Source organism: Bradyrhizobium sp. GW821-FHT13H05 (assembly GCF_058804065.1).
In genome coordinates, this window is the sequence record NZ_JBXAPO010000024.1 from 1 (window position 1) to 56,799 (window position 56,799).

Annotated in this window: 54 protein-coding genes and 2 tRNA genes (1 of these 56 only partly in view); 18 read left to right on the top strand and 38 right to left on the bottom strand. The window is 63.3% G+C overall.

The window, feature by feature from the left end:
- The coding region (locus AC1RR3_RS37370) for a transposase (protein ID WP_492830152.1) at window positions 1-287 on the top strand (287 nt) is incomplete at its 5' end.
- A gap of 144 nt (window positions 288-431) precedes the next feature.
- Here AC1RR3_RS37370 and AC1RR3_RS37375 read toward each other — a convergent pair.
- Entirely contained in the window at window positions 432-1,136 is a 705-nt protein-coding gene (locus AC1RR3_RS37375) for an L-2-amino-thiazoline-4-carboxylic acid hydrolase (RefSeq protein ID WP_492830154.1), read from the bottom strand.
- Window positions 1,137-1,182: 46 nt separating this feature from the next.
- On the bottom strand, window positions 1,183-1,575 hold the full coding sequence (locus AC1RR3_RS37380; RefSeq protein WP_492830156.1) for a RidA family protein: 393 nt from the start codon (window positions 1,573-1,575) through the stop codon (window positions 1,183-1,185).
- Between the two features lie 128 nt (window positions 1,576-1,703).
- Here AC1RR3_RS37380 and AC1RR3_RS37385 point away from each other — a divergent pair, with 128 nt between their 5' ends.
- The 5 genes from AC1RR3_RS37385 to AC1RR3_RS37405 all read left to right on the top strand — a co-directional run bounded on the left by AC1RR3_RS37385 (window position 1,704) and on the right by AC1RR3_RS37405 (window position 5,655).
- A complete protein-coding gene (locus AC1RR3_RS37385) occupies window positions 1,704-2,330 on the top strand; it encodes a LysR family transcriptional regulator (RefSeq protein WP_492830158.1) in 627 nt (208 codons plus the stop codon).
- A gap of 277 nt (window positions 2,331-2,607) precedes the next feature.
- A complete protein-coding gene (locus AC1RR3_RS37390) occupies window positions 2,608-3,003 on the top strand; it encodes a hypothetical protein (RefSeq protein ID WP_492830160.1) in 396 nt (131 codons plus the stop codon).
- Window positions 3,000-4,337 (top strand): nucleoside 2-deoxyribosyltransferase, encoded by a 1,338-nt coding sequence (locus AC1RR3_RS37395; protein ID WP_492830162.1) that lies wholly within the window; start codon window positions 3,000-3,002, stop codon window positions 4,335-4,337. Before AC1RR3_RS37390 ends, AC1RR3_RS37395 begins: the two co-directional genes overlap by 4 nt.
- Window positions 4,337-4,957 carry a 7-cyano-7-deazaguanine synthase gene (locus AC1RR3_RS37400; RefSeq protein WP_492830164.1) on the top strand — a complete coding sequence of 207 codons (621 nt, stop codon included), beginning with the start codon at window positions 4,337-4,339 and terminating at the stop codon, window positions 4,955-4,957. Before AC1RR3_RS37395 ends, AC1RR3_RS37400 begins: the two co-directional genes overlap by 1 nt.
- Window positions 4,954-5,655, top strand: a complete 702-nt coding sequence (locus AC1RR3_RS37405; RefSeq protein ID WP_492830166.1) for a DUF8548 family protein — start codon at window positions 4,954-4,956, stop codon at window positions 5,653-5,655. Before AC1RR3_RS37400 ends, AC1RR3_RS37405 begins: the two co-directional genes overlap by 4 nt.
- A gap of 83 nt (window positions 5,656-5,738) precedes the next feature.
- On the opposite strand, the gene AC1RR3_RS37410 is transcribed toward AC1RR3_RS37405, so the two are convergent.
- From AC1RR3_RS37410 to AC1RR3_RS37550, 29 genes are all read right to left on the bottom strand, one after another.
- A complete protein-coding gene (locus tag AC1RR3_RS37410) occupies window positions 5,739-6,758 on the bottom strand; it encodes an ABC transporter ATP-binding protein (RefSeq protein WP_492830168.1) in 1,020 nt (339 codons plus the stop codon).
- 269 nt (window positions 6,759-7,027) lie between these two features.
- On the bottom strand, window positions 7,028-8,008 hold the full coding sequence (locus AC1RR3_RS37415) for an ABC transporter ATP-binding protein (protein ID WP_492830170.1): 981 nt from the start codon (window positions 8,006-8,008) through the stop codon (window positions 7,028-7,030).
- Window positions 8,005-8,826 carry an ABC transporter permease gene (locus AC1RR3_RS37420; RefSeq protein WP_492830171.1) on the bottom strand — a complete coding sequence of 274 codons (822 nt, stop codon included), beginning with the start codon at window positions 8,824-8,826 and terminating at the stop codon, window positions 8,005-8,007. Before AC1RR3_RS37420 ends, AC1RR3_RS37415 begins: the two co-directional genes overlap by 4 nt.
- A complete protein-coding gene (locus AC1RR3_RS37425) occupies window positions 8,823-9,746 on the bottom strand; it encodes an ABC transporter permease (RefSeq protein WP_492830173.1) in 924 nt (307 codons plus the stop codon). The genes AC1RR3_RS37420 and AC1RR3_RS37425 overlap by 4 nt, the downstream gene beginning before the upstream one ends.
- A gap of 52 nt (window positions 9,747-9,798) precedes the next feature.
- Window positions 9,799-11,388, bottom strand: a complete 1,590-nt coding sequence (locus tag AC1RR3_RS37430; RefSeq protein WP_492830175.1) for an ABC transporter substrate-binding protein — start codon at window positions 11,386-11,388, stop codon at window positions 9,799-9,801.
- Window positions 11,389-11,617: 229 nt separating this feature from the next.
- Complete coding sequence (mtnK, locus tag AC1RR3_RS37435) at window positions 11,618-12,910, bottom strand: S-methyl-5-thioribose kinase (RefSeq protein ID WP_492830176.1); 1,293 nt, start codon at window positions 12,908-12,910, stop codon at window positions 11,618-11,620.
- 30 nt (window positions 12,911-12,940) lie between these two features.
- Entirely contained in the window at window positions 12,941-13,288 is a 348-nt protein-coding gene (locus tag AC1RR3_RS37440; protein WP_492830178.1) for a hypothetical protein, read from the bottom strand.
- 31 nt (window positions 13,289-13,319) lie between these two features.
- A complete protein-coding gene (locus tag AC1RR3_RS37445; RefSeq protein ID WP_492830180.1) occupies window positions 13,320-13,595 on the bottom strand; it encodes a DUF1467 family protein in 276 nt (91 codons plus the stop codon).
- Between the two features lie 10 nt (window positions 13,596-13,605).
- The gene (mce, locus tag AC1RR3_RS37450) at window positions 13,606-14,010 is read right to left on the bottom strand and encodes a methylmalonyl-CoA epimerase (protein ID WP_492830182.1); all 405 of its coding nucleotides are present in this window, start codon (window positions 14,008-14,010) and stop codon (window positions 13,606-13,608) included.
- A 12-nt stretch (window positions 14,011-14,022) separates the two neighbouring features.
- Window positions 14,023-15,693, bottom strand: a complete 1,671-nt coding sequence (locus tag AC1RR3_RS37455) for a ribonuclease J (protein ID WP_492830184.1) — start codon at window positions 15,691-15,693, stop codon at window positions 14,023-14,025.
- On the bottom strand, window positions 15,693-16,499 hold the full coding sequence (locus tag AC1RR3_RS37460) for a biotin--[acetyl-CoA-carboxylase] ligase (protein ID WP_492830186.1): 807 nt from the start codon (window positions 16,497-16,499) through the stop codon (window positions 15,693-15,695). The genes AC1RR3_RS37455 and AC1RR3_RS37460 overlap by 1 nt, the downstream gene beginning before the upstream one ends.
- A 1-nt stretch (window position 16,500) precedes the next feature.
- A complete protein-coding gene (nuoN, locus tag AC1RR3_RS37465) occupies window positions 16,501-17,937 on the bottom strand; it encodes an NADH-quinone oxidoreductase subunit NuoN (RefSeq protein WP_492830188.1) in 1,437 nt (478 codons plus the stop codon).
- Between the two features lie 22 nt (window positions 17,938-17,959).
- Complete coding sequence (locus tag AC1RR3_RS37470; protein ID WP_492830190.1) at window positions 17,960-19,468, bottom strand: NADH-quinone oxidoreductase subunit M; 1,509 nt, start codon at window positions 19,466-19,468, stop codon at window positions 17,960-17,962.
- A complete protein-coding gene (gene nuoL, locus AC1RR3_RS37475; RefSeq protein ID WP_492830192.1) occupies window positions 19,469-21,541 on the bottom strand; it encodes an NADH-quinone oxidoreductase subunit L in 2,073 nt (690 codons plus the stop codon).
- A gap of 8 nt (window positions 21,542-21,549) precedes the next feature.
- Window positions 21,550-21,858 carry an NADH-quinone oxidoreductase subunit NuoK gene (gene nuoK / locus AC1RR3_RS37480; RefSeq protein ID WP_008547737.1) on the bottom strand — a complete coding sequence of 103 codons (309 nt, stop codon included), beginning with the start codon at window positions 21,856-21,858 and terminating at the stop codon, window positions 21,550-21,552.
- A complete protein-coding gene (locus tag AC1RR3_RS37485) occupies window positions 21,855-22,493 on the bottom strand; it encodes an NADH-quinone oxidoreductase subunit J (protein WP_492830195.1) in 639 nt (212 codons plus the stop codon). The genes nuoK and AC1RR3_RS37485 overlap by 4 nt, the downstream gene beginning before the upstream one ends.
- Window positions 22,494-22,627: 134 nt before the next feature.
- A complete protein-coding gene (gene nuoI, locus AC1RR3_RS37490; protein ID WP_027529879.1) occupies window positions 22,628-23,116 on the bottom strand; it encodes an NADH-quinone oxidoreductase subunit NuoI in 489 nt (162 codons plus the stop codon).
- Between the two features lie 14 nt (window positions 23,117-23,130).
- Window positions 23,131-24,198 (bottom strand): NADH-quinone oxidoreductase subunit NuoH, encoded by a 1,068-nt coding sequence (gene nuoH, locus AC1RR3_RS37495; RefSeq protein WP_492830196.1) that lies wholly within the window; start codon window positions 24,196-24,198, stop codon window positions 23,131-23,133.
- 4 nt (window positions 24,199-24,202) lie between these two features.
- Complete coding sequence (nuoG, locus tag AC1RR3_RS37500) at window positions 24,203-26,278, bottom strand: NADH-quinone oxidoreductase subunit NuoG (RefSeq protein WP_492830198.1); 2,076 nt, start codon at window positions 26,276-26,278, stop codon at window positions 24,203-24,205.
- Window positions 26,279-26,283: 5 nt separating this feature from the next.
- A complete protein-coding gene (gene nuoF / locus AC1RR3_RS37505; RefSeq protein ID WP_492830200.1) occupies window positions 26,284-27,609 on the bottom strand; it encodes an NADH-quinone oxidoreductase subunit NuoF in 1,326 nt (441 codons plus the stop codon).
- A 15-nt stretch (window positions 27,610-27,624) separates the two neighbouring features.
- Window positions 27,625-27,831: a hypothetical protein gene (locus AC1RR3_RS37510; RefSeq protein ID WP_492830201.1), complete on the bottom strand. Its 207-nt coding sequence runs from the start codon at window positions 27,829-27,831 to the stop codon at window positions 27,625-27,627.
- The gene (gene nuoE, locus AC1RR3_RS37515) at window positions 27,831-28,442 is read right to left on the bottom strand and encodes an NADH-quinone oxidoreductase subunit NuoE (protein WP_492830203.1); all 612 of its coding nucleotides are present in this window, start codon (window positions 28,440-28,442) and stop codon (window positions 27,831-27,833) included. Before nuoE ends, AC1RR3_RS37510 begins: the two co-directional genes overlap by 1 nt.
- 11 nt (window positions 28,443-28,453) lie before the next feature.
- Complete coding sequence (locus AC1RR3_RS37520; RefSeq protein WP_492830205.1) at window positions 28,454-29,416, bottom strand: FkbM family methyltransferase; 963 nt, start codon at window positions 29,414-29,416, stop codon at window positions 28,454-28,456.
- Window positions 29,416-30,612, bottom strand: coding sequence for an NADH-quinone oxidoreductase subunit D (locus AC1RR3_RS37525; RefSeq protein ID WP_492830206.1), 1,197 nt, complete (start codon window positions 30,610-30,612; stop codon window positions 29,416-29,418). Before AC1RR3_RS37525 ends, AC1RR3_RS37520 begins: the two co-directional genes overlap by 1 nt.
- A gap of 2 nt (window positions 30,613-30,614) precedes the next feature.
- A complete protein-coding gene (locus tag AC1RR3_RS37530; protein WP_492830207.1) occupies window positions 30,615-31,229 on the bottom strand; it encodes an NADH-quinone oxidoreductase subunit C in 615 nt (204 codons plus the stop codon).
- Between the two features lie 11 nt (window positions 31,230-31,240).
- A complete protein-coding gene (locus tag AC1RR3_RS37535; protein ID WP_492830209.1) occupies window positions 31,241-31,828 on the bottom strand; it encodes a NuoB/complex I 20 kDa subunit family protein in 588 nt (195 codons plus the stop codon).
- On the bottom strand, window positions 31,819-32,184 hold the full coding sequence (locus AC1RR3_RS37540) for an NADH-quinone oxidoreductase subunit A (protein ID WP_008136158.1): 366 nt from the start codon (window positions 32,182-32,184) through the stop codon (window positions 31,819-31,821). The genes AC1RR3_RS37535 and AC1RR3_RS37540 overlap by 10 nt, the downstream gene beginning before the upstream one ends.
- Before the next feature lie 689 nt (window positions 32,185-32,873).
- Window positions 32,874-35,135: a TonB-dependent siderophore receptor gene (locus AC1RR3_RS37545; protein ID WP_492830212.1), complete on the bottom strand. Its 2,262-nt coding sequence runs from the start codon at window positions 35,133-35,135 to the stop codon at window positions 32,874-32,876.
- A gap of 178 nt (window positions 35,136-35,313) precedes the next feature.
- Window positions 35,314-35,826 (bottom strand): MarR family winged helix-turn-helix transcriptional regulator, encoded by a 513-nt coding sequence (locus AC1RR3_RS37550; RefSeq protein ID WP_492830214.1) that lies wholly within the window; start codon window positions 35,824-35,826, stop codon window positions 35,314-35,316.
- Window positions 35,827-36,007: 181 nt separating this feature from the next.
- Between AC1RR3_RS37550 and AC1RR3_RS37555 the strand changes: the two genes are divergently transcribed.
- The 11 genes from AC1RR3_RS37555 to AC1RR3_RS37605 all read left to right on the top strand — a co-directional run bounded on the left by AC1RR3_RS37555 (window position 36,008) and on the right by AC1RR3_RS37605 (window position 48,152).
- A complete protein-coding gene (locus AC1RR3_RS37555) occupies window positions 36,008-37,198 on the top strand; it encodes a Rieske 2Fe-2S domain-containing protein (protein ID WP_492830215.1) in 1,191 nt (396 codons plus the stop codon).
- A gap of 60 nt (window positions 37,199-37,258) precedes the next feature.
- Window positions 37,259-38,554, top strand: a complete 1,296-nt coding sequence (locus AC1RR3_RS37560; RefSeq protein WP_492830217.1) for a spinster family MFS transporter — start codon at window positions 37,259-37,261, stop codon at window positions 38,552-38,554.
- Window positions 38,555-38,695: 141 nt separating this feature from the next.
- Window positions 38,696-38,899 (top strand): hypothetical protein, encoded by a 204-nt coding sequence (locus AC1RR3_RS37565; RefSeq protein WP_492830219.1) that lies wholly within the window; start codon window positions 38,696-38,698, stop codon window positions 38,897-38,899.
- Between the two features lie 160 nt (window positions 38,900-39,059).
- Window positions 39,060-39,136 (top strand) — tRNA-Asp (locus AC1RR3_RS37570).
- Window positions 39,137-39,331: 195 nt separating this feature from the next.
- On the top strand, window positions 39,332-39,676 hold the full coding sequence (locus AC1RR3_RS37575; protein ID WP_492830220.1) for an HU family DNA-binding protein: 345 nt from the start codon (window positions 39,332-39,334) through the stop codon (window positions 39,674-39,676).
- A 103-nt stretch (window positions 39,677-39,779) separates the two neighbouring features.
- Window positions 39,780-41,030 carry a peptidase T gene (gene pepT, locus AC1RR3_RS37580; protein ID WP_492830222.1) on the top strand — a complete coding sequence of 417 codons (1,251 nt, stop codon included), beginning with the start codon at window positions 39,780-39,782 and terminating at the stop codon, window positions 41,028-41,030.
- 326 nt (window positions 41,031-41,356) lie between these two features.
- On the top strand, window positions 41,357-41,644 hold the full coding sequence (locus AC1RR3_RS37585; protein WP_492830257.1) for a hypothetical protein: 288 nt from the start codon (window positions 41,357-41,359) through the stop codon (window positions 41,642-41,644).
- Between the two features lie 56 nt (window positions 41,645-41,700).
- Window positions 41,701-42,975: a divalent metal ion exporter subunit IhpA gene (ihpA, locus tag AC1RR3_RS37590; protein WP_492830224.1), complete on the top strand. Its 1,275-nt coding sequence runs from the start codon at window positions 41,701-41,703 to the stop codon at window positions 42,973-42,975.
- Complete coding sequence (gene ihpB, locus AC1RR3_RS37595; RefSeq protein WP_492830226.1) at window positions 42,972-43,949, top strand: divalent metal ion exporter adaptor subunit IhpB; 978 nt, start codon at window positions 42,972-42,974, stop codon at window positions 43,947-43,949. The genes ihpA and ihpB overlap by 4 nt, the downstream gene beginning before the upstream one ends.
- Entirely contained in the window at window positions 43,942-47,151 is a 3,210-nt protein-coding gene (ihpC, locus tag AC1RR3_RS37600) for a divalent metal ion exporter subunit IhpC (RefSeq protein WP_492830227.1), read from the top strand. Before ihpB ends, ihpC begins: the two co-directional genes overlap by 8 nt.
- Window positions 47,152-47,153: 2 nt before the next feature.
- The gene (locus tag AC1RR3_RS37605) at window positions 47,154-48,152 is read left to right on the top strand and encodes a cation diffusion facilitator family transporter (RefSeq protein WP_492830229.1); all 999 of its coding nucleotides are present in this window, start codon (window positions 47,154-47,156) and stop codon (window positions 48,150-48,152) included.
- Window positions 48,153-48,278: 126 nt separating this feature from the next.
- Here AC1RR3_RS37605 and AC1RR3_RS37610 read toward each other — a convergent pair whose 3' ends face one another.
- Both AC1RR3_RS37610 and AC1RR3_RS37615 read right to left on the bottom strand, forming a co-directional pair.
- On the bottom strand, window positions 48,279-49,139 hold the full coding sequence (locus AC1RR3_RS37610; RefSeq protein WP_492830231.1) for a class I SAM-dependent methyltransferase: 861 nt from the start codon (window positions 49,137-49,139) through the stop codon (window positions 48,279-48,281).
- Complete coding sequence (locus tag AC1RR3_RS37615) at window positions 49,126-50,715, bottom strand: anti-phage dCTP deaminase (RefSeq protein ID WP_492830233.1); 1,590 nt, start codon at window positions 50,713-50,715, stop codon at window positions 49,126-49,128. Before AC1RR3_RS37615 ends, AC1RR3_RS37610 begins: the two co-directional genes overlap by 14 nt.
- Before the next feature lie 80 nt (window positions 50,716-50,795).
- Between AC1RR3_RS37615 and AC1RR3_RS37620 the strand changes: the two genes are divergently transcribed.
- The gene (locus AC1RR3_RS37620; protein WP_492830235.1) at window positions 50,796-50,963 is read left to right on the top strand and encodes a hypothetical protein; all 168 of its coding nucleotides are present in this window, start codon (window positions 50,796-50,798) and stop codon (window positions 50,961-50,963) included.
- 132 nt (window positions 50,964-51,095) lie between these two features.
- Here AC1RR3_RS37620 and AC1RR3_RS37625 read toward each other — a convergent pair.
- The 5 genes from AC1RR3_RS37625 to AC1RR3_RS37645 form a co-directional block, all read right to left on the bottom strand.
- A tRNA-Val gene (locus AC1RR3_RS37625) sits at window positions 51,096-51,172 on the bottom strand.
- A 62-nt stretch (window positions 51,173-51,234) separates the two neighbouring features.
- Window positions 51,235-51,639 (bottom strand): GFA family protein, encoded by a 405-nt coding sequence (locus tag AC1RR3_RS37630; protein WP_492830236.1) that lies wholly within the window; start codon window positions 51,637-51,639, stop codon window positions 51,235-51,237.
- A gap of 87 nt (window positions 51,640-51,726) precedes the next feature.
- The gene (lon, locus tag AC1RR3_RS37635; RefSeq protein ID WP_492830238.1) at window positions 51,727-54,150 is read right to left on the bottom strand and encodes an endopeptidase La; all 2,424 of its coding nucleotides are present in this window, start codon (window positions 54,148-54,150) and stop codon (window positions 51,727-51,729) included.
- 327 nt (window positions 54,151-54,477) lie between these two features.
- The gene (gene clpX, locus AC1RR3_RS37640; protein WP_018642420.1) at window positions 54,478-55,749 is read right to left on the bottom strand and encodes an ATP-dependent Clp protease ATP-binding subunit ClpX; all 1,272 of its coding nucleotides are present in this window, start codon (window positions 55,747-55,749) and stop codon (window positions 54,478-54,480) included.
- A 447-nt stretch (window positions 55,750-56,196) separates the two neighbouring features.
- Window positions 56,197-56,799 carry the 3' portion of an ATP-dependent Clp protease proteolytic subunit gene (locus AC1RR3_RS37645; RefSeq protein WP_426407393.1) on the bottom strand. The gene runs 30 nt beyond the window's last position, so the window shows 603 of its 633 coding nt (coding positions 31-633); the start codon falls outside the window, past its right edge; the stop codon is at window positions 56,197-56,199.

Consider the following 56,799-nt stretch of genomic DNA (forward strand, 5'->3'; position numbering starts at 1 on the left):
TTGAGGTCTTTTGCCCGCCCACGCAGTCCAAGCACGGCACCGATCCCTGCCTGCCGCGGCGCGGCGACGGCCCGGGCGTGTTGACCTGGCGGGCCCGGATGGCAAGCGAGGCGGGCAAGGCCCAGTACAAACCTCGCTCGATCTGCGAATGCATCCATGCCCGCTGGCGCAACTGGAACCTGCGGCTCCTTACAGTGCGCGGTATCCAAAAGGTCCACGCCGTCGTGCTATGGTACGCCCTGACCAACAACATCCTGCAAGGCAACCGACTCCAGCGGGCCGCCTAAACCGGCGCCCAAAGCCGATGCTTGCCTCCAAAAGAAGACGCCCCGCACTCCCATACAGGTCGCACCGTCGAAAGCTTCACAAGCTCTCAGGGTGACGGAAATGGAGCGACACTCGCTGCACCTATCCGGCATTGCGGGCGCCGGTTAGCTCTCGGTCTTCTCATCCAGCGCGAGCCGCGAGAACCTGAAATTGCAGTGGCTGGCGCCGCCCGCCAGCGTTTGCGTCCGCTCCAGGCGAATGCCGCGCGCGGCGTAGGCGACGAAGTCGAGCCCGCAGATGTTCGGCAGGATGTCCTTGTCGCCATCGCGCGCCGCGAGCTTGCAGAAGCCGCAGGCCTTGTAGTTGATGCCGAACTCGAAATTGTCCTCTGGACCCGGTTCGACGAAGTCGTAGATGAAATCTTCCGGAAACTCGATTCGATGGCTTTCAGTAACGCTTCTTGCCGCCTGCTCGCGCAGCAGGGCCTGGTTCTCCGGCGACATGAATTGGCGGCCTGCGGCGAGACGCTCCGCTTCAGGCGCGATCAGCAATTGCGCCTTGTAGGTCTCCCGCTCGATCTCGCCGATCACGGGCACCGGCACGCCATGCCGCCGCAGCACCCGGCTGATGGCCATGAACCCCGTCAGGCGCATGAAGAAATCGCTCATGCGGCTTGCCGCGCCGCCGACATAGGGCATCTGGGTGAGGACGATCTCGAATTCGTCCATCACGTCCTGCTTGATCCGGTCGATATCCGTGAGCTGCGCGCGCCCGCGCAACATCGCCTCGGCAATGTCGAGTCGCTCGCGCATGGCGGCTTCCATTGCGCCTCGATGCGTCTGGTAGAAGGGATGGATCATCTCAGCCATTGGACACCTGATCGAATTGGTCGTTGCAAGGGCGGTGACGCCGGCCTCATTCCGCGGCGATCGCCTCGATCTCCAGCAGCCACTTGCTGTCGACGGTCGCGACGACCACGACCGTCAGCGCGGGCTGGTGCTCCCCGAGCATCGCGCAGCGAACAGCGCGATTGGTCACGAGCTGGTTGCGATCGGTCAGGAACGTGGTGACCTTGACCAGATGCCCGACGCCAAGGCCGGCGGCAGCGAGCACGTTCTTGACGTTGCGCCAGGCCTGCGCGCATTGCGCCTCGAAACCCTCGGGCACCGTGCCGTCGGGATTTTCAGGCACCTGGCCGCTGATGAACAGCAGGCGGCGATGCTCCCTGACTTCAAGTCCCATGCAGTAGCCGCTGGCGGGCGGGTGAACCGTTGCGGGATTGTGGCTGACGATGTGGGCTGGGGGCATGGGGTTTCTCCGGATTGCGGGCCGACCGTATCCGGCGACATCGCCCCGGCGCAAAGCATCTTTCCTGCGGTTCAGCGCAAGAAAATCTATTGCAAGGCCGCGGTCCATCGGTGTCAAACTGCGGTGCGATGACCTACGCCCTTCCCCCGCTCAACGCGCTCCGCGCCTTCGAGGCCGCCGCCCGGCATCTCAGCTTCAAGCTCGCCGCGCACGAGCTGCACGTGACGCCCGCCGCCGTCGGGCAGCAGGTGAAAACACTGGAGGCGCGCCTTGGCGTGCCCCTGTTTGAGCGGTTGCATAAGCAGCTCATCCTGACCGCGGCCGGTCAGGCCTATCTGCCCGGTGTCTCCGAAGGCTTTCGCCACATTGCGCAGGCGACCTCGCAATTGAAACCGGTCGGCGCGGTGCTGCTGCAACTGGGCGCCCATGGCAGCTTCGATTTACGCCGTCTCGATCTGGCGGCGTTTCGCGGCGCGCATGCGGAGATCGGCTTGCGCGTGCTCCAGCCCGCCGGCCTGCATGAATTGGTCGAGGGCAAGGTCGATCTCTTGATCGCCCGCGGTCTCGGCCACCATCCGGGCTATCGCTGCGACCGGATCAATGAGGGATCGGGCCTTGGTGACTGGCTGATTGCGCCTGAAGGCACAGCGGATTGTCCCGAGATCGTCAGTTTTCGCGAATGGCTGCGCGGTCTGCCGGTTGAGAAGGCGCTCGCAAACCGCCGCCCTCGTCTGGTCGGCGCCGTCGGAGGTTGAGGCGTCCCCCGAAGCAGTAAGAAATCGCCGTCTAGAGCCCGCCTCCGACGAGGGCGTTTGCCCCGTCGAGCAGAGCATTCGCACGATATTGTCCAAGCAGCTGTGCCAGAAGCGTGAGCTCGTACTTGAGGCGTCTGTTCCTGCCGAGCGAGCTCCAGATCGGTCGTGAGAGGTGCCCCACTCCCACGAATGGTGCGGTACAACCTCTCAGAACTTGCTTTCCGTGTTGACTCCTACCCTTAGTTGCGTAGCAATTGATGCTTTTAAGGGGTTTGAGATGGGCAGCAGCGGTTCCGGCCGGATCAGTGACTATCCAGGTTCATCCGGTAAAGGCTCGGGCAAGTCGACAGAAGGCGGTGGAGGAAGTGGCGGAGGTCCGGACCGTTGTGCTCAGGCTATCGCTGTAGCGCTTGAAGACATTGAGCACTGCGATTTTTACAAGGCGAACGGAACAGTGCCCTCCCCGGGGCAGCAACTGCGGATAGCGCATAAGAAGCGCATTGTGGCGGAAACAGACGCAGGCATAACGGTCGGCAATCTTCCAACAATATACAATTACCTTGCGGGCTGCCTGAAGGATGGCTGGACGTACACCGGCACGGTCACTGCTTCAAATGGCACAGGCGCCGTCGCCACGATTTCCGCAGATTTTGCTCCCTCTTCGCAGCCATGACTACGACAGGTGGAGTACCGTTACTCATCGGCGAGGTCTTTGTTGACTTCACGATCACGCCGCGCGGTATGGAAAACAAGCTACGTCTTGGTGGCGTCGCTCACGCTGCCCGCGGTTTTTGGGCGTTAGGGCAAACATTCCGCGCAGCAATTATTCTACCAAGCTACTTAGAGCAGTTGACCCGCGACTACTTCGCGACGCTTGGATGTATCGAAGTAGTTCTTTTGGGGATAGTCACTGGCGCTCCCAACCTCACCTTGATCTTCGATGCGACCGAAGTGGCAGACCAAGAGTACGATACGCCGCTACGAGACGAAAAGGGGGTCAAGCTAATCGATATTTCAGCGACGTTGACGCACGCGGAACACGTGCTGATATTCCCGGGCTCGTTTAGTTTAGCCGATGTTTGCGCGATGCTACCCAGCAGCGCTCGCCTACACATTGATGTGGCTTATGACGTCGAGACGCCCAAAACACTCGTCGAAATCAACAGATCAATCGAGACTATTCTCATTTCAACGTCGTCACCATTATTTGCACGAACCCAAGATCAAACCCTTAGTGGTGTTGCAGCAGCTTTTGCGGGCTCCAAGCCGAATTACGTCGTTCTAAAACAGAACCGCGGGGGAGCCGAATTGCTCGACTGCTCAACTGATCCTCCCAATACTGCCGCACTTCCTGCACAACTCGGAACAACAATCAATTCAGTAGGAGTCGGCGATGTCTTCGCGGCCACGTTCCTGACGACCCTCCCTTTGGGCGCCGCTGTCGCAGGTTGGCGGGCTACTTATGCTGCCGCTGCCTATTCACAAACTACCCACCCCGATGTTTTCAAGAAGTACGTTGAGCGCGATCAGCGCCTTTCAATCGACGAGATGACTTCGCTCTGGGGCACATTTCTTCCATGGAGCGCGCGCCCGCTCCTACAGATCTATTTTGCAGCGCCCGACTTCGCCAAAGCCGATCGTAAAGCTATAGACGAGGCTCTGAAGGCATTGACGTATCACAATTTTGCGCCACGACGCCCTGTGGTCGAGAACGGCGAACTTCCACCAGACTCAGACGCGGCCACATTGCGGACCATATACGACAAGGATTGCGAGCTCCTCAAAAAGTGCGAGCTCGTATTTGCGGTGCCGACTGACCGTGATCCTGGCACACTAGTCGAGATCGGGCTCGCCATTGAGGCGGGTATCCCCGTTGTCACATACGATCCTAGCGGCAAAAACAATAATACGATGGTGATCGCAGGGTCCTCATTTTACTCAACCGATCTCGACGCCTGTCTCAACGCAACATTTCAGCTACTCAGCCAGGGTGAGAGTGAGGCTTGATGAGCGCGTTGCTTTTGTGTTCGGGCGGGCTCGACTCCACCACGGTCGCTTACTGGTTGGTAGAGAAGCGAGTTCGGTTTCAACCTGTCTTCTTCGACTACGGGCAGCACTGCGTCCAAAAAGAGTGGGAAACGGTACAAAAAGTGCTGCCGACCTCGGATCTGGCGTCGACCGTTCTACGGGTCGATATTTCCAGCATCTATCAAAATTCTACATCGAGATTGATCAACGAGCCAAATTTGTGGAAAGAGCACGTTGACGATGATGAGCTTTACATCCCTTACCGTACACTTTTGTTCTTTTCTGTAGGCGCCTGCATCGCTCAAACACGCGGCTTCGACACCGTCTACTCAGGCTTTATCAACAGCAATCATGCCAAAGAATTGGACTGCTCCGCCACTTTCCTTAACAGTTTGGACTCGCTTTCCCGTAATCTTGGGCCGATCAGATTCGAGCTGCCATTCCGAGACTGGAGCAAGGCTGACGTCGTCAGGCGAGCAAGTGAACTGAAAGTCCCTATTGGCAAGACCTATTCTTGTCAGCTCTTCAGCGATACGCCCTGCGGGGCGTGCCCTAATTGCGTTGAGCGACTTACCGCGATTGACTCTGTAAAACCATGAGACCATCCAAATCCGAGAGCGACGTTCTAAATGCACTAGGGTATGCGCGTCTGGTTGCGCAACTGGCCCAAGAGAAGGGCGTAGTTCGCAGCAACCAGTTGCATCGCGAGCCTGTACGCCATGTTGGCGCGATCCTCGCGGACGCAGCTCTCCAAGCCGGGCTCAACTACAGGACCGTTGTGAAGGTACGCATTGATAGGATTGTTCACAATTTTCCCGAAGCTGCGACCCTATCCGGAACATTCAATTCGATTGCCGCTATCGGCGTCTCTGAGTTCTTGCAATGGCATCACCACACCAAAGTGTCACGTTTTGTCTGCTTAGCAGAATTACTCATGCGCGAGAACGTCGATGACTTTCAGCAATTGCAAACATGGCTTCGGAGCCCAGCATGCCGTGAAAAGCTGCTCGCAATCCACGGCGTTGGGCCGAAGACCGTGGATTATCTCTGCGGTTTAGTTGGACTGGATTTCATCGCGGTTGATCGGCACATCAGGTCGTTTGCGCATGACGCCGGCGTGACAGCCGCGGACTATGATTTTCTTCAAACAGTGGTTTCTTATGCTGCAGATCTTCTAGGTGTTTCGCGGCGACATTTCGATGCGTCGATATGGACTTACGTATCCAATCAGAAAGCCGCGCCAAGAGCTGGGACTACGCTACAGCTCCCATTCGATGGCGCCATCGCTGTGGCATGACTAGTATGTTTGCATGACTCGCGCATTTGCCTGCCGTTGGGGCTCTCCTGCCGCAAGCTACATCTGCCTCTCTCCTAAAGACATCAGCTTTCCGTCGCGGCCAACACCGGCCCGCCCGCAATCTCCTCACTCCGCCAGCACCTCACCGTGTGCCCGTCGGGGCGCGTTTCCAGCACCGGCCCCGGCTCGTGGCGGCACATGTCCTCCGCGTAACGACAACGCGGGCTGAACGCACATCCGTTCGGCGGATTGAGTGGATTGGGAAGGTCGCCGCCCGTCGTCGCGAGCGGCGCATGGTGTAACGGATCAGGAATGGCCGCGATCAGGGCTTGTGTGTACGGATGCGCGGGCCGTTCAAAAATTTCGCGCCAGTCGCCATTCTCGACGATGCGGCCGAGATACATCACGGCGACCTTGTCGCTCATGTGCTCGACGACGCCGAGGTCGTGGCTGATCATGATGTAGGAGAGACCGAGCGTCTCCTTCAGCTCCAGCAGCAGATTGATGATCTGGGCGCGGATCGAGACGTCGAGCGCCGAGACCGGCTCGTCGCAGATGACGATTTTGGGATTGAGGATCAGCGCACGCGCAATGCCGATGCGCTGGCGCTGGCCGCCGGAGAATTCATGGGGATAGCGGCCCGCCTGTTCGGGCCGCAGGCCGACATGCCGCAACATCGTTGCGACGCGGTCCTCGATCTCGCTCTTTGCGGTCACGCCGTGCACGCGCAGGGGATCCTCGAGCGTGCGACGAACGGTCTGGCGCGGGTTGAGCGAGGCGTAGGGATCCTGAAACACCATTTGCACAATGCGGGCCAGCGCCTTGCGATCGCCGGATTGCCTTGATGTCACGACCTGCCCGTCCAGCACGATGCGGCCGCGCGTCGGCGTCAGGAGGCCAAGGATCGACAACGCGACCGTCGACTTGCCGGAGCCGGACTCGCCGACGAGACCGAGGCATTCGCCGCGCTTCAGCTTGAGATCGACACCATCAACGGCACGGAGCAGCCGCTGGCTGCGGCCCAGCAGACCGCCGCCGAGCGGAAAATGAACCGCGAGATCCTCGACGCTGAGAATGAGATCGTCCGCTCCGCCCTTATGCATCAGGGCAATCGCATATGGCGTGCACGATGCGGCGGCGTCGGCACTGGGCTCCCTCTCCCGCTTGCGGGCCGCGACGAGCTTCGCTCGCGCTGAGAAGGCTGGGGTGGGGGTGTCTCCGCGTCGGGGTTGTCGAGAATTGCGGAGGATATCCCCGTGGGGTGAGAGCCCTCACCCGCCGCGCTCTGCGAGCGCGTCCGCCTCTCCCGCAAGCGGGAGAGGCGGAGCAAGCCAACGCCGTCCTCGTGAAATCCATATGCGATTGCCCTGCCCTATGCATGGTGGTGACACCTGACCAAACCGCCAGCCTCGAGCAAATCCGCGGTCGGCACGACTGTCCGGCAAATATCGGTCGCCTGCGCGCAACGCGGATTGAACCTGCAGCCATCCGGAAAATTCGTGATGGCCGGGACGACGCCGGCGATCTCCTTGAGGCGGGTGCGGCCAAGCGCGGCGCGACTGCCCAGCCGCGGCAGCGAGTCGACCAGGCCCTGCGTATAGGGATGCGCCGGCGCACGGAAGATATCGGCCGAGCCGCGCTCCTCGACGATGCGGCCGGCATACATGACGGCGACGCGGCGGCAGACATTGGCGACCAGGCCGAGATCGTGGCTGATCATCAGGATCGCCGTGCCCCGCTCGGCACAGAGATTGCGCATCAGCTCGATGATCTCCGCCTGCACGGTGACGTCGAGCGCGGTGGTCGGCTCATCGGCGATCAGGAGATCCGGTCCGCAGGCGAGTGCGATGGCGATCATCACGCGCTGGCGCATGCCGCCGGACAGCTGGTGCGGGTAGTCCTTGACGCGGCGCTCCGGCGCGGGGACGCGAACATTCGCCAGCGCCTCGACCGCCAGCTGGTTGGCGTCCCGCCAGCTCTTGCCCTGGTGCAGCACGAACATCTCGGCGATCTGCCGACCCACCGGCGAGACCGGGTTCAGCGCCGTCATCGGCTCCTGGAAGATCATGGCGATGCGATTGCCGCGCAGCTCGCGCTGCCTGGCCGCGGAAAGGTGCTGGATCTCCCGGCCGTCAAACCGGATGGTGCCGGCGCCGATCGACAAGGGTTGCCGCAACAGGCCGATCAGAGCGAGCGCCGTGATGCTCTTGCCGCAGCCGGATTCCCCGACGAGGCCGAACGTCTCGCCGCGATCGATGCGGAACGAAACACCCTCCGCCGCCGCAACGCGCCTCGATCCGTCATCGATATCGATGCGCAAATCCTCGACTTCGATCAGCGGCGCGCCCGTCATGTGCGGCGGCTCCGCGACTGGGGATCGAGGATATCGCGCAGGCCGTCGCCGAGCAGGTTGAGGCCGAGCACCGTCAGGAAGATGGCAAGACCCGGAAACACCGAGAGCCACGGCGCCGTCGTGATCTGGTCGCGGGCCTCCGACAGCATGCTGCCCCAGCTCGGGAACGGCGGGCGGACACCGAGACCGAGGAACGACAAGGCAGCTTCCGACAGGACCGCGCTGCCCATGCCGAGCGTGCCGATGACGATGAGGGGGCCGAGCATGTTCGGCAGCAGCTGCGTGATCATGATGCGCACATCGCCATAGCCGAGCACGGTCGCGGCCTGCACATAGCCCTGGCTCCTCAGCGACAGCGCCGAGGCCCGTGCGATCCGGCAGGTGAAGGACCAGTTGGTCAGGCCAAGCGCGATCAGCAGGCTGGTCAGGCCGGGCCCGAGCACCGCCATGATGGCCAGCGCGAAGATCAGCGAGGGGATCGCGAGCATCAGATTGGTCAAGGCGTTGACGACATCGTCCCACCAGCCGCCAAAATAGCCGGCGCTCAGGCCCAGCGCCACGCCGATGACGCTGTTGATCAGCTGCGACACGATGCCGACCGTCAGCGAGATGCGCGCGCCATAGACGACGCGGGAATAGATGTCGCGGCCCTGCCCGTCGGTCCCGAACCACCAGGTCCAGCTCGGCGGCTCCTCGGCGTTCATCAGATTGGCGTCCAGCACGGGATCGGTGTGCGCCAGCCAGGGCGCGAGCAGGCCGACCAGGATCGCAAGCGCGAACAAGACACCACCGATGACGAGATTGGCGCGGAGCTTCATGCGTATCTGATCCTGGGATCGATCACGCCGTAGAGCAGGTCGATCAGCAGATTGATCGCGAGAAAGAACAGCACGACCACGAGAATGGAGCCTTGCACGGCGGGAATGTCGCGCTGGAGCACGCTGTCGACGAGCAGCGAGCCAATACCCGGCCAGGAAAACAATTTCTCGACGACGACCGCCTGCCCCATCAACGCGCCGAATTGCAGGCCCATGGTCGTGAGAATGAGGACCAGCGCGTTGCGCATCACGTGCCACTTCACGACCCTGGTCTCGCTCATGCCCTTCGAACGCGCCGTGCGGACGAAGTCCGCGTGCATGATCTCGAGCACCGCGGCGCGCGTCGTCCGGGCCAGCAGCGCCATCGGCGAGACGCCGAGTGTCACGGCCGGCAGGATCAGATATTTGCCGCCGCCGTCGCCATAACCAAAGCTCGGCAACCAGCCGAGTTTCAGCGCGAACAAATACATCAACAGCAGTCCGAGCCAGAACTTGGCCAGCGACAGGCCCGACACCGCCAGGACCATCGCTGCGCTGTCGACGATCCCGCCCGGCCGCAGCGCGGCGATGAAGCCCAAGGGCACGCCGAGCACGACCGCGAATGCCATGGATGCGAAGATCAGTTGCAGCGTCGGCCACGCCCGCTTGGCGATCATGGTCGTAACAGGCTCGCGCGTCCGGAACGAGGTGCCGAAATCACCGGTCGCAAGCCTGGCGATGTAAGTGCCGAAGCGCATGTAGACGGGCTGGTCGAGGCCGAGCTGCTTCTTCATGCGCAGCTCGACCTGAGGATCGGCGTCGTCGCTCATGGTCGAGGCGATGCTGCCGGGAACGACGCTGAACAGAACGAACACCAGCAGCACGACGGCAAGCACGGTCGGAATGGTTTGCAGAAGGCGACGGATCAAGAAGGAGAGCATCGGCACTTATCCTCTCTCCCTCCATCTGATGTCGCGATGAAGGGAGCGCGTGTCACTTCGCGGGCGAGGTCTCGTCGACCCAGAGGTCTTCGACGTTCTGATGGGTCAGCTCCGTCGCGTTGAGCTGAACGCCGTGGAGCCACGGCTGCACCGCCATGACGGCCTTGTTGTAGTTGAAGAACCAGACCGGCGCCTCGTCATAGAGCAGCGCATTGGCCTTCTGCAGCAGCTGGCCGCGCTTGGCGACGTCGTCGGACTGTCCGGCCTCGTCGACCAGCTTGTCGAAGTCGGGGTTCTTGAAGTTCATGTAGTTGCAGGCCGATTGCGGCGTCGACGAGTGGAAGCATTTGAGTGCGGCCTGGGGATCCGGGCCGGTCTGCTGGGAATAGACGTAGGCCTGGTAGTCGCCGCTGCGGACCACCTCCGACAGCACCGCGGCCTCGACCTGCTTGACCTTCGCCTTGATCCCCACCCTGTCCAGCATCGGGATGACGGCCGTGACGATCGGCAGGCCCCAGCTCTCGTTCTGGCTGGTGGTCCATTCGAACTCGAAGCCCTGGGGATAGCCTGCGTCAGCGAGCAGCTGCTTGGCCTTGGCGGGATCGTAGGGGTAAGGCTTCATGGTCTTGTCGTAGAGCGGCGAGGTCAGCGGCAGCCAGCTGGTGGCGCGATAGGCCTTGTTCTTGACCAGCTTGTTGATGATCAGATCGGTGTCGATCGCATAGTTGATCGCCTGCCGGACGCGCTTGTCGGTGAACGGCTTGAAGGCGGGATTCATCCCCATGTAGCGCGTGAAGACCTCGGCGACCTCGACGATAGTGCCTTTGAGGTCCGCGTCGGACTGATAGGCGACGTACTGCGCGGGACCGAGCACCGAGGTGTCGATCTCCTTGTTGCGGAAGGCGACGTCGCGTGCCGCGGCCTCGCCCATCACCGACACGATGACCTTGTCGGCGTAGGGCTTGCCGGGCTTGTAGAACCGGTCCCACCGCTCCAGCACGATGCGCGATCCCGGCACGTGCTCGACGAATTTGAACGGCCCAAGGCCGATCGGCTTCTGGATGAAACTTTCCTTGACGGCCTCGTCCGCAGGATAGATCGACGTCAGCGCGGTGAAAAAGTAGAAACCGGGATCGACCTTCTCGGTCAGCTTCATCTCGATGGTGAAATCGTCGATCTTCTTGAGGCCGGAAATCTCCTTGGCCTGGCCCTTCTCGACCGCGGCGGCGCCCTCGATCACGCGGACAAAGCGCGCGCCGGGATAGGCCTTGGCGCCGTCCATGATGCGGTTATAGGACCAGATCACGTCGTCGGCCGTCATCTTGCGGCCATTGTGGAAATAGGCGTCGTCGCGCAGCTTGAAGGTGTGAACGAGGCCGCCGCCCGAGACGACGTCCTCCTTGGCAAGCTCCAGCACCGGCTTTCCTTCTGCGGAATTCCAGATGTAGAGCGACCGGTGCAGCGCCTTGGCGAAAATCTCGTCCTGGGCGCGCTGGGTGGTGTGAATGTCGAGGCTGGTGAAACTCGATCCGTAGGGCGCGGTCATGCGGATGGTTCCGCCCTTGCGCGGGCTCTCGGCCTGCGCCGAGGTGGCAAGCGCCAGTCCCAAACCGGCGACGATCGCCACTATCCTGAACATCATGGTCCCTCCGGCACAGCAGGCGTATTCAGTCAGCGAGTTGACCATTCACCGCACGTCGAACGCAAGCTTCTCTTTTCGTCTTGATGGCGACCAAACCTTGCGCAGCCCCAGACGGAGGGTGGCTCGCTGCCGGTTCCGGAAGGCGGCCCCCCTCGCCCGGCGCCGGCGGTTGAAGCCGCCAACGGATGCGAGCCGCAGCCCGGGAGCCCCCGATTGAGGACCACACGCTCTAGCCGGTTGCGAAATCCGGTTGCCAATCGCGTAGCTTCCGCGCAGCACCTGTGACATCCGCGATGGCCGGGAATGTCCCCGTCTCCACCATCATCGCCCTGGCCAACCGCACCGCCCGTGCTTCGCTGATCGCCCGTTTGCGCGGGTCCTCGATCAGCTCGAAATCGATGTTGTGGGCGAGGCCGAAGATGCGGCGGATGGTTTTTGCGGCGGCGAAGCCGACGGTGTCGGCGAACAGCCGCTGCATGTAGGCCTGCCGTTCGGCCTCCAGACGCGCGGCGCCCTGCGCGCCGGTGAAGAGCGAGGCGGGATAGGCATCGCCGGCGGCTCCGGCGCGCCAGAGGTCGAGGAATTTTCGCGAAAATTCGGTCCAGACCGCTTCCACGGTCTCCAGTAACCAGCGCTCGAACCCAGCTCGTTCGCCCGGCGTTCGCTCGTGGCCAGCGGAGGCAAAATAGGCCATCAGCAGGTTGGCGAGCACGGCGCCGACGTCGAATCCCATCGGGCCGTAGAAGGCGAATTCGGGGTCGATCACCCGCGTCTGGCTCCCGGTCACCATGATCGAGCCGGTGTGGAGGTCGCCGTGGAGCAGCGCCTCGGGGCTTGCCATGAACTTCAGCTTGAGGCGACAGATCGCGACATGCAGCTCCATGTCATCGCGCAACAACGCAGCCAGGCCGTCGAGGTAAGGCGCGGTCCATCGGTTCTGTTCGGCGATGCGGTAGGGGTCGGTGAAGATCAAATCCTCGGTGATCTTGCAGAGCGCGTGATTGCCGGCGAAGGCCGCGATGCCCTGCTTCTTCTCAGCGGCGGACAGCGCGAGGTCGGAGGTGAAGAACAGGGTTCGCGCCATAAAGGTCGTGATGTCGTCGACGAAACGCGGGTACTGCGCCGCGGCAACCATCCCCTTGCGCATGATGATGTGAGGCTCGAGCAGCTCCATCACCGTCAGCGCCAGCGTCTCGTTGTGGTGCAGCAGAGCCGGCACGAGGCCGGGGGCGAGCTCGGCCTGCCGGGACAGAGCGAGGTATTCGTAATGAGCCCGCGACAGCGGCAGCGGCCAGCTTTCGCCGACGAGGCGGACATAGGGCAGCGCCTGCTTCACGGCGACGCCGCCACGGTCGCCCTTGACGATGAAGACGAGATTGAGATTGCCGTCGCCGACCTCGGTGATCGACCACGACACCGGTTCGGCGCCGAGCAGCGCCACGAGGTCCGGCACGCCGGCGAGATAATCCCGCAACGCCGCCTCATGCAGAATGCGGTAGTCCCCGGCCCGGTCTCCGGTCATGACGATCCATCCCATATATGGGCCGGATCGTTACTCCCGCTCCAGGAAGCTCGAGCCGATCTCGGCCTTTCTTTTGATGGGATCGTAATCGCAATAGACGCTGTCCGCCACCAGCGTGTAGCTGGCGCTGACGTTGTATTTGTCCAGCTTGACCGAGTTCAGGCCGATCACCGAGGTGCTCTTGCCCCCGTTCCACTTGAACGGCGTCGAGCTCTTGGCCTGCTCGCAGGCCATCACGGCTTCGTTGAAGACATAGCCCTCGACGAACGCCTTCAGCGTGCGCACCTGCACCGCCATCTTCCATTCGACATAACCGATCGCGCCGAGGCCGACGACGATCAGCACCAGCAGCGCGATGACGATCCTCTGAAAAGTCATATGGGTCCCCCAATAACGCAAACAGGAAATTCTAGAACGGCATTCCCATCAATTTCGACAGGCGCTCGATCGAGAGATAGCCGGCGTGATAGGCCGCGATGCCGATCCCGTGGATGATCGCCGAGATGATCGTGGTCCAGATCAGCTTGCTCCTCATCCGCGTCAGGACCGGCGCGCCGGGGTCGGTGCCGGGGGCGCCGACGCCGTCCTCGTGCTGGCTGCGCACGCCGAACGGCAGCGTCAGGAACAGCGCGATCCACCAGATCACGAAGTAGATCGCAAGCGCGGTCGAGAGCTGGATGGCCATGGGTGCGGCCTTACGCCTGCTCGATTTCGACCAGCGCGCCGGAAAAGTCCTTCGGGTGCAGGAACAGCACCGGCTTGCCGTGGGCGCCGATCTTCGGCACGCCGTCGCCGAGCACCCGCGCCCCTTCCTTCACCAGCGTGTCGCGCGAGGCGATGATGTCGACGACCTCGTAGCAGACATGATGGATGCCGCCGTCGGGATTGCGCTCGATGAATTTTGCGATCGGCGAGGCTTCGCCAAGTGGCTCGATGAACTCGATCTTGGTGTTGGGCAGCGTCGCAAACACCGTGGTGACGCCATGCTCGGGCAGCGGCACGGCCTCGGAGATCTCAGCGCCGAACGCCGCGCCGTAAATCTTTGCAGCCTTGATGGCGTCCCTGGTCGCGATCGCGACATGGTTGAGGCGACCCAGCATGTTTCTTCTCCCTTACACTGTCAGGACGTGTACCAGACAGGGGGGCTTTTTGCCCCAATGTTCGTTGATGACCGCCCGGACAGCGCGTCGCACCGACTCGGCCAGAGCATCCGCATCGCGGCGGCGCGCCTTCGGCAGGCCCTCGATGGTGGAGACCACGGCGTCGAAGACCAAATCGTCAAAGGGCTCGCCGGCCCTGTTCTTTTCGGGAATGCCGATGAGATCGACTTCGGGATCGTCGACAAGCTCGCCCTGCTCGGTCATGGCGACGGCCACGAAGGCGCAGCCGGAAAACGCCAGCTTGCGCCGCTCAGCCACCGCGCGGGACTTGGAGTCCTCCAGGATCGTGCCGTCCTTGTAGAGACGGCCGGAGGGCACTTCGCCGATGACGCCGGGATCGCCCGGGCCGAGCTTGATCAAGTCGCCATTGCGGACGACCAGCACGCGCGGCACGCCGGCGGCGCGCGCCAGCTTGGCGTGCTCGTGCAGGTGCAGCGCCTCGCCGTGGACCGGGATCAGGAGCTGCGGCTTCACCCAGGAAATCATGTCGCGCAACTCGTCGCGGCGGGGATGGCCGGAGACGTGGACCAGATGATCGCGGTCGGTGATGACTTCGACGCCCTGGAGCACCAGATTGTTGATGATCGAGCCGACCGCCTTCTCGTTGCCTGGAATGGTGCGCGAGGAGAAGATCACGCAATCGCCGCGGTTGAGGGTGATCTCGGGATGGTCGTCATTGGCGATGCGCGCCAGCGCCGCGCGGGCCTCGCCCTGGCTGCCGGTGCAGAGCGCCAGCACCTTGTCCTGCGGCAGATGGCCGTAGACGTCGATCGAGCGGAAGTTCTGCACGCCGTCGAGATAGCCGGTCTCGCGCGCGACCTGCGACACCCGGTCCATGGCACGCCCGACCACGACGACCTCGCGGTCGGCCGCCTTGGCGGCGTCGGCGACAGCCTTGATGCGCGCGACATTGGAGGCAAAGGTCGTCACGGCAACCCTGCCCTTGGCGGCCTTGACCAACCCGGCAATGGTCTTGGCGACCTCCGCTTCCGAGGGCGAGCGGCCATCGCGCACGGCGTTGGTGGAATCGCCGATCAGGGCGAGCACGCCCGCATCGCCCAATTCGCGCAGCCGCTTTTCGTCGGTCGGACGGCCGATGATCGGGGTCGGGTCGATCTTCCAGTCGCCGGTGTGCAGCACCGTGCCGACCTCGGTGTGGATCGCCAGCGCGTGCGATTCCGGAATCGAATGCGCGACCGGGATGAACTCGACGTTGAACGGGCCGATATCGACGCGCCCGCCTGATGGGACCACCGTCACCGGGATCTTCGGCGCGTTGCGCTCGGCCGCAAGTTTGGCCTCGAACAGCGCGGCGCTGAACTGGGTCGCATAGATCGGGCATTTCAGCTTCGGCCAGAGGTCGATGATGGCGCCGAAATGGTCTTCATGGGCGTGCGTGAGCACCAGGCCCATCAGGTTCTTGCGTTCCTTCTCCAGGAAGCTGATGTCGGGCATGATCAGGTCGATGCCCGGCAGATGCTCCTCGTCGCCGAAGGAGACGCCGAGATCGACCGCCAGCCAGGCGCGCTGCTGGCGGTTGCCGAGGCCGTAGATCGACAGGTTCATGCCGATCTCGCCGACGCCGCCAAGCGGCGCAAATACCAGTTCGTCAGGCCTTGCCATCACGCAGCTCCCACGGAGGCGGCCGAACCGAAGAACACCTCACCGGCCGCCACCGGCAGGCGTCGGCCGTCAGCGGTACGGACGATCAGGCAGCCGGTGTCGTCGATCGTGTCAAAGATGCCTTCCAGCGTCATCGTCCCCGTGTTGATCGCGACCCGCTCGCCGAGGCCGGCAGCCCGCTCCAGCCAGAGCCTGCGGATCTCGGCAAAGCCGCGGCCATTGTCCCAGATACCACGGAACTCGACCCAGGCGTCCGATAGCGCCGAGAACAGTTCTTCCGCGCTGATCTGGACGCCGAGCGCAGCCAGCGAAACGGCAGGCGTCGGAGTGCCTTCCGGCGCCCCCACGACATTGGTGCCGATGCCGACGACGATGGCGAGGCGATCATCGATGGCCTCGGCCTCCAGGCCGATGCCGACCAGCTTCTTGCCATTGGCGAGGATGTCGTTCGGCCATTTCAGGGCGTAGCGGGGACGGTCGGGACCAAGCCGCAGCGCGGCCTCGAGGCTGACCTTCTCCAGCGCGGCCTCCTCCGCCAGCCCCGCGGCAAAGCCGATGGTGGCGGCAACCGCAGGGGCGACGTCCAGGATCTCGAGGACGCTGGCGGCGAGATTGCCCTTTGGCGCGATCCAGGCGCGCTTGCGGCGGCCGCGGCCGGCGGTCTGGTCTGACGTCACGAACCACATCGGGCCGCGTTCGCCGGCCCTCGCGTGCTCGATCGCGTCGGTATTGGTCGAGCCGGTCCGTTCGAAAGCGGCGAGCTTGTAGCCCGCCTGGAGTGCGCGAGGACCGAGCGCGAACCCCATCCTAGAACAGCGACTTGGCGGCGGCGGAGGCGACGCTCACCACCGGCCCCGCGAACAGCGCGAACAGGATGGTGAACAGGCCCGAAACCGCCAGCACCGTCTTCACCTCGATGCGCATCGGATCGACCTGACCGGCCGGCTCGTCGAAGTACATCGTCTTGACGATGGTGAGATAATAGTAGGCGCCCACGACGCTCGAGAGCACGCCGATCACGGCGAGCGTGAACAGGTTCGCCTTGATGGCGGCGACGAACACGTACCATTTTGCGAAGAATCCGGCGAGCGGCGGGATGCCGGCGAGCGAGAACAGCAGCATCGCGAACATGAAGGCGAGCAGCGGGTTGGTCCGGGAGAGACCCGCGAAGTCGCTGATCCTCTCGACGGCCTGGCCATTGCGCTTCATCGCGAGGATGACCGAGAACGAGCCGAGCGTCATCGCGACATAGATCACGATGTACATCAAGACGCCCTGCGCGCCCTCCACCGTGCCGGAGGCAAGGCCGACCAGTGCAAAGCCCATGTGGCCGATCGAGGAATACGCCATCAGGCGCTTGATGTTGGTCTGGCCGATCGCGGCGAAGGAGCCGAGCACCATCGAGGCGATCGCCACGAACACCAGGATCTGCTGCCACTGCGAAACGATGCCCGGGAATGCGGTGAGCGTGACGCGGGTGAAGACGGCGAGCGCGGCCACCTTCGGCGCCGAGGCGAAGAAGGCGGTGACCGGCGTCGGCGCGCCCTCGTAAACGTCAGGCGTCCACATGTGGAACGGCACGGCCGAGACCTTGAAGCAGAGGCCGGCGAGCAGGAAGACCAGGCCGAAGACGAGGCCGATATTCGAGGCGGTGGCGGCTGCCGCGATGCCTGAGAAGGTCACCGTCCCGGTAAATCCGTAGACCAGCGACGAGCCGTAGAGCAGCATGCCCGAGGACAGCGCGCCGAGCACAAAATACTTCAGGCCGGCTTCGGTCGACTTTGCGTTGTCGCGGTTCGAGGCCGCCACGACGTAGAGCGCGAGCGACATCAGCTCAAGGCCGAGATAGAGCGAGATCAGATCGCCGGCCGAGATCAGCACCATCATGCCGAGCGTCGAGAGCAGCACCAGGATGGCGTATTCGAAGATGCGGCGGGAGGGATCGGACAGGAACTCGGTCGACAGCACCAGCGTCACCGCCGAGCCGATCAGGGCCAGGATCTTCATGAAGCGGGCGAAATCGTCTATGATGAAGCTGCCGCCGAAGGTGACCTGCTTGCCCGCGGGCAGCGTGTATTCGAGCACGCCGACCACGACCAGGAGCAGCACCGCCAGCGTGGTGACCGTCTTGGTGGTCTCCTGCCCGCGATAGGCCCCGAGCATCAGAAGCGCCATGGCGCCGACCGCGAGCACGAGCTCGGGCAGCACCGGCGCCAGTTGATAACCTGCAGTCGAAAAGCTCATGGCGATATCCTGACCTGCCCGATCAATGGAGCAGTGCGGCGGCCTTCACGGCCGTCACAGCGGTGTTGTAATTGTTGACGAGTTGCTGGACCGAGGCGGCCGACATGTCGAGCACCGGCTTCGGATAGACGCCGAACAGGATCGTCAGCGCGATCAGCGGGAACAGCGTCACGCATTCGCGCAGGGTGAGATCCTTCATGCTCGCCAGCGACGGCTTCACCAGCGCTCCGAACACGACCTTGCGGTACAGCCAGAGCGCGTAGCCCGCCGACAGGATCACGCCGAAGGTGGCGAAGAACGCGGTCGGGATCGAGACCTTGAAGGTGCCGAGCAGCGTCATGAACTCGCCGACGAAGCCGGAGGTGCCGGGCAGGCCGACATTGGCCATGGTGAAGACCATGAAGGTCAGCGCATAGAGCGGCATCCGGTTGACGAGGCCGCCATAGGCCGCGATCTCGCGGGTGTGCAGGCGGTCGTAGACGACGCCGACGCAGAGGAACAGCGCGCCGGAGACGATGCCGTGCGAGATCATCTGGAACACGCCGCCGGCGACGCCCTGCATGGTGCCGGCGAAGATGCCCATGGTGACGAAGCCCATATGCGCCACTGACGAGTACGCGATCAGCTTCTTCATGTCCTCCTGCATCAAGGCCACCAGCGAGGTGTAGATGATGGCGATGGCCGAGAGCGTGAACACCAGCGGCGCGAAGTCGTGCGACGCCAGCGGGAACATCGGCAGCGAGAAGCGCAGGAAGCCGTAGCCGCCCATCTTCAGCAGGATCGCGGCGAGGACCACGGAGCCTGCCGTCGGCGCCTCGACGTGCGCGTCGGGAAGCCAGGTGTGCACCGGCCACATCGGCATCTTCACCGCAAACGAGGCGAAGAAGGCAAGCCAGGCCCAGGTCTGCAACGACCGCGGCACGGCAGTGTGCATCAGGGTCGGGATGTCGGTGGTGCCGCCGTTCCAGTACAGCGCCATGATGGCGAGCAGCATCAGCACCGAGCCGAGCAGCGTGTAGAGGAAGAACTTGAAGGAGGCGTAGACCCGGCGCGGGCCGCCCCAGACGCCGATGATCAGGAACATCGGGATCAGGCCGCCCTCGAAGAACAAATAGAACAGCACGAGATCGAGCGCCGAGAAGGTGCCGATCATCAGCGTTTCCAGGATCAGGAACGCCATCATATATTCACGAACGCGGTTGGTGATCGCCTTCCAGCTCGCGATGATGCAGAACGGCATGATCGCGGTGGTCAGGATCACCAGCGGCAGCGAGATGCCGTCCACGCCCATATGGTAGGTGATGCCGGTGGCAAGCCAGCTCGCCTTCTCGACGAACTGGAAGTCGGCGTTGTTGGGATCGAAGCGCATGACCAGGATCACCGACACCGCGAAGGTGATCAGCGTGGTCCAGAGCGCGATCCAGCGCGAATTGCGCCGCGCCACTTCGTCATCGCCGCGGCTCAAATAGACGATCAGCGCGCCGACCAATGGCAGGAACGTCGTGACCGAAAGAATTGGCCAGGTTGTCATTTACTGGCCTCCAAAGCCGAACATGAACCAGGTGATCAGGCCGGCGGCACCGATCAGCATGGCGAAGGCGTAGTGGTAGAGATAGCCGGTCTGGATCTTCACGACGTTGCGGGTGACGTCCAGCACGCGGGCCGAGATGCCGTCGGGGCCCAGGCCGTCGATGATGAAGCCGTCGCCCTTCTTCCAGAGCTGGTAACCGATCCACTTCGCCGGACGGACGAAGATGAGGTCGTACAGCTCGTCGAAGTACCATTTGTTGAGCAGGAACTGGTACAGCATCGGCTGCGTGTTCGCGAGCTCGACCGGCAGATACGGCCGGCGGATATAGAACAGATACGACACCAGGAAGCCCAGCACCATCATCACCGTCGGCAGGAAGGCGATGTGCTCGGGGATGTGGTGCATCTCCTCGATGATGTGCGGGTTCATCTTCACGGATTCGCGGAAGAACTCCTCGATGCCGTGACCGGCGAACAATTCCTTGAACGGGAAGCCCGCGACGATCGAGCCGACCGCGAGCACGCCGATCGGGATCAGCATCCAGATCGGGGCCTCATGCGCGGCCTCGTAGTGATGCTCGTCATGCGGCTCGCCGTGGAAGGTCTTGAAGATCAGGCGCCAGGAGTAGAACGAGGTCAGGCCTGCCGCCACGATCGTCATCAGGAAACCGTACACCGCGAACGGGTTGTGCGAGGCGTAAGCGGCTTCGATGATCGCGTCCTTGGAGAAGTAACCGGCCGTCAGCGGGAAGCCGGTCAGGGCCAAGGTGCCGACCACCATCACCGCATAGGTGTAGGGGATCTTCTTCCAGAGGCCGCCCATGTTGCGGATGTCCTGCTCGTGGTGCATCGCGTAGATCACCGAGCCGGAGCCCAAGAACAGCAGCGCCTTGAAGAAGGCGTGCGTGAACAGATGGAACATGCCGACCGAATAGGCCCCTGCTCCCATCGCCACGAACATGTAGCCGAGCTGCGAACAGGTCGAGTAGGCGACGATGCGCTTGATGTCGTTCTGCACGAGGCCGATGGTCGCGGCGAAGAACGCGGTCGTGGCGCCGAAGAACATCACGACGGCCTGCGCGGTCGGGGCGAGCTCGAACAGCGGCGACAGGCGCGCTACCATGAAGACGCCGGCGGTGACCATGGTCGCGGCGTGGATCAGCGCCGACACCGGTGTCGGGCCTTCCATCGCGTCCGGCAACCAGGTGTGCAGCAGGAACTGCGCCGACTTGCCCATCGCGCCCATGAACAGCAGCAGGCAGGTCAGGGTCAGCGCGTCGGCGTGCCAGCCGAGGAAGTCGATGGTCTTGCCGGTGAGGCTCGGCGCAGCATGGAAGATCGTCTCGAAATCCGTCGAGGCGGTCAGCATGAAGATCGCGAAAATGCCGAGCGCAAAACCAAAGTCACCGACGCGGTTGACCACGAAGGCCTTGATGGCGGCAGCGTTCGCCGACGGCTTCTGGTACCAGAAGCCGATCAGCAGGTAGCTGGCCAGACCCACGCCTTCCCAGCCGAAGAACAGCTGCACCAGGTTGTCGGCCGTCACCAGCATCAGCATGGCGAAGGTGAACAGCGAGAGATAGCCGAAGAAGCGCGGCCGGTTCGGATCCTCGTCCATGTAGCCGATGGAATAGAGGTGCACGAGCGAGGACACGGTCGTCACCACCACCAGCATCACGGCGGTGAGCGTGTCGACCCGCAGCGTCCAGTAGACCTGGAGGTCACCGGAGAAGATCCAGGGCAGCAGCTGGATCCTGACGTCGTGGTGCATGAAGCCGACATCGACCAGCGTCATCCACGACAGCGCCGCCGACACGAACAGCAGTGCCGTGGTGATCAGTTCCGCTCCGCGCGACCCCGCCGCGGCCGGCTCGGCCGGGCCGTGGTCGTCATGGGCGTGATCGTCGTGGCCATGGTCATCATGGGCCGCCGACGCATGAGCGTCGCCGTGGCCATGATCGCCGTGATGCTCGACCTCGTCGCCGGAGGGGTTACGGGCATGTGCGCCGAACAGCGCGATCAGGCCGGCCAAGATGGCGCCCAGGAGCGGCAGGAAAACGATTGCCTGAACCATGACTGAGCTCAGCCCTTCATCAGATTGACGTCCTCAACCGCGATTGAGCCGCGGTTGCGGAAATAGACCACCAGGATGGCGAGACCGATCGCAGCTTCAGCAGCCGCGACGGTGAGCACCAGAAGCGCGAAGACCTGGCCGACGATGTCGCCGAGGAAGGTCGAGAACGCGACGAGGTTGATGTTGACCGAGAGCAGGATCAGCTCGATCGACATCAGGATGACGATGATGTTCTTGCGGTTCAGGAAGATGCCGAGGATCCCGAGCGTGAACAGGATCGCGCCGACCGCCAGGTAATGTCCGAGCCCGATCGTCATTTCACCCACTCCGCCGCATCGGCATCCGAGAGCCCCTGCCCCGGCGCCACCTTCCGCATCGCCATCGCCATCTCAGGCGTGCGCGCGTTCTGAACGTTGATGTCCTGCCGCTTCACGCTCGCCTTGTGGCGCAGCGTCAGCACGATGGCGCCGATCATGGCGACCAGCAGCACCATGCCCGAGAGCTGGAAGTAGTGGATGTACTTCGTATAGAGCACCAGCCCGAGCGCCTCGGTGTTGGAGACGTTGGTCGGGATCGCCGCCGTGATGGTCTTGGCGACGCCGGGGTTGATGACCCAGAAGCCGACGGTGAGCAGCAGCTCGAACAGGAAGATGCCGCCGATCACGAGGCCGACCGGGAGGTACTCGATGAAGCCCTCGCGCAGCTCGAGGAAGTCGACGTCGAGCATCATGATCACGAACAGGAACAGCACCGCGACCGCGCCGACATAGACGACGATCAGCATCATGCCGAGGAATTCGGCGCCCATCAGCACGAACAGGCCGGAGGCGTTGACGAAGGCCAGAATCAGAAACAGCACGGAGTGCACGGGATTGCGCGAGACAATCACCATCACCGCCGAGGCGACGCAGACGCCGGCGAAGAGATAGAAGAACAGCGCGGGAAGGATCATCGAGAAACTCCCGTCATTCCGGGGCGCGCGCCGGCGCGAACCCGGAATCCAGAGATTGTGGCGCGAGATTCCGGGTTCGCGCTTCGCGCGCCCCGGAATGACGAAAGGATGGCGGGAAGGATCATGCTCTCATCTCACCGGTACGGCGCGTCGAGCTCGATCGCTTTTGCGATCTCGCGTTCCCAGCGGTCGCCATTGGCGAGCAGCTTGGCCTTGTCATAGAACAGTTCCTCGCGGGTCTCGGTCGCGAACTCGAAGTTCGGACCTTCGACGATGGCATCGACCGGACAGGCCTCCTGGCAGAGGCCGCAATAGATGCACTTCACCATGTCGATGTCGTAGCGCACGGTGCGGCGGGTGCCGTCGTTGCGGCGCGGGCCGGCCTCGATGGTGATGGCCTGCGCCGGGCAGATCGCCTCGCACAGCTTGCAGGCGATGCAGCGTTCTTCGCCGTTCGGATAGCGGCGCAGCGCGTGCTCGCCACGAAACCGCGGCGAGATCGGGCCCTTCTCGAACGGATAGTTCAGCGTCGGCTTCGGCTGGAAGAAATAGCGCATGGCGAGGAAGAACGCCGAGACGAATTCCGACAGCAGAAGCGAGCGTGCAGTGGCGTTGATATTGATACCCATGACGGCCCTCACTTCGGCGCGATGCCGGCGAAATGCAGCACACCGGCCACCACGATCACCATCGCCAGCGACAGCGGCAGGAACACCTTCCAGCCGAGACGCATCAGTTGGTCGTAGCGGTAGCGCGGCACAATCGCCTTTGCCATCGCGAACAGGAAGAACATGAAGAAGACTTTGAGCGAGAACCAGATGATCCCCGGCACCCAGTTGAAGGGCGGCAGGTCCACCGGCGGCAGCCAGCCGCCGAGGAACAGGATCGTCGCCAGCGCGCACATCGTGACGATCGCGACGTATTCGCCGAGCATGAACAGCAGATACGGCGTCGAGCCGTATTCGACCATGAAGCCGGCGACGAGCTCGGATTCAGCTTCGACGAGGTCGAAGGGCGGACGGTTGGTTTCCGCCAGCGCCGAGACGTAGAAGATCACGAACATCGGGAACAGCGGCCACACATACCAGTTCAGGATGGTGAGCTGCGGCAGCCCGATCAGGCTGGCAAGGCCGCGTGCATGCTGGGCCTCGACCACGGCCGACAGGTTCAGCGTGCCGGCGCAGAGCAGCACGGTGATGATGACGAAGCCGATCGAGACTTCATAAGACACCATCTGCGCCGCCGAGCGCAGCGCGGCCAGGAACGGGTATTTCGAGTTCGACGACCAGCCGGCCATGATGATGCCGTAGATCGACAGCGACGAGATCGCGAAGATGAAGAGGACGCCGACATTGATGTCGGAGATCACCCAGCCGAGATTGGTCGGGATCACCGCCCAGGCCGCCAGCGCGAGCACGCATGAGACCAAGGGAGCCAGGAGGAACACGCCCTTGTTGGCGCCGGCCGGAATGATCGGCTCCTTCAGCACGAACTTCAGCAGGTCGGCGAAGGATTGCAGCAGGCCCCAGGGGCCGACCACGTTCGGGCCGCGGCGGATCTGCACCGCCGCCCAGATCTTGCGGTCGGCCAGCAGGATATAGGCGATCGCGACCAGCAGCACGACGAGCACCAGGACGCTCTCCGCGATCATGATGATCAGCGGCCAGAGGAAACCGGTCCAGAATGCGCTTTCGAAGAATTCCATCAGCTCACTCCGCTGCGGTCAGCATCTGCCCGGAGGCAAGCCGCGAGCATTCCGCCATCACGGCGGACGCACGCGCGATTGGGTTGGTCAAATAGAAATCCTCGACCAGCGGCTTGAACGGCGCCTTCTCGGGCGAACCGCCCTTCCCCGCCAGCTTCTTGATCTGGTCGGCAGAGCCGGCCTCGATCTGGTCGAGACGGATCAGGTGCGGCACGGCCTTGAAGATCGCCTGACGCAGGGCCGAGAGAGAGTCATAGCCGAGCTTCTTGCCGAGCGCTTCCGACAGCGCGCGGACGATCGCCCAGTCCTCGCGGGCTTCGCCCGGCGGGAACGCGGCACGGCCGGTCATCTGCACGCGGCCTTCGGTGTTGACGTAGATCGCGGACTTCTCGGTGTAGGCGGCCGCCGGCAGGATCACGTCGGCGCGATGGGCGCCGCGGTCACCATGGGTGCCGATATAGACGACGAAGGTGCCATCCGGCGCCTTGATCTCGTCGGCGCCGAGCAGGAACAACAGGTCCAGCGTGCCGAACGTCGTCATCTGCGCGGCGTTCAGGCCACCCGTCGACGCGGTGAAGCCGATATCGAGCGCGCCGACGCGCGAGGCGGTCTCGTGCAGCACGCCAAAGCCGTTCCAGCCGTCCTTGAGCGCACCGACGTCGAGCGCGAGCTTGGCGGCGGCGGCGAGAATGGCGGCGCCGTCGTGACGCGAGGCCGCGCCTGCGCCGACCAGGATGATCGGTTTCTCAGCGTTCTTCAGCACGTCCATGAAGGAGTGCTTGCCGGCCGCGAGCTCGCCGAGGGTCTCGGTGCCTGCGCCGAGATGATCGTAATCATAGGTCAGATCGACCTTGGCGCCGATCACGCCGACCTTGAAGCCGCCGGCCCGCCAGCGCTTGCGGATGCGGGCGTTGAACACCGCCGCTTCCTTGCGCGGATTTGCGCCGATGATGAGCAGCGCATCGGCCTGCTCGACACCGACGAGGGTCGGGTTGAAGATGTAGGAGCTGCGGCCGAGCGCGGGATCGAAGGCGTCGCCGCCCTGCACCGCCAGATTGCTCGAGCCGTACTTGGACAAGAGATCCTTCAGCGCGAACATCTCCTCGACACCGGCGAGGTCGCCGGCGATCGCGCCGATGCGCTTGCCGTCGGTGCGTGCCGCCTTGGAGGCGATCGCAGCGAAGGCCTCGGTCCAGCTTGCCGCGCGCAGCTTGCCGGCTTCGCGAATATAGGGCCGGTCGAGGCGCTGGGTGCGCAGGCCGTCAACGACGTGGCGGGTCTTGTCGGAGATCCACTCCTCGTTCACGGCCTCGTTGATGCGCGGCAGCACGCGCATCACCTCACGGCCGCGGGTGTCGACGCGGATCGCCGATCCGACACCGTCCATGACGTCGATCGACTGGGTCTTGCCGAGCTCCCAGGGGCGCGCGGCGAAAGCATACGGCTTCGAGGTCAGGGCGCCCACCGGACAGATGTCGACGAGATTGCCCTGCAATTCCGATGTCAGCGCGTGCTCGAGATAGGTCGTGATCTCCATGTCCTCGCCGCGGCCGGTGGCGCCCATCTCGGGGGCGCCGGCCACTTCCGCCGAAAAGCGGACGCAGCGGGTGCACTGGATGCAGCGGTTCATCGAGGTCTTGACCAGCGCGCCGAGATACTTGTCCTCGACGGCGCGCTTGTTCTCGGCGAAGCGGCTGGTGTCGACACCATAGCCCATCGCCTGGTCCTGAAGATCGCACTCGCCGCCCTGGTCGCAGATCGGGCAGTCCAGCGGATGGTTGATGAGAAGGAATTCCATCACGCCTTCGCGTGCCTTCTTCACCATCGGCGAGCGGGTCGAGATTTCCGGCGGCTCGCCCTTGGGACCCGGACGGCAATCACGCACACCCCAGGCGCAGCTTGCGACCGGCTTCGGGCCGCCCTTCACTTCGACGAGGCACATCCGGCAATTGCCGGCGATCGACAGCCGCTCGTGATAGCAGAAGCGCGGAATCTCGGCGCCGGCCGCCTCGCACGCCTGAAGCAGCGTGTATTCGGCGGGGACATCGATCTCTTTGCCGTCGATGATGAGCTTGGTCATGTCTCTTACTCCGCCGCGACCATGTTCACGGGATCGCGGACGCCGATATCGTCGATGTCAGCCTTGTGCGAATACTCATCGATGCGCGCTTCGATCTCGTGACGGAAATGCGCGATCAGGCCCTGGATCGGCCACGCCGCTGCGTCGCCGAGCGCGCAGATGGTGTGGCCTTCGACCTGCTTGGTGACTTCCAGCAGCATGTCGATCTCGCGCTTGTGGGCGCGGCCATCGGCCATGCGGGTGAGCACGCGCCACATCCACCCGGTGCCTTCGCGGCACGGCGTGCACTGGCCGCAGCTCTCATGCTTGTAGAAATAGGAGATGCGGGCGATCGAGCGGATCAAATCGGTGGACTTGTCCATCACGATCACGGCCGCGGTGCCGAGACCCGAGCGCAGCTTGCTCAAGCTGTCGAAATCCATCGGCGTGTCGATGATCTGCTCGGCCGGCACCATGCGCACCGACGAGCCGCCGGGGATCACGGCCTTGAGGTTGTCCCAGCCGCCGCGGATGCCGCCGCAATGCTTCTCGATCAGCTCACGGAACGGAATGCCCATGGCTTCTTCGACGTTGCAGGGCCGCTCGACATGGCCCGAGATGCAGAACAGCTTGGTGCCGACATTGTTCGGACGGCCGATGCCGGCGAACCAGGCCGCGCCGCGGCGCAGAATATCGGGCGCAACCGCAATCGACTCGACGTTGTTGACGGTGGTCGGGCAGCCGAACAGGCCGACATTGGCCGGGAACGGCGGCTTCAGGCGCGGCTGGCCCTTCTTGCCCTCGAGGCTTTCGAGCAGCGCGGTTTCCTCGCCGCAGATATAGGCGCCGGCGCCGTGCGCGACGTAGATGTCGAACGGCCAGCCGTTGACGTTGTCCTTGCCGACCAGCTTGGCCTCATAGGCCTGGTCGATCGCGGCCTGGAGATGCTCGCGCTCGCGGATGAATTCGCCGCGGACATAGATGTAGCAGGCATGCGCGTTCATCGCGCAGCTCGCGATCAGGCAGCCCTCGATCAGCAGATGCGGATCGTGCCGCATGATCTCGCGATCCTTGCAGGTGCCGGGCTCGGATTCGTCGGCGTTGACGACGAGATAGCTCGGACGGCCGTCGGTCGATTCCTTCGGCATGAAGGACCATTTAAGACCGGTCGGGAAGCCGGCGCCGCCGCGGCCGCGCAGGCCAGAGGCCTTCATCTCGTTGATGATCCAGTCGCGGCCCTTGTCGATGATAGTCTTGGTACCATCCCAGGCGCCACGGCGCCGCGCGCCCTCGAGCCCCCAATCGTGGAGGCCGTAGAGGTTCTTGAAGATGCGGTCCTTGTCCTCGAGCATATCAGTGCTTTCCGATCAACGATTGGACTGCTTGTAGGCAAGTCCGGCGGCGCAGACAGCGAAGGTCAGCGCCCAGAGCAGACTGGATTCCTGCGACGCGTTCATGGTGAAACGCTGCAGCAGGTACATGAAAACGGCCGCGCCCGCGGCGTGCATCGCGATGAAGCCCCACTTCGTCACGGCGCCGCTCCCCTCCACTTTCGATGACGAGAGATCACGCATCAGGTGATCTCCTTCAGCGTCGTCGGTCCGCCCGTCGGCGCCGAGAACTGGCGGCCGTTCTGCGGACCGGGCTTCGGCGGATTGCCGGAAGCGAATCCGTCGAGCACCTTGCCGAAGCTCTCCTTGGTCAGGTCCTCGTACGTGTCCTTGCCGATCAGCACCATCGGCGCGTTCACGCAGGCCCCCAGGCACTCGACCTCTTCCCAGCTGAAATTGCCGTCCTTGGACAGATGGAAGGGCTCGTGATGGATTCGGTGCTCGCAGACGTGGATCAGGTCCTCGGCGCCGCGCAGGCGGCATGGCGTGGTGCCGCAAACCTGGACGTGGGCCTTCTTGCCGACCGGAGCGAGCTGGAACATCGTGTAGAAGGTCGCGACTTCGAGCACGCGGATATAGGGCATGTCGAGCAGATCGGCGACGGCGCGGATCGCGGCTTCCGACACCCAGCCTTCATGCTGTTCCTGGACGCGCCAGAGAATGGCAATGACGGCGGAGGCCTGGCGGCCGGCCGGATATTTCGCGATCTGCTGCTTGGCGAACGCGAGGTTCTCGTCCGTGAACGCAAAGCTCGCGGGCTGGACTTCCTTCGGTGCTAATCGGCGAACGGACATCTCTTAATCTCTCACTGCATACGGCGCGCGGTTTTCGCATTCAGGGCATTGATCCTGTCCTGCCAGAATGCGCTTGCGGTGCCGAAAACGTTGTAGCCGACGTGGGTCGAGACCTTGATGCGGTCGAGGATCGACAGATCGCTCACCGTCTCCAGCCGGTTGGTGCGCGGATCGAGCACGATCAGCTTCATCGGGGTGTGTTCGAGGATGTAGCGCGACACTGCGTGAGAGCGGTCGCTGCCGTGCTCCTCGCACATGATGACGCTGTCGGTCTGAAGCAGCCGGACGCCGCCCTTGATCGCCTCGATCTCGACGCCCTCGACGTCGAGCTTGATCAGATATTTGCCGGTGCCTGCAACCTTGCCGTCCTCGATGAGGTTGTCCAGCGCCAGAACCGGCACCTCCTCGCCGCCGTCAGACGGATTGCCGGCGATGCTGAAGGCCTCGTGCTTGGTGCCTGACAGCCGCGCGGTGCCGCGCGAAGCGCCGATCGCGCATTTCAGGGTCTCGAAGCGGTTGCCATTGACGCCGGCGTTGTTGGCGAGCTTCGGATAGTTCTGGCCCGACGGTTCGATCGCGATCGCCTTGTGCGAGCCGAACGGCTTGCTCGACACCAGCACCGACCAGTAGCCGTAATTGGCGCCGCAATCGAGCAAGGTGTAGTCGACGTCGATGGAGTCGGCGAACAACAGCTCAAGCTCGTCTTCATAGTTGTACGAGCGATTGAGCAGCTTGCTCCAGTAACCGTCGCCGTAGGGGAATTCGAACACGGCGTCGGGATTGAGCCTGATCGCGATGTTGCGCTCGGGCAGCGTCTTCCGCAGCAGGTTTGCGCAGGCGATGTAGCCCATATGCGAGAAGTGCGACGAGATCTTCGATCCCGTCACCAGCGCCAAGGCAGCCGTCCGCTCCCACAGGTTGGCCCCTTCAAGGGCCCCCGAGGCACGGTCAAACTGGATTGGCGCCTGCGCCATCACCGATCGACCTCTCCGAACACGATGTCGAGCGAGCCGAGGATGGCCGAGACGTCGGCGAGCAGATGGCCGCGGCAGATGTGGTCCATCGCCTGCAGATGGGCAAAGCCCGGCGCGCGGATCTTGCACTTGTAGGGCTTGTTGGTGCCGTCGGAGATCAGATAGACGCCGAACTCGCCCTTGGGCGCCTCGACCGCGGCGTAGACTTCGCCGGCCGGCACGTGGACGCCTTCGGTGTAGAGCTTGAAGTGGTGGATCAGCGCTTCCATCGAGCGCTTCATGTCGCCGCGGCGCGGCGGTGCGACCTTGTTGTCCTCGACGACGACGGGGCCCTTGCCGTCGGGCGCGTTCAGCTTCTGGATGCACTGCTTCATGATGCGCACGGACTGGCGCATCTCTTCCATGCGGATCAGATAGCGGTCGTAGCAGTCGCCGTTCTTGCCGATCGGAATGTCGAAATCCATCTCGGCGTAGCACTCATAGGGCTGCGACTTGCGCAGGTCCCAGGCCGCGCCCGAGCCGCGCACCATCACGCCCGAGAATCCCCACTCCCAGGCTTCCTTGAGCGGCACGACGCCGATGTCGACGTTGCGCTGCTTGAAGATGCGGTTGGCGGTGAGCAGCCGGTCGAGGTCGTCCACGACCCTCAGGAACGGGTCGCACCAGGCCTCGATGTCGTCGACCAGCTTCTGCGGCAGGTCCTGATGCACGCCGCCGACGCGGAAATAGGCTGCGTGCATACGGCTGCCCGAGGCCCGCTCGTAGAACACCATCAGCTTTTCGCGCTCTTCGAAGCCCCACAGCGGCGGGGTCAGCGCGCCAACGTCCATCGCCTGCGTGGTGACGTTGAGCAGGTGAGAGAGGATGCGGCCGATCTCGCAATAGAGAACGCGGATCAGCTGGCCGCGGCGCGGCACCTCGATGCCCAGCAGCTTTTCCGCTGCGAGGCAGAAGGCATGCTCCTGGTTCATCGGCGCGACGTAGTCGAGCCGATCGAAATACGGGATCGCCTGGAGATAGGTCTTCTGCTCGATCAGCTTCTCGGTACCGCGGTGAAGCAGACCGATATGGGGATCGACGCGGGCCACGACTTCGCCGTCAAGCTCCAGCACCAGGCGCAGCACGCCGTGCGCAGCCGGATGCTGCGGCCCGAAGTTGATGGTGAAATTGCGAAGGTTTTCGGGTTGCTCGTTCATGATCAGACCTTCGGCCCTGCTTTTTCATCGCCTGGAAGGACCGGATAGTCGGCCCCTTCCCACGGAGACAAAAAGTCGAACTTGCGGAATTCCTGGTTGAGCCGGACGGGCTCGTACACCACCCGCTTCTCCTGGTCGTCGTAGCGGACCTCGACGAAACCGGTGGTCGGGAAATCCTTGCGCAGCGGATGGCCCTCGAAACCGTAATCCGTGAGAAGGCGGCGCATGTCGGGATGGCCGACGAAGAACACGCCGTAGAGGTCGTAGGCCTCGCGCTCGAACCAGTCGGCGCCGGGGAAGACGTCGATCAGCGACGGCACCTGCGTGGTCTCGTCGGCCTGGGCCTTGAGCCGGATCCGCGCGTTCAGCGTCGGGGACAGGAAGTGATAGATCACGTCGAAGCGCTTTTCGCGCGACGGATAGTCCGCAGCCGTGATGTCGGTGAAGTTGATGAACCGGCAGCTCGGATCGTCGCGGAGGTACTTGACCACCTCGACGATCTTGGCGGCCTCGACATCAACCGTGAGCTGGCTGAAGGCGACCGAGTGACCGAGAGCGGCGCCCGGAAGCGCGCTAACGATCGTCTGCCCCAGGGCGTCGAGCTTGGCGTCGTCCATGACGTAAAACCTTAGCGTTCGATGGTGCCGGTGCGGCGGATCTTCTTCTGCAGCAGCAGCACCCCGTAGAGCAGCGCTTCAGCCGTGGGCGGGCAGCCCGGCACGTAGATATCGATCGGCACGATGCGGTCGCAGCCGCGCACGACCGAGTAGGAATAGTGATAATAGCCGCCGCCATTGGCGCAGGAGCCCATCGAGATAACGTAGCGCGGCTCGGGCATCTGGTCGTAGACCTTGCGCAGCGCCGGCGCCATCTTGTTGGTCAGCGTACCCGCGACGATCATCACGTCGGACTGGCGCGGCGAGGCACGTGGGGCGAAGCCGAAGCGCTCGACGTCGTAGCGCGGCATCGACACCTGCATCATCTCGACGGCGCAGCAGGCGAGACCGAAGGTCATCCACATCAGCGAGCCGGTACGGGCCCAGGTGATGAGGTCGTCGGTCGCAGCCGTGAAGAAGCCCTTGTCGGACAGCTCGGAATTGACCTCGAGGAAGAACGGATCATTGGCCCCGACCGGCCGGCCGGTCGACGGATCCAGAATGCCCTTGGGGGCCGGCGCAATCACCGGACCGGCGGACGTTGCAGGGTTCAATCCCATTCCAGTGCCCCTTTCTTCCATTCATAGGCGAACCCGACCGTCAGCACGGCGAGGAACACCACCATGGACCAGAAGCCGGTCGCGCCAAGCTTGCCGAACGCCACCGCCCAGGGAAACAGGAACGCCACCTCGAGGTCGAAGATGATGAAGAGAATGGCGACCAGATAGAAGCGGACGTCGAACTTCATACGGGCGTCGTCGAAGGCGTTGAAGCCGCACTCATACGCCGACAGCTTTTCAGGGTCCGGCTGCTGGAACGCGACGATGAACGGCGCGATCAGCAGCACGAGGCCGATGAGACCCGCGACCCCTATGAAGACGACGAGTGGAAGATAGTTCTGTAGAATGCCGCTCATTGGCGAGCCCTTTTTCCCGCGACGTCGGGGGAGCCGCGGATTCGTCCCGATTTGGAATTATTCTGAGCCTTAGCGCAGTGCACCAATGGGCGCAAGACACGCTCTTTTTAGGCCCTTTGCCGCCCCAGAACGGTGGAAATCCCGGAATCACCCCGCGGCTGGTATGGAGCAGATCGCCAAACCCAGCAAGGGTGACGGTCGTTTTGCACGGCTGCGGTTCTGAGATTGCGGTGCAAAGACCGCGGCAGCGACTTGCCGCCTCGCATCGGGTCAAAATGCTCGGGTTTTTCGTGCGGCAGCGCACCCAGACTGGGCGATGACCGTCAAAAGGCCCTTGCCGTCACCCAGGCGACATATTGGCCGGCTCCCCAGAGCAGGTGCAGCCAAGCCCACGTATCCACAGGCGCCGATGGTCGGACCAGCCATGCATCCAGCCATGCGTCATGACCGGACCGGGGTTCGTCTGGCGAATGTGTCGGTGCGGATCGGCGCCCAGCGCCGCCGCGAGCGCGGCGGCGACTTGCTGGGTCGTCGCACGCACCGCGCTCGCATGAGCTCGGGCCGGGGGGCATAGCCAGGAGCCCATCGATCTCCCAGCGGAAGATCAGCGGTAGTCTGGTCGGCAGCACAGGCACACAGTCGAGATCAGGGACGCCCGAAGCTGCCCTCGCCTCTCCTCGTCATTCGCCTCACCATTTGTAGGAGACGCTGGCGGTGACGCGACGCCGATCGCCGTAGAAGCAGGACGTCGCCGAGGCGCAGCTGGCGACATAGATCTTGTCGGTCAGGTTGATGACGTTGAGGGCCGTGCGCCAATTCTGCCATTCGTAGTGGAGCGCGAGATCGCCGAGCACGACCGCGGGCACTTCGAGCGTATTAGCGGTATCGGCCCAGGAGGAGCCGACGTAGCGCACGCCGCCACCGAAGCCGAAGCCCTCAAGCGGTCCGTCCTTGAAGGTGTAGTCAGCCCAACCCGACACCAGCATCTCGGGCGTGTTGGTCGGGGTCTTGCCGACCAGCGACTGATCGAGGTCCTTGCTGGTGAAGAGATGGTAGGCGGTGAAAGCGCCAATCAGCTTCAGCTCCTTGGTGGCATTGGCCACCGCTTCGAGCTCGATGCCGCGCGAGGTCACCTCGCCCGTCTGGTTCTGCAGCAACGAATTCGACGGATCGGTCGTCAGCGCGTTCTGGCGCTTCAGGTCGAAGACCGAGGCGGTGAAATAGCCATCAAATCCCCTGGGTGCCACCTTCACGCCGATTTCAGCCTGCTTGCCGGTCTCCGGAAGCAGCAGCTGGTTGCTGCCGTTCAGGCCTACGACGGGATTGTAGCTCGTCGCATAGGAGATGTAGGGCGCAATGCCGTTGTCGAAATTGTAGATCAGCCCGGCGCGCCCGCTGAATTTGCTGTCATCGCGGCTGGCGACATTTGCGCCGGTGTCCCGGGCAACCTGTGTCGTCTCGACCCAGTCATTGCGCCCGCTCAGCACCAGCGTGAAATTGCCGAGCTTCATCTGGTCCTGGAGATAAGTGCCGGCCTGCTTCTGCGTGATCCGGAAGTTGCGGAACGGCGTGGTCGGCAGCGGCGTTTCGGCTGCCCCATAGACGGGATTGAAGATGCTGATCGACGGCACACCGAACCCGAAGGCCTGATAGTCGTCGATCTGATACCCCTTCAGATCGACGCCGAACAGCATGGTGTGCTTCACCGGACCGGCGTTGAAGCGATACTCCAGCTGGTTGTCGAGATCGGCCTGGTTGGCTGTGTTTCTCGCATACCAATTGTAGCGATTGAACGTGGCGGTCGCCTGGTTGGCATCGTTGCCGACATAGCCGCGATAGGTCAGGTCGATATGGGCAAAGCGCGCATTCTGGCGGAACGTCAGATCGTCGGTGAGATTGCGCTCGAACTGGTAGCCGAGCATCTCCTGCTCGCGCGTGAACTTGTCGACGCTGGGATCGCCGCCGAAGAAGCTGGTCGGGATCTTGCCATAAGAGGCACTCGTCACCGTGCCGACATAGGGCAGGAAGTTGATGCCGCGCGTGTCCTGCTTCGAGGCCGACGCGAGCACGGTGAACGTCGTATCGGCATCCGGCTTCCAGGTGAAGGACGGCGCGATGAAATAGTTGTTGTCCGGCGTGAAGTTGACCTGCGTATTGCCGTTCTGCATCTGGCCGACGACGCGATAGAACAGCTTGCCATCCTGCTTGCCGTTCTCGGGCTGCGTCGCGACGGGACCGCCGACGTCGAAGCCGACATAGGCATTGCCGAAATTGTTGACGCCGGTCTCGATGTAGCGGATCGGCTCGGCCGGCGGCAGCTTGCTGATGACGTTGACGATGCCGCTCGGGCTCGATCCGCCATAGAGCACCGCCGACGGACCGCGCAGCACCTCGACCCGCTCCATGTTGGGCGGCTGGAGCTTCCAGCTCGCATAGGACGTGTAGAACAGCTGCATGCCGTCGAGGAACAGTCCGATGTCGTCGGACTTGAAGCCACGGATCAGCCACCAGTCGTTGCGGGTATCGGCGCCGAAGGTCCCTGCCCGCACGCCGGCGGTGTAGCGCAGCACCTCGTCGAGCTTGTTCGGCTTCTGGTCGCGGATCTGCTCCGCGCCGATCACCGACACCGATTGCGGCGTCTCCATGATCGGCGTGTTGGTCTTGGTGCCCGACGAGCTGCGGCCGGCGACGTAGCCGTTCACCGGTCCACGCGGGCTCTCGACGAAGCCGGCATTGCGCTGCGGTTGCGGCCTGTTTCTGCCCGCGGTCTGCACCACGCGTCGCGGCGCGCTACGCGCGGTAGAGGACGATGGGCGGCGGCGTGCTTCCGGCGCGGTGACGGTCACCGACGGCAGATTTTGCGCGCCATTCTGCGTCGACGATTGTGCGAACGATGCCTGCGGCACCAATACGAAAGCGGATGCGGTCGCCAACACGGCTGACCGCAGCATACGAAGACAGTCCAACGCGCCACCCCAAAGCTGCATGTTTTTGCTGCGTCATGCCACCGGTCCCGGGACGGCATGCGCTTGAGGTGACGCTTATGTGAGGGCGCGCGATTTCCCTAATTGAAAGCTTCTTAGAGAGGCTCTTAGAAGCGATCCAACATGTCCGGAGATTGCCGAAAGATCAGCGCGCGTTCTTCTCGCTCTCGAGCATCTCGGCGGCAATTGCCGTGAGCTCATCGACCTGCCGCAGCAACGTGTCGAACTGGGCTTCGTTCAGATCTTTCAGCAGGCGGTGGTTGCGCTCCTGCGCGCCTTCGACGATCGCATCGTGCGCGGCGAGGCCGGCGTCGGTGAGCGAGACCAGAACCTCGCGGCTATCCTTCGGATTTGCCGACTTCGCGATCAGCTTGCGCGACACGAGTTCCGCGAGCGCCCGGCTGATCTGTCCCTTGTCCTGACCGACCGCTTCAGCCAGCCGCGCCACGCTCATCGGTGGCCGCCTGCCGAGCGAAGCGACGAGACCGAACTCGACCGAAGACAATCCGGCAATCCGCTTGTAGCGCAGAATGGCGCCGCGCCGGAGCAGGTTCGCCAGCACCATCAGCCGCGACGACAGCATCGCGGTGATCGGCGCTGGCTCGCTTTCGTCCGCATCGGGCGACGCCTGCCCATCCCTGCTCGATATCTGGCTCATGATCCACCTCTGCCAAGAAAGCCCGGGCGTGCCAAGTGCTGGTAGCGCAACCTCCCCCGCCCTCATCAAATGCGACTAAGAGGCACTCGGAAGATCGTTGACATTGTCATCGAATTATTTTTCACTAGGGGGCAAGGCATCAAAAAGGCCCGGCCGACACGGCCACAGCGGGAGGACCAGCATGACGATCACTCAGCAGGATCGCGATCTCGGTACGGCCTATGCGATGAAGCCGGCGCAGACGCGCAACGAACTCACCTCGGTCGTGCGCGGCACCCCGATGGGCGAGCTGCTCCGACGCTACTGGCATCCGGTCGGGCTCATCAGTGACGCCACCGATACGCCGAAGAAGGTGCGCGCGCTGGGCGAAGATCTGGTTCTGTTCCGCGACAAGCACGGCCGCGTCGGCCTCCTGCACGCCCGCTGCTGCCATCGCGGCACCACGCTCTACTACGGCAAGGTCGAGGACGACGGCATCCGCTGCTGCTATCACGGCTGGAAGTTCGACACCGAGGGACATTGCCTGGAGCAGCCCTGCGAGCCCGACGGCGGCCAGTTCAAGGACAAGGTGCGCCAGCCCTGGTACCCGGTCGAAGAGCGCTACGGGCTGATCTTCGCCTATATGGGCCCGGCCGAGAAACGCCCGGTGCTGCCGGCTTACGAGTGCCTCGAGAACATGGACGATGGCGAATTCGTCGAAGCGGACGATTCCTCGATCGGCGGCGGCGGCCCGGCAGTCATTCCCTGCAACTGGCTCCAGCATTTCGAGAACGTGGTCGATCCCTATCACGTGCCGGTGCTGCATGGCTCGTTCTCAGGACCGCAATTCACTAACATGATGGCCTCGATGCCCGAGGTGAAGTTCGACAAGACGCCGCGCGGGATCGCGGTGCGATCGATCCGCAAGCAGGATGACGGCAAGGTGTTTTACCGCGTCACCGAAGCGGCCCTCCCCACGCTGCGCGTCGTGCCGAACCCGCGCGTGGCACAATTCGCCCGCGTCGAGTCGATCGGCTGGACCCTGCCGATCGACGACACGTCGTTCCGCATCTACGTCGCCGGCCGCGTCAAAAACACCGGCGACATCGGCCGCATGCGCTCGAAGTTCAACGGCAAGTTCTGGTGGGACATGACCGAGCAGGAGCACCAGCAATTCCCCGGCGATTACGAGGCGCAGGTCGGCCAGGGCCCCGTGACCGTTCACTCCGAGGAGCATTTCGGCCAGAGCGACCGCGGCATCCTGATGATTCGGCGCATGCTGACGGAACAGCTCGAGGCGATGGAGGCAGGTAGCGACCCGATCGGCGTCTCTTTCGATGCGAGCGCAGCAATGGTCGAATTCGAAGCGGGGAACTACATCCGCGAGGGCTGATCTGCCAGCTCAAAACAGGGCTGGACCGACAACGATAACAAAGACAAATTGGGGGAAGCGATGGTCGATGTGACGTCACAAGTGTCGGTGCAAACGGCCGCCGCGGCAAAGCCCTCGGCGCGGCGCTATTACGTGCTGGGCCTGCTCACCATCATCTACGCGCTGAACTTCCTCGACCGCACGATCTTCAACGTCCTGATCGAACCGATCAAGAAGGAGTTTCAGCTCAGCGACACCATGATGGGCCTGCTCGCAGGCTTCGGCTTTGCGCTGTTCTATTCCTTGCTCGGCATTCCCATCGCGCGCGTCGCCGACCGGCTCAACCGGCGCAACATCGTGGCGATGGCATTTGCGTTCTGGAGCGCGATGACGGCGCTGTGCGGCGCGGCCTCGAGCGTAACCTCGCTGGCACTGGCGCGCATCGGCGTCGGCATCGGCGAATCCGCGGGCTCCCCCGCCTCGCAGTCGATCGTCGCCGATCTCTTCACCAAGAACGAGCGCCCGCGCGCACTCGGCATCTACGCGATCGGCACCTATCTCGGCGTCTTCCTCGGCTATTTCGTCGGCGGCTATGTCAACCAGCACTATGGCTGGCGATCGGCGTTCTATGTCGCGGGCCTGCCCGGCATCCTGCTCGCGGTGGTCCTGTGGCTGACGGTCTCCGAGCCGAAGCGCGGCGCGATGCAGGAAAGCTTTGTGCCCGAGCCGCTCGGGCCGACGCTGCGTTTCCTCGCCTCACAGCGAAGCTTCATCATCGTGCTGATCGGGTTCTGCCTGACCACCTACACCAATTACGCAACCGCAGCCTGGATCCCGCCGTTCCTGGCCCGCGTGCACCATCTGTCGAGCGCCGAGATCGGCACCTATGCCGGCACCTTCAAGGGGCTCGCCGGCATGGCCGGCACCCTGCTCGGCGGCTTCGTGGTGGCGCAAATCAGCCGCCGCGACGACCGCTGGAAGCTATGGGCGCCCGCGATCACCTCGGGCCTCGCCGGCCCGGTGTTCGCGCTGTGCATGCTGACGCAGGATTTTGCGATGATGGTGGCGATGCTGGCGCTGACCTCGTTCCTGGTCGGCTTCCATCTCGGACCGATCTTCGCGATCGCGCAAACCGTGGCCAAGCCGAGCATGCGGGCGCTGGCCTCCGCCCTCATTGCGCTGACCGCCACCTGCTTCGGTCAGGGCGTCGGCCCGCTCGCCGTGGGCGTGGTCAACGACGCCCTCAAGGGGGCTTACGGCGCCGACGCCGTGCGCTATTCGCTGCTCTCGGCGGCGGTCACGACCACGCTCGGCGCCCTGCTGTTCATCTGGGCCGCGCGCTCGATCCGGGCCGATATCGGCCGAGCGGCCACCTGAGGCCGGTTTCAGCCGCAAGCCCGGCGAAACCAACCGGGCGTATTCATGAAACCATTTTGCGGAACCCGCGAAACCATCCGGAAACAGACGGTCCTTAGAAGAACAGCCATAGACGGCGGCAAAGCCCGTCGGGAGGCTCATATGAACCACTCAATTCACTCCGCAGACCGTGGTACCCACCTGAAGATCGTCGTGGTGGCGCTGTTGGCCGGCATTGCAGTGGCCGGTTTCGGGATTGCTGCCCGCACCAACGCCGATTACAGCCAGACCGCCCAGTCCACCCACGTGATCAAGGCCGGCAAGCCGGTGGTGGTGACGAGCGCTGGCACGTCCGAGATTCGCTGACACGCCCTGTTCCGGGCTGACCAGAGGCCGCCGCGAGGCGGCCTTTTTCGTTTTCCAGAGCAATGCTTAGCTGGGACGCGCGGGCCAAGCGCAACGTCCTTGACTTCACCCAGCCCCGCCTTTAAGTCCCCCCTCGTTCCGCGCGCTTTCAGCGAACCACGCGGGAGTAGCTCAGTTGGTTAGAGCGCCGGCCTGTCACGCCGGAGGTCGCGGGTTCGAGCCCCGTCTCTCGCGCCATTTTGGCAATCCCTTCATAGCCTTAGCCCGAACCTCTCGACGCCTTTCGCGGCTTTGTCAGCGATTGCCGGCGGCAATCGGGAACTCGCGGCATAGTCAGCCCTCGCCCGAATCGTCTACGCCTTCCAGGACTTAGAGGAATCCCCACGCTTTTCCGGTTTTTCCGGGGGTTCCCTGTCATTGAGGAGGCCAGACATGGCTAAAAAGGATTCGGCTAAAAAAGATTCGGCCAAGAAGGATTCGGCGAAGAAGGCTGCCGCTCCCGCCACCATCACGCTCAAGCACCTTGCCGCCGACATCGCGGAGAGCCAGGACCTCTCGAAGAAGCACGCCGAGGCCGTCCTGACCGACATGGTCGAGCTCATCACCAAGCACCTGAAGAAGGGCGACCGGGTCCGGATCGTGGGGCTCGGCATCCTCCAGGTTCGCAAGCGCGCCGCGCGCACCGGCCGCAATCCCGCCACCGGCGAGGCGATCCACATCAAGGCCAGCAAGAAGGTGGCGTTCCGCCCGGTCAAGGAACTGAAAGAGGCGATCTGAGAAGCTACCTTTTGTTAAGCCTGATCCGCGCCGTTCCGGCCGCATCCTGGCCCGCTTTTCTGGTATACCGCGAGCTTCCCTGACCCCGGCGGTTTGACCAGAAATGTCCTCCCTCACCTTCACGCACACCGTGACCGAGCGCTTCCTGCGCTACGTCACCATCGACACCCAATCCGATCCCGAATCCCCCAGCTCGCCCTCGACCGAGAAGCAGAAGGATCTCGGCCGCGTCCTCGTCACCGAGTTGAAGGCCATCGGCATCGCCGACGCCCATCTCGACGATTACGGCTACGTCTACGGAACGATCCCGGCCAACACCGACAAGAAGGTGCCGGTGATCTGCTTCTGCTCGCACATGGACACCTCGCCCGACGTCACCGGCAAGGACGTCAAGCCGCAGGTCGTGAAGAACTATCGCGGCGGCGACATCACGCTGCCGGGCGACACCAGCCAGGTGATCCGCTTCGCCGAACATCCCGCGCTGAAGAACCAGATCGGCAACGACATCGTCACCACCGACGGCACCACGCTCTTGGGCGCCGACAACAAGGCCGGCGTCGCCGAGATCATGGATGCCGCGTATTTCTTCATCAACAATCCCGATGTGAAGCACGGCACCATCAAGATCCTGTTCACGCCGGACGAAGAGATCGGCCGCGGCGTCGACAATGTCGACATCAAGAAGCTCGGGGCCGATTTCGGCTACACCATGGACGGCGAGAGCGCAGGCTCCGTCGAGGACGAGACCTTCTCGGCTGACGGCGCCACCATCACCATCACCGGCGTCAGCGCTCATCCCGGCTATGCCAAAGGCAAGATGGAGCACGCGATCAAGATCGCAGCCGCCATCGTCGAGCGGCTGCCGAAGGAAGGCTGCTCGCCGGAGACGACGTCAGGCAAGCAGGGCTTCCTGCATCCGATCGGCATCGAGGGCGCGCTGGAGCAGGCCACGCTCTCCTTCATCGTACGCGACTTCACCGAGGAAGGGCTGAAGGAGAAGGAGGTCCTGCTCGAGGACATCGTCAAGGACGTGATGAAGGACTATCCGCGCTCGACCTACAAGTTCGAGGTGCGCGAGCAATACCGCAACATGAAGCAGGTGATCGACCGTCACCCGCACATCCTCGAATACGCCATCGAGGCGATCCGCCGCGCCGGCCTGCGGCCAATGCGCACCGCCATCCGCGGCGGCACTGACGGCTCGCGCCTGTCCTTCATGGGCCTGCCCTGCCCCAACATCTTCGCCGGCGAGCACGCGTTCCACTCGCGCCTGGAATGGGTCAGCCGTCAGGACATGGAGAAGGCAGTGCAGACGATCGTGCACCTGGCGATGATCTGGGAGGAGAAGGCGTAGGGTCTATTCCCTGCGACGGGCGCAAAATAATTCCAGGCGCTGGGGAACGATCCGGCGCGGAGCGCGTTGGCGTCCCGAGTCCCAAGGATGAGAATGTGAGCACAAAGGCCTCAGCCGGTCAGCCCCGGGCTGGGGCCTTTCCGTGTCTTGCCGTGCGACATCGAGTTCCCCCCACGTAACACTATTGCGGGTCGACACTGTTCCGGCCGCCATGCTACCCGAGGCGGATCAGGAACCTGAGTGCCACAGTGATTTCGATCTGCCGCCTTTCCAGCTTTTGGAACCTGCGCAACTTGCGCGGGCTGGTGGCTGTGCTGGTGGCCACCATGTACCTGCTCTCGGGCGTGCTCCACGGCGCACACGACATCGATGTCACCAGCCCCTCCGGCGGCTCGGAGATCGCCTCGATCCTCGAGGACGGCGCAGCCGGCCATGGCGACCACAAGGCGCTTGGCGGCCATCATTGCCACGGCTGCTTCTCGGTCGCTGTCGCGCAACCCCTGCTGGCTGGAGCCGCCGCTGACATGGTTGCCGCCCCGATCCCGCAGCGCGAGCCGACGCTGATCGGCATTGCGTTAGATACCGCTTCGCCACCCCCCAAACATCTGACCTGAACTGATCAGCCGGGCGCCGCATGCGCCCACGATGCTATTGTTCACAGGTCACCTTCATGTCTTGCAGACGGACTGCCGCGCGCCTTTTGTGCGCGATGACGATTGTCGTCAGCCCCTGGCTGACGCAGCACGCTCACGCCCAGACCCTGACGATGCGCGCGGCGCTCTCGCGCGCGCTCGCCGCAAGCCCGCGCCTGACGGCGGCGGAGCGCGACGTCGGCATCGCCACGGGCCAGCGTATCCAGGCGGGCGCCCTGCTCAACCCGGAACTGTCTTATGAGCAGGACAATTCGTTTGGCTCGGGCATCTATCGCGGCACCAAATCCGCCGAGACCACGCTCCAGATCAGTCAGGCCTTCGAGCTGTTCGGCAAGCGCGACGCGCGGATTGCCGCGGGCGCGGCCGGCATCGAGGTCGCCGCAATCCAGCGCAAGGCGGTCAGGCTGGAGGTGCTGTCGGAGACCGCGATCGCCTTCCTCAGCGTGCTCGGCGCGCAGCGGCGCATCCAGATCCTCGACGAGCAGATCGCAGCTATCGATCAATTGACGCCGCTGCTGCGCCGCCGCGTCGAGGCCGGCGCCTCCTCCCCGGCCGAGACCGGCCGCGCCGAGGTCGCCTCCGCCCTGGTGAAGGCCGACCGCGAGCGCTTCAAGGCAACACTGGCGAGCGCGCGGCGCGAGCTCGCGGTGCTGATGGGCGATCCCGCCGCGAAATTCGGCGAGGTCTCGGGCCGGCTCGATTCCATGGTCAAGCCACCATCGTTCCAGTCGGTCGTCGCCGCCATCGACGCCAATCCGCAGCTGGTGCGCTGGACCGCGGTGTATGCCCAGCGCAATGCCGAGCTGCTGATGGCGCGCCTCCGGCCCTATCCCGACGTGCGGATCGCCGCCGGCTGGCGCCATTTCAACGAGACCAATGACGATGCGGCGCGCCTCACCGTCTCGGTGCCGATTCCCGTGTTCGACCAGAACCAGGGCAATATCCTCTCGGCCCAGGAAAGCCTCGCCAAGACCAAGGCCGAGCGCGAGGCCAACCGCAACACGCTGATCGTGATCGCCGGCCGCGCCTACGATTCGCTCCAGGGCTCGCTCCGTGAGCTGGCCGTGCTGCGCGAGACTGCGATCCCGAAGGCGACCGAAGCGTCGGAAGCGATCGCGCAGGGCTACGGCCAGGGCCGCTTCTCCCTGCTCGAAGTGCTCGACGCCCAGGCGAGCGTGACGCAAGCGCGGCTGCGCGAGCAGGAGGCGCTGCAAAATTTCCATGCCGGGGTCGCGACCATCGAAGGCCTCGTCGGCAATCCCTTTGCGCTGGCCCGGGAGAGCGCGCGATGAAGACATCTTCCACCATCCTCGTCGCTGTCATTGCCGCCGCGCTCGGCGCTTACGGCTATTCCCTGCTCGCCCCGGCCAAGGTCACGCCCGCCGAGCATGCCGCGGACAAGAAGCCGGATAAGCCGAACGACCATGTCGAGCAGGACGAGCATGGCGCCGACCGCATCCGCATCTCCGACGTCAAGCTCGCGGCCGCCGGCGTGGCGCTGGCGGAAGCTGCGAGCGCGACGCTGACTGACACGCTGTCCTTCAACGGCATCTTGCGCGCCAACCAGGAAGCCGTCGTGCAGGTGACGCCGCGCTTTCCCGGTGTCGCAAAATCGATCCAGAAGCGCATCGGCGACAAGGTCGCCAAGGACGACCTGCTCGCCGCGATCGAGAGCAACCAGAGCCTCACCGTCTACGAGCTGAAGGCGCCGATCGCCGGCACCGTCATCGAGCGGCAGATCTCGCTCGGCGAATACGCCTCCGAGCAGAAGCCGGGCTTCGTTGTCGCCGATCTCTCAACCATCTGGGTCGAGCTTTCGATCTATCGGCAGGATCTGAAGCGCGTCCACCTCAACGACGAGGTGCTGATCGATCCCGACGACGGCCGCGGCGAGATCAAGGGCACGATCTCCTATATCGCGCCGATCGGCAGCAGCGAAACGCAGACCGCGCTCGCGCGCGTGGTGCTGCCAAATCCGGACGGCCGGCTTCGTCCCGGCCTGTTCGTCACGGCGCGGCTGATCCTCGCCGCCCGCAACGTCGCGGTCGCGGTGCGCCGGAGCGCGATCCAGACGCTTGAGAACAGGACCATCGTGTTCGTCCGCGAGGACGGCGACAAGATCGAGGCACGCCCGGTGGAGCTCGGCGACTCCGACCCGAAATTCGTCGAGATCCGCGCCGGCCTCTCCGCCGGCGAACGCTACGTCGCCGAGAACAGCTTTGTGGTGAAGGCGGAGATGGGCAAGGGAGACGCCGACCATGATTGAGGCCCTCCTCGCGCTCTCCATCCGCCAGCGCTGGCTGGTCGTCCTGTTCGCGCTCGCGGCCGGCGCCTTCGGCGCCTGGAATTTCACGCGCCTGCCGATCGACGCGGTGCCTGACGTCACCAACGTGCAGGTCCAGATCAACACCCGCGCGCCGGGCCTGTCGCCGCTCGAAGCCGAGCAGCGCATCACCTTCCCGATCGAGACCGCGATGGGCGGCCTGCCCAGGCTCGACTATACCCGCTCGATCTCGCGCTACGGTCTGAGCCAGGTCACTGTCGTGTTCCAGGACGGTACCGACATCTATTTCGCGCGCCAGCTCGTCAACGAGCGCATCCAGCAGGCGAAGGATCAGCTGCCTGTCGGCACCGAGGTCGCGATGGGGCCGATCTCCACCGGGCTCGGCGAGATCTACGTCTACTCCGTCGAGGCCAAGGCCGGTGCAAAGTCGTCCACCGGCGCCGAGTTCACGCCGACGGAGCTGCGCACCATCCAGGACTGGATCATCAAGCCACAGCTGCGCACCATTCCCGGCGTGGTCGAGGTCAACTCGATCGGCGGCTATGAGCGGCAATTCCACGTGCTGCCGATCCCCGGCCGGCTGATGGCCTACAAGCTCGGCTTCCGCGACATCATGACGGCGCTGGCCGCCAACAATGCCAATGTCGGCGCCGGCTATATCGAGCGTAACGGCGAGCAATATCTGGTCCGCGCGCCCGGCCAGGTCGCCAATATCGAGGACATCAGGGACATCGTGATCGGCTCGCGTGGCGGCGTGCCGGTGCGCATCCGCGACGTCGCCGACGTCCAGGAGGGCCAGGACCTGCGCAGCGGCGCAGCCTCGACCAATGGCACGGAGACGGTACTCGGCACCGCCATGCTGCTGATCGGCGAGAACAGCCGCAGCGTGGCGCAACGCGTGAAGGCGAAGCTCACGGAGATCGCGAAATCACTGCCCGACGGCGTGATCGCGCGCGCGGTCTACGACCGCACGCATCTGGTGGAAGCCACCATCCAGACTGTCGAGAAGAACCTCATTGAGGGCGCGGCGCTGGTGATCGCCGTGCTGTTCCTGATCCTCGGCAACATCCGCGCCGCGCTGATCACGGCCTGCGTGATCCCGCTGTCGATGCTGTTCACGATCACGGGCATGGTCGAGAGCAAGGTCAGCGCCAATCTGATGAGTCTGGGCGCGATCGACTTCGGCATCATCGTCGACGGCGCCGTCATCATCGTCGAGAACTGCCTGCGGCTGCTGGCGGCCGAGCAGCACCGGCGCGGGCGCCTGCTCTCGCTGGAAGAGCGGATGCAGACCATTCGCGAGGGTGCCAGCGAGGTCATCAAGCCGAGCCTGTTCGGCACGCTCATCATCGCCGTGGTCTATCTGCCGGTCCTGACCCTGACGGGGACCGAGGGCAGGATGTTCACACCGATGGCGCTGACCGTGCTGATGGCGCTTGCCGGCGCGGCGCTGCTGTCGGTCACCTTCGTGCCGGCTGCGGTTGCGATTGTCGTCACCGGCAAGGTCTCGGAAACGGAAAACGTCTTCATGCGGGCCGCCAAGCGGTTCTACGTGCCGCTGCTCGACCGCGCCATCCGTTACCGCGGCAGCGTCGCGTTCGGTGCCGTGCTGATCGTCGCCGGCAGCCTCTTCGCGGCAACACGCATGGGTGGCGAATTCATCCCGAGCCTGGACGAAGGCGACATCACCATCGAGACCATCCGGATTCCCGGCACCAGCCTGACCCAGAGCGTCGACATGCAGCTCCGGCTGGAGAAGGCGGTGAAGCAGGTGCCGGAGGTCGCGACCATCTTCTCCAAGGTCGGCACCGCCGAGATCGCCAACGATCCGATGCCGCCGAACGCAGCCGACACCTATGTCACGCTGAAGCCGCGCGACGAATGGCCCGATCCCGCCAAGCCGAAGAACGAGGTGATCGAGGAGATCGAGCGCGCCGCCAACACCCTGCCCGGCACCGCCTATGGCATGACCCAGCCGATCCAGATGCGCTTCAACGAGCTGATCGCCGGCATCCGCAGCGACGTCGGCGTGAAAATCTTCGGCGACGATCTCGAATTGCTCGCCGGCATCGCCCAGCAGGTCAACGGTGTCGTCCGTGCCATCGAGGGCGCCGCCGACGTCAAGACCGAGCAGGTCGCGGGCCTGCCGATCCTCACGGTCAGGCTCGACCGCCAGGCGCTGTCGCGCTACGGCCTCAGCCTCAGCGAGGTGCAGAACCTGGTCGAGATCGCGATCGGCGGCAAGCCGGTCGGAAAGCTGTTCGAGGGCGATCGCCGCTTCGACATCGTGGTGCGCCTGCCGGAAAGCCTGCGGGCCGACCCCGACACGATCAAGTCGCTGCCGATCCCGCTGCCGCCGGGCGAGGATACCGCCGCCGTCACGAAAACCGCTTGGCCGGGTGGGAGCACCGCGCTCCGCTACGTCCCGCTGTCCTCCGTCGCGACGATCGAGATCGCGCCCGGCCCCAACCAGATCAGCCGCGAGAACGGCAAGCGCCGCGTGGTGGTGATGGCCAACGTTCGCGGGCGCGATCTGCGTTCCTTCGTCGCCGAGGCGCAGGAGGCCGTCGCCGAGAAGGTCAAGCTGCCGCCGGGCTACTGGATCGGCTGGGGCGGCCAGTTCGAGCAGCTGGTCTCGGCCACCAAGCGGCTGACCATCGTGGTGCCGGTGGCGCTGCTGCTGGTGTTCCTGCTGCTGTTCATGGGCATGGGATCGGCAGCCGATGCGGCGCTGGTGTTCTCTGGCGTGCCGCTGGCGCTGACCGGCGGCGTCGCCGCGCTGTTGCTGCGCGGCATTCCTTTGTCGATCAGCGCCGGCGTCGGCTTCATCGCGCTGTCGGGCGTCGCCGTGCTCAACGGCCTCGTCATCATCGCCTTCATCGAGCGGCTGCGCAGCGAAGGACGCCCCATCGCGGAGGCCGTGCGCGAGGGCGCGCTGACCCGGCTGCGGCCGGTGCTGATGACGGCCCTCGTCGCCTCCCTCGGCTTCGTGCCGATGGCGCTCGCCACCGGCGCCGGCGCCGAGGTGCAGCGGCCGCTGGCGACCGTGGTGATCGGCGGCATCATCTCCTCGACCGTGCTGACGCTACTGGTGCTGCCGGCGCTCTATTTACTGTTCCGGCGTGACGGGGCTGCCGAAACGCCTACAATGGTGCCTGATTTGGCTGAAACCGGGGAGCACTAGGTTTGGGCAGCCACGACCACCACGGCCGTCACCATCATGACCATGCCGGCCATTCGCATGATCATGATCATGATCATGATCATGGTCACGGCCACAGCCATGGCCATGGTCACGCGCATGTCCATGCGCCCGCCAATTTCGGCAAGGCGTTCGCGATCGGCATTACGCTGAACACCGCGCTGGTCGTGGCCGAGGCGGTCTATGGCTATATCGGCAACTCCACTGCGCTCCTCGCGGACGCCGGCCATAATCTGTCCGACGTGCTCGGCCTCGTCGTCGCCTGGGCTGCGTCGATCGCAGCGCGGCGCGCGCCGAGCGGCCGCTTCACCTATGGCTTTCGCGCCTCCACCATTCTGGCCGCGCTGGCGAATGCGGTGTTCCTGCTGGTCGCAACCGGCGCGATCGGCTGGGAGGCGATTTTGCGGCTGCGCGAGCCGGAGCCGGTTGCGGGCGTCACCGTGATGGTGGTCGCCGGCATCGGCATCCTCATCAATGGTTTCACCGCCATGTTGTTCGCAAGCGGCCGCAAGGACGACATCAATATCGAAGGCGCCTATCTGCACATGGCGGCCGATGCCGCGGTCTCACTCGGCGTCGTGATCTCGGCAGCGCTGATCATCTGGACCGGCTGGCTCTGGCTTGATCCCGTCACCAGCCTCGTGATCTGCCTCACCATCCTCTGGAGCACGACCAGCCTGCTGCGCGGCTCGATCGACATGTCGATGGCGGCCGCCCCCAAGGGCACCGACATCGCCGCAATCAAGCTGTTTCTACTGGAGCGGCCGGGCGTGTCAGGGATCCACGACCTCCACGTCTGGCCGATCTCGACCACCGAGACGGCGCTGACGTGTCATCTCTGCATGCCCAACGGCGCTGGCGATGCCTTCCTGATGGAGACCGCGCAGCAGCTGAAGGCGTCCTTCCGCATCGGCCACACCACGCTCCAGATCGAGACGCATCCGGACAATGGCTGCGCGTTGGCACCGGATGAGGTGGTGTGAGGAGGCAACAATGCCTCCTCATCGTCATTGCGAGGAGCGAAGCGACGAAGCAATCCAGGCTGCCTCCGTGGAAACAGTCCGGACTGCTTCGCTCCGCTCGCAATGACGGCGTGGTGAGAGTGGCGTCTACGCTGCCTTCGCCGTCACGATCCAGATCGCGCCCTGTAACGCCACGCTCTGCCCCTTCAGGAACGGCGTCAGCATCTCGCGGATCGAGGCTCTTGCGGCCGCATATGTCTCCGGCGGATGGCCTTGGAGCGCACGGCTGGCGGGGCCGATCTGGAGCGCGCCGTCGACGGCGGCATCGAGGCCGCCGCCGATGGCGACGTCCATCGGCAGGTTCTGCGGCTCCATCGCGACATCGACGAAGCCTGCCCCCTTCAGAATGCGCGTCACGCGTTCCTCTGACCCGAAAGCAAATGGTCCCGGCTCTTCCGGCCCGACCGGCGGCATTTTCGGCACGTGTTTGTAGACCGCCATCAACGGCGCCATCATCCACGGATTTTCCTTCGGCTCGCGCCAGCATGCAAAGGCGAGCCGCCCCGACGGCTTCAGCGCCCGGCGCAGATTTGTGAAGGACGCAATGGGATCGGCAAAGAACATGACGCCGAAGCGCGAGGCAAGCAGGTCAAAGCTCGCCGGCTCGAACGGATGCACCGTTGCATCCGCGAGCACGAAATCGAGCGGCAGGCCTTTCGGCGCCAACGCGCGCGCCTGCGACAGCATCGGGTCGGAGACGTCGAGGCCGAGTGCGAAGCCATCAGGCGCAACAGCCTTCGCGAACGCGAACGTCGTCGCACCGGAGCCGCAGCCGACATCGATCACGCGCTCGCCCGGCCTTGGTTTCGCGCGCGCGATAAGCGCGTCGGCAATGGGTCCGAGCAGGCTCTCCTGCGCCGCGTGGCGATCGGCCCAGCGCTGTCCGCTTGGTCCGTTCCAATAGGCGATCTGGTCGGCGTTCCGCTCGTGTCCGCTAGGCTGTTGCATTGGGGCCTTCATCTGAAGTGGACGGTTTGACGACACCTAGCAAGGGAGCGAGCGCCCAAGCTTCATTATCCGGATAAGATGGTACCACCATATCTATCATCGGCCTCATATCGTCATAATACCAGTCCTTCGCCTTCCCATCCCGCGCCTTCCGTTTTCCCTTCTGGAATAGGTCCCTGTATCGAAATGGCGATATTCCCATAAACGGAACAAAGGAGACCCGCGAAGGAATCTCCGATTCTATCGAGACTTCATCAGGATGAAGTTCTTTTGCACGGCTCTTGGGATAGGGCTCCATATATACAACCCGCTTAACTCCGCTCGCGAGTATGTGCTTCGTACAATTGTGACAAGGAAAGGTGGTACAGTAGAGAGTAGTCCCCTTGATGCTTCGCCCGAGACGCGCAGCATCGCAAATTGCCGACATCTCCGCATGAACAACTCGGCCATACTCTGTCAGGTCCATAACCCGCGATCCAACAAGCGCTCCCTGTCGAGCCTCAGCCTGGTTCTTTGAGATAAGATGATCAACGATCTGAGCATCGTTCCCAATGTGGAGAAGCTCTGGACTAAGATAGTCCATCTTACGTAGCCGCTCGACCAAATCGCGCACAATCTCTTTTTTGTGCTGGTCGTTGGGATCATATCCTTTCTTTATGTCGCGATGATCAGGTGTTTCTAGATCCCAATAAGTCCCACCAAGCGCCTTAGGAACCTCGTTACATCCTTGAGTAACCAGCTCACCATCGTCCGTAAACAGTGCCGCCCCAACCTGCCTTGAAAGATCGGAGGATCGAAGCGAGGCGGATTTCGCTGCGTACATCCCGTATTCGTCCTTGGAAGGAGCGATGTCGTTTCGTCCGAAAAGAGCCGCGACAAAACGCTCAAGCTTTTCGTCCATCCGAGCTTTGTTCAAACCATCGATGAACACGTCTGCGAGATGAAAGGTCTCGCTGAGCTGTTGGCCATAAGAATCTTGGTCCTCGCTAGCGTCTCTTTCGATCAGTTGCTCAGCCAGATAACCTATCTCAGCAGGCGTTGCGGCAGTAGAGAGCTCGGCTCGCAACCGACGACCAAGCTGCTCCTTCCTTTCATTCTCCGCGGCGTAAGCAGACGCAAGCACGAATTGACGCCCGTATACCTTGCGAAGCAGACTGACTTCTTCGGGCCGCTTGAGCTGTCTCACAATGTAGATCTGTTTCGGCTTAAGGACGCTGACGCTCCCCGTTTTGGCTTTGCGCTCGGCTCGTACGGCCTCGACCGCTATTCGAGCAAGAACTGCAGGATCGACATACTGCTTACGGAGAGCGTTAGCCTCGCTCATTTTCCGCATATACGTGTTAAACGTATCAGCGCCGGCGAACTTCTCTATTTCCCGCGTCGCGCTATCGTCTGTAATTGGATATCGAGATATCTCTGCCGTGAGTTTAATCAGACAGCTTTCATAGCCGACTGCCCAGAATGCAGCCGCGATGCTGGCCGTTATTTGGTCCATATCCACTCCGATAGGAGCAGCTAGGCCAACGACAAGCTCTGGATAATCCAAGGCGGAGGGCTGGCTTTTCGAAGAACTCATGCTTAAGACACTCTTAACTGCGAATATCTAGCGTGCTAAATAAGTTAAGCGCTCGATTCTGATCTGTGGTGAGGGCAACAATGAACACCGATCGCAAAGAGCAAGCTCGAGCTGATTTGGAACAGCTTACATCAGCTATCCGCGAAATGGCTAACCGCGCAAGCGCACAATTTGTGGTAGATACCCAGAAATCCGAAAGTTTTGCGGCTGCGGGCGAGCAGCGAGAAAAATTCAAAAAGACAGCCTAGTTTAAAAGCGGCAAAAGTCGCCCTATTTTACCATAACTGTACCTTCCGGAAGCCTGCTCGCTAAAGTATGGCCGACCATTGCATTGCAATGGACCTGCGCCCCGCATGAAGTACCTGTAGGCACTCTCGAAGTGGTGGGCGATCACGGATTCGAACCGCGGACCCTCTCGGTGTAAACGAGATGCTCTAACCAGCTGAGCTAATCGCCCTCGCCGCCTCTTTAGCCTCACAGGCCCCGGACGGGCAAGCGCGGAACTTCAATTCCTAAGCCTCAATCCCCCTGCCTGCCCGGCAGCAGCGGTACCGCGTCGATCCAGACCGCCGCCGACTGGCACCAGATCTGCCTCACGGGCCGCAGTTGGTCGCGCTGGCGGATCGAGCCCCAGCGGATGCCCCAATCGTCGGCCTGGTCGCCCTCGCCGCTGGTGAACAGCGGGGAACCGCACTCGGCGCAGAAATGCTGGAAGCGCATCCGGCCGTTGTCGCCGCGCTTGCCGTAAACCTTTGGCGTGCCGGCGGTCAGCTTCACGTCGGTCTCGGTGCAGATCGCCGTGACGCGGAACGGCGAGCCGGTCAGGGTCTGACAGTCCCGGCAATGGCAGACCGAGACCGTTTCAGGATCGATCTCGGCCTCATAGGTGATCTGCCCGCAATGGCACTGCCCGTCGATCTGCATCGCCCTCGTCCCTTGCCCTCGTCCCTTGCCCTCAAAACAAAAACGGCGCCCGAAGGCGCCGTTCTATCATCTTTTCGAGCTGCGATCTCAGTGAGCGGTCAGGCCGCCGGCGGCTTCGTCGCCGTCGGGCTTCACCGTCACCTTGGTGTCCTCTTCCCAGACGATCGGCACGGGCTTCTTCACCAGCGCCTTGGCAACGACGTCGTCGAGACGGGAGACCGGGATGATCTCCATGCCGCCCTTGATCGCATCGGAAATCTCCGTGAGATCCTTGGCGTTGTCCTCGGGGATCAGCACCGTCTTGATGCCGCCGCGGGCAGCGGCGAGCAGCTTCTCCTTCAGGCCGCCGATCGGCAGCACGCGGCCGCGCAGCGTGATCTCGCCGGTCATCGCGACATCGTGGCGGACCGGGATGCCGGTCATGACCGAGATGATCGCGGTGGCCATCGCCACGCCGGCCGACGGACCGTCCTTCGGCGTCGCGCCTTCCGGCACGTGCACGTGGATGTCCCGGCGGTCGAACAGCGGCGGCTCGATGCCGTAGACGATCGCACGCGAGCGGACATAGGACGCCGCCGCCGAGATCGACTCCTTCATCACGTCACGCAGATTGCCCGTGACCGTCATCTTGCCCTTGCCGGGCATCATGACGCCTTCGATGGTCAGCAACTCGCCGCCGACATCGGTCCAGGCAAGGCCGGTGACGATACCGACCTGCGGTTCGCTCTCGATTTCGCCGTAGCGGTACTTCGGCACGCCGAGCAACTCTTCCAGAGTCTTCTCGGTGACCTTGACCGACTTCTTCTTGGAGATCATCAGCTCCTTCACCGCCTTGCGGGCGAGTGTGGAGAGCTCACGCTCCAGATTACGCACGCCCGCTTCGCGGGTGTAGCGGCGGATCAACAGCAGCAGCGCATCGTCATCGATCGAGAACTCCTTGGAGTCCAGGCCGTGCTTGGACACCGCGTTCGGGATCAGGTGCTTGCGCGCGATCTCGACCTTCTCGTTCTCGGTGTAGCCCGCGATCCGGATGATCTCCATGCGGTCCATCAGCGGCCCGGGAATATTCAGCGTATTCGCGGTCGTGATGAACATCACGTTGGACAGATCGTAGTCGACCTCGAGATAGTGATCGTTGAAGGTCCCGTTCTGCTCGGGGTCGAGGACCTCGAGCAAGGCCGAGGACGGATCGCCGCGGAAATCGGCGCCCATCTTGTCGATCTCGTCCAGCAGGAACAGCGGATTGGACGACTTCGCCTTCCGCATCGACTGGATGATCTTGCCGGGCATCGAGCCGATATAGGTGCGGCGATGACCGCGGATCTCGGCCTCGTCGCGCACGCCACCGAGCGAGACGCGCACGAACTCGCGCCCCGTGGCCTTCGCGATCGACTTGCCGAGCGAGGTCTTGCCGACGCCGGGAGGTCCGACGAGGCACAGGATCGGTCCAGTCAGCTTGTTGGCGCGCGACTGCACCGCGAGATACTCGACGATGCGGTCCTTGACCTTCTCGAGCCCGTAGTGATCGGCATCGAGAACCGCCTGCGCGGCTTCCAGATCCTTCTTCACCTTGGACTTCTTGTTCCACGGGATCGACAGCAGCCAATCCAGGTAGTTGCGCACGACGGTCGCTTCCGCGGACATCGGCGACATCTGGCGCAGCTTCTTCAATTCATGCTGCGCCTTCTCGCGCGCTTCCTTGGAGAGCTTGGTCTTGGAAATCTTCTCTTCGAGATCGGCGAGCTCGTCGCGACCGTCGTCGTCGCCGAGTTCCTTCTGGATCGCCTTCATCTGCTCGTTGAGATAATACTCGCGCTGGGTCTTCTCCATTTGTCGTTTGACCCGAGAACGAATCCGCTTCTCGACCTGCAGCACCGAGATCTCGCTCTCCATCAGGCCCAGCACCTTCTCCAGGCGCGTGGTGACGGACAGCGTCTCCAGGATGCCCTGCCGATCCGCGATCTTGACGGCGAGATGCGAGGCAACGGTATCGGCGAGCTTGGCGAAATCGGTGATCGCCTGCACGACGCCGACGACTTCGGCCGAGATCTTCTTGTTGAGCTTCACATAGCTCTCGAAGTCGGACACGACCGAACGCGACAGCGCTTCCGCCTCGACCGACTTCGCGTCGGTGTCGGCCAGCGCAATTGCGGTCGCTTCGTAATAGTCGGCGCGATCGGTGTATTTCTGCACGCGCGCACGCTCGAGCCCTTCGACCAGCACCTTCACGGTGCCGTCGGGAAGCTTCAAGAGCTGCAGCACGCTGGCAAGCGTACCGGTCTCGTAAATGGCATCGGGTGCCGGATCATCATCGGACGCGTTCTTCTGCGTCGCGAGCATGATCAGCGCGTCGTTCTTCATCACCTCTTCGAGCGCGCGGATCGACTTCTCGCGTCCGACGAAGAGCGGAACGATCATGTGCGGGAAGACGACGATGTCGCGCAGCGGCAGCACAGGATAGGCGTGCGTTTCGCCATGGACGATGGTTGGCCGGGGTTTTGGATTAGTCATGGCCTTTTCCTTTTGCTTTGCCCCCTCGCACGCAGTCCGCCATGCTCATTGCGCAACCGCCACAAGGTGCCGAGGTGATCCACAAATCCGGTCTACCATTCGCAGGTTGGACCAGGCTTGCCGGATCGGAACTGAGGCGAATCTTGAACAGAATTCTCGCTTCGCCGTCGACATTAGGTGGCTATCGACCGGGGGGGTGTCAAGTCATTGAAAGACGCGCGCCATCAGGCGCTTACGCACGCGAATAAGCGACGCAACACCGGCTGCGGAGATACTTTCCGCAGCCCACACTTGATAAGACGATTGGAGCGTTCCAGCGCCGCAAAATCAGGCGCTGGCATTCTCGACGGCGCGATCGGTCCGATCGGCGTAGATGTAGAGCGGACGGGCCGTGCCTTCCACGACTTCGCGGGAAATCACGACTTCTTCCACACCTTCCAGGCCCGGCAGGTCGAACATGGTCTCGAGCAGGATCGCTTCGAGGATCGAACGCAGACCACGCGCGCCGGTCTTGCGCTCGATCGCCTTGCGGGCGACCGCGCCAAGCGCCTCGTCGGCGAAGGTCAGCTCGATGTTCTCCATCTCGAACAGGCGCTGGTACTGCTTCACCAGCGCGTTCTTCGGCTCGGTCAGGATCTTCTTCAGCGAGGTCTCGTCCAGATCCTCGAGCGTCGCCACGACAGGCAGACGGCCGACGAATTCGGGGATGAGGCCATACTTCAGGAGGTCCTCAGGCTCGACGTGACGGAAGATCTCGCCGGTGCGGCGGTCTTCCGGCGCCATCACCTGAGCCGCGAAACCGATCGAGGTCGACCGGCCGCGCGCCGAGATGATCTTCTCGAGGCCGGCAAACGCACCGCCGCAGATGAACAGGATGTTGGTGGTGTCCACCTGCAGGAATTCCTGCTGCGGATGCTTGCGGCCGCCCTGCGGCGGGACCGAAGCCACCGTGCCTTCCATGATCTTCAGCAGCGCCTGCTGCACGCCCTCACCCGACACGTCGCGCGTGATCGAGGGATTGTCGGACTTGCGGCTGATCTTGTCGATTTCGTCGATGTAGACGATGCCGCGCTGGGCGCGCTCGACATTGTAGTCGGCGGCCTGGAGCAGCTTCAGGATGATGTTCTCGACGTCCTCGCCGACATAGCCGGCTTCGGTCAGCGTCGTTGCATCGGCCATCGTGAACGGAACGTCCAGGATGCGGGCGAGCGTCTGCGCGAGCAGCGTCTTGCCCGAACCGGTCGGACCGATCAGCAGGATGTTCGACTTCGCAAGCTCGACGTCGTTGTGCTTGGTCTGGTGGTTGAGGCGCTTGTAGTGGTTGTGCACCGCGACCGACAGGACCTTCTTCGCATGGCTCTGGCCGATCACGTAATCGTCCAGCACCTTGCAGATTTCCTTCGGCGTCGGAATCCCGTCGCGCGACTTGACCAGCGAGGATTTGTTCTCCTCGCGGATAATGTCCATGCAGAGCTCGACGCACTCGTCGCAGATGAAGACCGTGGGACCCGCGATCAGTTTGCGGACTTCGTGCTGGCTCTTGCCGCAGAACGAGCAATATAGCGTGTTCTTGGAGTCGCTCGTGCCGACCTTACTCATTCATGTCTCCGTCCGCGGTTCGATCCCGTTCCGCTCGATCGCCCCATCCCGACACACCGATCGGCATGAAGCTCAAATAGAGCAAATTCCGTACCAAAAAAGACCCTACGCGTTACATCCCGTGCGAATCACGGTCACTCGATTCTCCCGCGATCATAGCCGATCATTCGTAGCCAACCATGCTGTCACCCGACTATCAAGAATTCGCTAATCGGGGGTCGACGGCTACCCGTGACAATACCGTGATTTCCGGTCTTGGCACGGGCGAAGTGATCGAAATCACCCCGCCGTTGCTGGATTGCCACGAAAAACAAGCACGAAAGCGGAACTTTCTGCCTGTCGCAGGGCGCAAAACGAGGTTTTGCAGCGCGCTCACGCGTCCTAAACGTGAACGCTGCCCTGAAATCCCGGCGACCCCTGAGGGATCGCCGTCACAGCCCAGTATTGTTACTGGGGTTTCGCCGCCGGCTCTTCGGCGCGTTTTTCGATGACCTTGTCGACCAGGCCGAAGTCCCTCGCGTCGTTGGCGGTGAGGAACTTGTCGCGCTCCAGCGCGTCCTCGATCGTCTTGTAGGTCTGGCCGGTGTGCTTCACGTAGATCTCGTTGAGCCGCTTCTTCAGGTTCAGGATTTCCTGGGCGTGCAGCATGATGTCAGTGGCCTGGCCCTGGAAGCCGCCCGAGGGCTGGTGCACCATGATGCGCGAATTCGGCAGCGAGAAGCGCATGTCCTTCTCGCCGGCGCAGAGCAGCAGCGAACCCATCGAGGCCGCCTGGCCGGTGCAGAGCGTCGAGACCGGCGGACGGATGAACTGCATGGTGTCGTAGATCGCAAGGCCCGACGTCACCACGCCACCCGGCGAGTTGATGTACATCGAGATTTCCTTCTTCGGATTTTCCGCCTCAAGGAACAGCAGCTGTGCGACGATCAGCGTCGACATGCCGTCTTCGACCGGGCCGGTCACGAAGATGATGCGCTCCTTCAGAAGGCGCGAGAAAATGTCGTAGGCGCGCTCGCCACGGTTGGTCTGCTCGACCACCATGGGCACGAG

Coding starts and splice junctions, on each gene's coding strand:
- AC1RR3_RS37375 (WP_492830154.1), bottom strand. CDS start 1,136: ATGGCTGAGATGATCCATCCCTTCTACCAGACGCATCGAGGCGCAATG.
- AC1RR3_RS37380 (WP_492830156.1), bottom strand. CDS start 1,575: ATGCCCCCAGCCCACATCGTCAGCCACAATCCCGCAACGGTTCACCCG.
- AC1RR3_RS37385 (WP_492830158.1), top strand. CDS start 1,704: ATGACCTACGCCCTTCCCCCGCTCAACGCGCTCCGCGCCTTCGAGGCC.
- AC1RR3_RS37390 (WP_492830160.1), top strand. CDS start 2,608: ATGGGCAGCAGCGGTTCCGGCCGGATCAGTGACTATCCAGGTTCATCC.
- AC1RR3_RS37395 (WP_492830162.1), top strand. CDS start 3,000: ATGACTACGACAGGTGGAGTACCGTTACTCATCGGCGAGGTCTTTGTT.
- AC1RR3_RS37400 (WP_492830164.1), top strand. CDS start 4,337: ATGAGCGCGTTGCTTTTGTGTTCGGGCGGGCTCGACTCCACCACGGTC.
- AC1RR3_RS37405 (WP_492830166.1), top strand. CDS start 4,954: ATGAGACCATCCAAATCCGAGAGCGACGTTCTAAATGCACTAGGGTAT.
- AC1RR3_RS37410 (WP_492830168.1), bottom strand. CDS start 6,758: ATGCATAAGGGCGGAGCGGACGATCTCATTCTCAGCGTCGAGGATCTC.
- AC1RR3_RS37415 (WP_492830170.1), bottom strand. CDS start 8,008: ATGACGGGCGCGCCGCTGATCGAAGTCGAGGATTTGCGCATCGATATC.
- AC1RR3_RS37420 (WP_492830171.1), bottom strand. CDS start 8,826: ATGAAGCTCCGCGCCAATCTCGTCATCGGTGGTGTCTTGTTCGCGCTT.
- AC1RR3_RS37425 (WP_492830173.1), bottom strand. CDS start 9,746: ATGCTCTCCTTCTTGATCCGTCGCCTTCTGCAAACCATTCCGACCGTG.
- AC1RR3_RS37430 (WP_492830175.1), bottom strand. CDS start 11,388: ATGATGTTCAGGATAGTGGCGATCGTCGCCGGTTTGGGACTGGCGCTT.
- mtnK (WP_492830176.1), bottom strand. CDS start 12,910: ATGACCGGAGACCGGGCCGGGGACTACCGCATTCTGCATGAGGCGGCG.
- AC1RR3_RS37440 (WP_492830178.1), bottom strand. CDS start 13,288: ATGACTTTTCAGAGGATCGTCATCGCGCTGCTGGTGCTGATCGTCGTC.
- AC1RR3_RS37445 (WP_492830180.1), bottom strand. CDS start 13,595: ATGGCCATCCAGCTCTCGACCGCGCTTGCGATCTACTTCGTGATCTGG.
- mce (WP_492830182.1), bottom strand. CDS start 14,010: ATGCTGGGTCGCCTCAACCATGTCGCGATCGCGACCAGGGACGCCATC.
- AC1RR3_RS37455 (WP_492830184.1), bottom strand. CDS start 15,693: ATGGCAAGGCCTGACGAACTGGTATTTGCGCCGCTTGGCGGCGTCGGC.
- AC1RR3_RS37460 (WP_492830186.1), bottom strand. CDS start 16,499: ATGGGGTTCGCGCTCGGTCCTCGCGCACTCCAGGCGGGCTACAAGCTC.
- nuoN (WP_492830188.1), bottom strand. CDS start 17,937: ATGAGCTTTTCGACTGCAGGTTATCAACTGGCGCCGGTGCTGCCCGAG.
- AC1RR3_RS37470 (WP_492830190.1), bottom strand. CDS start 19,468: ATGACAACCTGGCCAATTCTTTCGGTCACGACGTTCCTGCCATTGGTC.
- nuoL (WP_492830192.1), bottom strand. CDS start 21,541: ATGGTTCAGGCAATCGTTTTCCTGCCGCTCCTGGGCGCCATCTTGGCC.
- nuoK (WP_008547737.1), bottom strand. CDS start 21,858: ATGACGATCGGGCTCGGACATTACCTGGCGGTCGGCGCGATCCTGTTC.
- AC1RR3_RS37485 (WP_492830195.1), bottom strand. CDS start 22,493: ATGATCCTTCCCGCGCTGTTCTTCTATCTCTTCGCCGGCGTCTGCGTC.
- nuoH (WP_492830196.1), bottom strand. CDS start 24,198: ATGGAATTCTTCGAAAGCGCATTCTGGACCGGTTTCCTCTGGCCGCTG.
- nuoG (WP_492830198.1), bottom strand. CDS start 26,278: ATGACCAAGCTCATCATCGACGGCAAAGAGATCGATGTCCCCGCCGAA.
- nuoF (WP_492830200.1), bottom strand. CDS start 27,609: ATGCTCGAGGACAAGGACCGCATCTTCAAGAACCTCTACGGCCTCCAC.
- AC1RR3_RS37510 (WP_492830201.1), bottom strand. CDS start 27,831: ATGCGTGATCTCTCGTCATCGAAAGTGGAGGGGAGCGGCGCCGTGACG.
- nuoE (WP_492830203.1), bottom strand. CDS start 28,442: ATGTCCGTTCGCCGATTAGCACCGAAGGAAGTCCAGCCCGCGAGCTTT.
- AC1RR3_RS37520 (WP_492830205.1), bottom strand. CDS start 29,416: ATGGCGCAGGCGCCAATCCAGTTTGACCGTGCCTCGGGGGCCCTTGAA.
- AC1RR3_RS37525 (WP_492830206.1), bottom strand. CDS start 30,612: ATGAACGAGCAACCCGAAAACCTTCGCAATTTCACCATCAACTTCGGG.
- AC1RR3_RS37530 (WP_492830207.1), bottom strand. CDS start 31,229: ATGGACGACGCCAAGCTCGACGCCCTGGGGCAGACGATCGTTAGCGCG.
- AC1RR3_RS37535 (WP_492830209.1), bottom strand. CDS start 31,828: ATGGGATTGAACCCTGCAACGTCCGCCGGTCCGGTGATTGCGCCGGCC.
- AC1RR3_RS37540 (WP_008136158.1), bottom strand. CDS start 32,184: ATGAGCGGCATTCTACAGAACTATCTTCCACTCGTCGTCTTCATAGGG.
- AC1RR3_RS37545 (WP_492830212.1), bottom strand. CDS start 35,135: ATGCTGCGGTCAGCCGTGTTGGCGACCGCATCCGCTTTCGTATTGGTG.
- AC1RR3_RS37550 (WP_492830214.1), bottom strand. CDS start 35,826: ATGAGCCAGATATCGAGCAGGGATGGGCAGGCGTCGCCCGATGCGGAC.
- AC1RR3_RS37555 (WP_492830215.1), top strand. CDS start 36,008: ATGACGATCACTCAGCAGGATCGCGATCTCGGTACGGCCTATGCGATG.
- AC1RR3_RS37560 (WP_492830217.1), top strand. CDS start 37,259: ATGGTCGATGTGACGTCACAAGTGTCGGTGCAAACGGCCGCCGCGGCA.
- AC1RR3_RS37565 (WP_492830219.1), top strand. CDS start 38,696: ATGAACCACTCAATTCACTCCGCAGACCGTGGTACCCACCTGAAGATC.
- AC1RR3_RS37575 (WP_492830220.1), top strand. CDS start 39,332: ATGGCTAAAAAGGATTCGGCTAAAAAAGATTCGGCCAAGAAGGATTCG.
- pepT (WP_492830222.1), top strand. CDS start 39,780: ATGTCCTCCCTCACCTTCACGCACACCGTGACCGAGCGCTTCCTGCGC.
- AC1RR3_RS37585 (WP_492830257.1), top strand. CDS start 41,357: ATGTACCTGCTCTCGGGCGTGCTCCACGGCGCACACGACATCGATGTC.
- ihpA (WP_492830224.1), top strand. CDS start 41,701: ATGTCTTGCAGACGGACTGCCGCGCGCCTTTTGTGCGCGATGACGATT.
- ihpB (WP_492830226.1), top strand. CDS start 42,972: ATGAAGACATCTTCCACCATCCTCGTCGCTGTCATTGCCGCCGCGCTC.
- ihpC (WP_492830227.1), top strand. CDS start 43,942: ATGATTGAGGCCCTCCTCGCGCTCTCCATCCGCCAGCGCTGGCTGGTC.
- AC1RR3_RS37610 (WP_492830231.1), bottom strand. CDS start 49,139: ATGCAACAGCCTAGCGGACACGAGCGGAACGCCGACCAGATCGCCTAT.
- AC1RR3_RS37615 (WP_492830233.1), bottom strand. CDS start 50,715: ATGAGTTCTTCGAAAAGCCAGCCCTCCGCCTTGGATTATCCAGAGCTT.
- AC1RR3_RS37620 (WP_492830235.1), top strand. CDS start 50,796: ATGAACACCGATCGCAAAGAGCAAGCTCGAGCTGATTTGGAACAGCTT.
- AC1RR3_RS37630 (WP_492830236.1), bottom strand. CDS start 51,639: ATGCAGATCGACGGGCAGTGCCATTGCGGGCAGATCACCTATGAGGCC.
- lon (WP_492830238.1), bottom strand. CDS start 54,150: ATGACTAATCCAAAACCCCGGCCAACCATCGTCCATGGCGAAACGCAC.
- clpX (WP_018642420.1), bottom strand. CDS start 55,749: ATGAGTAAGGTCGGCACGAGCGACTCCAAGAACACGCTATATTGCTCG.